36 protein-coding genes and 2 pseudogenes are annotated in these 45960 nt (G+C 59.3%); 22 read left to right on the top strand and 16 right to left on the bottom strand.

What is annotated here, in order from left to right:
• Positions 1–383, bottom strand: a 383-nt coding sequence (locus tag ACK59Z_RS20790; protein ID WP_409293632.1) for an ATP-dependent metallopeptidase FtsH/Yme1/Tma family protein, incomplete at its 3' end; no start/stop codon positions are given.
• Between the two features lie 20 nt (positions 384–403).
• A complete protein-coding gene (locus ACK59Z_RS20785) occupies positions 404–1051 on the bottom strand; it encodes a BON domain-containing protein (protein WP_019751519.1) in 648 nt (215 codons plus the stop codon).
• A 188-nt stretch (positions 1052–1239) separates the two neighbouring features.
• Here ACK59Z_RS20785 and ACK59Z_RS20780 point away from each other — a divergent pair, with 188 nt between their 5' ends.
• The 3 genes from ACK59Z_RS20780 to ACK59Z_RS20770 all read left to right on the top strand — a co-directional run bounded on the left by ACK59Z_RS20780 (position 1240) and on the right by ACK59Z_RS20770 (position 4835).
• Complete coding sequence (locus tag ACK59Z_RS20780) at positions 1240–1494, top strand: outer membrane lipoprotein OprI (protein WP_108078689.1); 255 nt, start codon at positions 1240–1242, stop codon at positions 1492–1494.
• 6 nt (positions 1495–1500) lie between these two features.
• Positions 1501–3783, top strand: coding sequence for a heavy metal translocating P-type ATPase (locus ACK59Z_RS20775; RefSeq protein WP_409293631.1), 2283 nt, complete (start codon positions 1501–1503; stop codon positions 3781–3783).
• Positions 3784–3944: 161 nt separating this feature from the next.
• Entirely contained in the window at positions 3945–4835 is an 891-nt protein-coding gene (locus ACK59Z_RS20770; protein ID WP_004374598.1) for a universal stress protein, read from the top strand.
• 14 nt (positions 4836–4849) lie between these two features.
• Here ACK59Z_RS20770 and ACK59Z_RS20765 read toward each other — a convergent pair whose 3' ends face one another.
• Positions 4850–4975 (bottom strand): hypothetical protein, encoded by a 126-nt coding sequence (locus ACK59Z_RS20765; protein WP_014756736.1) that lies wholly within the window; start codon positions 4973–4975, stop codon positions 4850–4852.
• Between the two features lie 78 nt (positions 4976–5053).
• Between ACK59Z_RS20765 and ACK59Z_RS20760 the strand changes: the two genes are divergently transcribed.
• Positions 5054–5932: a universal stress protein gene (locus tag ACK59Z_RS20760; protein WP_409293630.1), complete on the top strand. Its 879-nt coding sequence runs from the start codon at positions 5054–5056 to the stop codon at positions 5930–5932.
• A gap of 1 nt (position 5933) precedes the next feature.
• Here ACK59Z_RS20760 and ACK59Z_RS20755 read toward each other — a convergent pair whose 3' ends face one another.
• Positions 5934–6506 (bottom strand): bifunctional pyr operon transcriptional regulator/uracil phosphoribosyltransferase, encoded by a 573-nt coding sequence (locus ACK59Z_RS20755; RefSeq protein ID WP_012052276.1) that lies wholly within the window; start codon positions 6504–6506, stop codon positions 5934–5936.
• 321 nt (positions 6507–6827) lie between these two features.
• On the opposite strand from ACK59Z_RS20755, the gene ACK59Z_RS20750 reads away from it, so the two are divergent.
• The 4 genes and pseudogenes from ACK59Z_RS20750 to ACK59Z_RS20735 form a co-directional block, all read left to right on the top strand.
• Positions 6828–8021 carry a cation:proton antiporter gene (locus tag ACK59Z_RS20750; protein WP_409293629.1) on the top strand — a complete coding sequence of 398 codons (1194 nt, stop codon included), beginning with the start codon at positions 6828–6830 and terminating at the stop codon, positions 8019–8021.
• A gap of 426 nt (positions 8022–8447) precedes the next feature.
• Positions 8448–8885 (top strand): YeeE/YedE family protein, encoded by a 438-nt coding sequence (locus tag ACK59Z_RS20745; RefSeq protein WP_409293628.1) that lies wholly within the window; start codon positions 8448–8450, stop codon positions 8883–8885.
• 1 nt (position 8886) lies between these two features.
• On the top strand, positions 8887–9315 hold the full coding sequence (locus ACK59Z_RS20740; RefSeq protein WP_409293627.1) for a DUF6691 family protein: 429 nt from the start codon (positions 8887–8889) through the stop codon (positions 9313–9315).
• Positions 9316–11355: 2040 nt separating this feature from the next.
• Positions 11356–11445, top strand: a pseudogene (locus tag ACK59Z_RS20735) (hypothetical protein); the annotation flags it as partial.
• A 318-nt stretch (positions 11446–11763) separates the two neighbouring features.
• Here ACK59Z_RS20735 and ACK59Z_RS20730 read toward each other — a convergent pair.
• Complete coding sequence (locus tag ACK59Z_RS20730) at positions 11764–12516, bottom strand: SDR family NAD(P)-dependent oxidoreductase (protein WP_004577545.1); 753 nt, start codon at positions 12514–12516, stop codon at positions 11764–11766.
• A gap of 103 nt (positions 12517–12619) precedes the next feature.
• On the opposite strand from ACK59Z_RS20730, the gene ACK59Z_RS20725 reads away from it, so the two are divergent.
• Positions 12620–13528 carry a LysR family transcriptional regulator gene (locus ACK59Z_RS20725; RefSeq protein ID WP_019751499.1) on the top strand — a complete coding sequence of 303 codons (909 nt, stop codon included), beginning with the start codon at positions 12620–12622 and terminating at the stop codon, positions 13526–13528.
• Positions 13529–13918: 390 nt separating this feature from the next.
• Positions 13919–14362: a potassium channel family protein gene (locus ACK59Z_RS20720; RefSeq protein ID WP_004374840.1), complete on the top strand. Its 444-nt coding sequence runs from the start codon at positions 13919–13921 to the stop codon at positions 14360–14362.
• A 26-nt stretch (positions 14363–14388) separates the two neighbouring features.
• On the opposite strand, the gene ACK59Z_RS20715 is transcribed toward ACK59Z_RS20720, so the two are convergent.
• Complete coding sequence (locus ACK59Z_RS20715) at positions 14389–16068, bottom strand: SulP family inorganic anion transporter (protein WP_409293626.1); 1680 nt, start codon at positions 16066–16068, stop codon at positions 14389–14391.
• 652 nt (positions 16069–16720) lie between these two features.
• On the opposite strand from ACK59Z_RS20715, the gene ACK59Z_RS20710 reads away from it, so the two are divergent.
• The 7 genes from ACK59Z_RS20710 to ACK59Z_RS20680 all read left to right on the top strand — a co-directional run bounded on the left by ACK59Z_RS20710 (position 16721) and on the right by ACK59Z_RS20680 (position 28030).
• Positions 16721–17797 (top strand): efflux RND transporter periplasmic adaptor subunit, encoded by a 1077-nt coding sequence (locus ACK59Z_RS20710; protein ID WP_108190805.1) that lies wholly within the window; start codon positions 16721–16723, stop codon positions 17795–17797.
• On the top strand, positions 17794–21003 hold the full coding sequence (locus tag ACK59Z_RS20705) for an efflux RND transporter permease subunit (RefSeq protein ID WP_019751495.1): 3210 nt from the start codon (positions 17794–17796) through the stop codon (positions 21001–21003). Before ACK59Z_RS20710 ends, ACK59Z_RS20705 begins: the two co-directional genes overlap by 4 nt.
• Position 21004: 1 nt before the next feature.
• The gene (locus ACK59Z_RS20700) at positions 21005–22438 is read left to right on the top strand and encodes an efflux transporter outer membrane subunit (protein ID WP_014861895.1); all 1434 of its coding nucleotides are present in this window, start codon (positions 21005–21007) and stop codon (positions 22436–22438) included.
• Between the two features lie 295 nt (positions 22439–22733).
• Positions 22734–24149, top strand: a complete 1416-nt coding sequence (locus ACK59Z_RS20695; protein WP_217427663.1) for a DUF2252 domain-containing protein — start codon at positions 22734–22736, stop codon at positions 24147–24149.
• A gap of 86 nt (positions 24150–24235) precedes the next feature.
• The gene (locus tag ACK59Z_RS20690) at positions 24236–25348 is read left to right on the top strand and encodes a hypothetical protein (RefSeq protein WP_108190803.1); all 1113 of its coding nucleotides are present in this window, start codon (positions 24236–24238) and stop codon (positions 25346–25348) included.
• A 384-nt stretch (positions 25349–25732) separates the two neighbouring features.
• Entirely contained in the window at positions 25733–27073 is a 1341-nt protein-coding gene (gene potE, locus ACK59Z_RS20685) for a putrescine-ornithine antiporter (protein ID WP_004374854.1), read from the top strand.
• A 48-nt stretch (positions 27074–27121) separates the two neighbouring features.
• Entirely contained in the window at positions 27122–28030 is a 909-nt protein-coding gene (locus ACK59Z_RS20680) for an amino acid ABC transporter substrate-binding protein (protein WP_409293625.1), read from the top strand.
• Positions 28031–28253: 223 nt separating this feature from the next.
• On the opposite strand, the gene ACK59Z_RS20675 is transcribed toward ACK59Z_RS20680, so the two are convergent.
• The 3 genes from ACK59Z_RS20675 to ACK59Z_RS20665 form a co-directional block, all read right to left on the bottom strand.
• Positions 28254–28616 carry a histone-like nucleoid-structuring protein, MvaT/MvaU family gene (locus tag ACK59Z_RS20675; protein ID WP_108190802.1) on the bottom strand — a complete coding sequence of 121 codons (363 nt, stop codon included), beginning with the start codon at positions 28614–28616 and terminating at the stop codon, positions 28254–28256.
• Positions 28617–29030: 414 nt separating this feature from the next.
• Complete coding sequence (gene arfB, locus ACK59Z_RS20670) at positions 29031–29444, bottom strand: alternative ribosome rescue aminoacyl-tRNA hydrolase ArfB (protein WP_108190801.1); 414 nt, start codon at positions 29442–29444, stop codon at positions 29031–29033.
• Positions 29445–29714: 270 nt separating this feature from the next.
• The gene (locus ACK59Z_RS20665) at positions 29715–30698 is read right to left on the bottom strand and encodes a TerC family protein (RefSeq protein ID WP_409293624.1); all 984 of its coding nucleotides are present in this window, start codon (positions 30696–30698) and stop codon (positions 29715–29717) included.
• A gap of 823 nt (positions 30699–31521) precedes the next feature.
• Here ACK59Z_RS20665 and ACK59Z_RS20660 point away from each other — a divergent pair.
• From ACK59Z_RS20660 to ACK59Z_RS20645, 4 genes are all read left to right on the top strand, one after another.
• Complete coding sequence (locus tag ACK59Z_RS20660; RefSeq protein ID WP_108190797.1) at positions 31522–31902, top strand: termination factor Rho; 381 nt, start codon at positions 31522–31524, stop codon at positions 31900–31902.
• Positions 31903–32013: 111 nt separating this feature from the next.
• Complete coding sequence (locus tag ACK59Z_RS20655; protein ID WP_108190796.1) at positions 32014–32535, top strand: (2Fe-2S)-binding protein; 522 nt, start codon at positions 32014–32016, stop codon at positions 32533–32535.
• Complete coding sequence (locus ACK59Z_RS20650) at positions 32532–33533, top strand: xanthine dehydrogenase family protein subunit M (protein ID WP_108190795.1); 1002 nt, start codon at positions 32532–32534, stop codon at positions 33531–33533. Before ACK59Z_RS20655 ends, ACK59Z_RS20650 begins: the two co-directional genes overlap by 4 nt.
• Positions 33530–35746, top strand: coding sequence for a xanthine dehydrogenase family protein molybdopterin-binding subunit (locus tag ACK59Z_RS20645; RefSeq protein ID WP_409293623.1), 2217 nt, complete (start codon positions 33530–33532; stop codon positions 35744–35746). The genes ACK59Z_RS20650 and ACK59Z_RS20645 overlap by 4 nt, the downstream gene beginning before the upstream one ends.
• 49 nt (positions 35747–35795) lie before the next feature.
• Here the strand turns inward: ACK59Z_RS20645 and ACK59Z_RS20640 are convergent, their stop codons facing one another.
• The 6 genes from ACK59Z_RS20640 to clpK all read right to left on the bottom strand — a co-directional run bounded on the left by ACK59Z_RS20640 (position 35796) and on the right by clpK (position 42647).
• Positions 35796–37577 (bottom strand): monovalent cation:proton antiporter-2 (CPA2) family protein, encoded by a 1782-nt coding sequence (locus ACK59Z_RS20640; RefSeq protein ID WP_082412175.1) that lies wholly within the window; start codon positions 37575–37577, stop codon positions 35796–35798.
• A 193-nt stretch (positions 37578–37770) separates the two neighbouring features.
• Entirely contained in the window at positions 37771–38274 is a 504-nt protein-coding gene (locus tag ACK59Z_RS20635) for an Hsp20/alpha crystallin family protein (protein WP_064492091.1), read from the bottom strand.
• A gap of 26 nt (positions 38275–38300) precedes the next feature.
• Positions 38301–38672, bottom strand: coding sequence for an Hsp20/alpha crystallin family protein (locus ACK59Z_RS20630; protein ID WP_020190681.1), 372 nt, complete (start codon positions 38670–38672; stop codon positions 38301–38303).
• A 27-nt stretch (positions 38673–38699) separates the two neighbouring features.
• Entirely contained in the window at positions 38700–39155 is a 456-nt protein-coding gene (locus tag ACK59Z_RS20625) for an Hsp20/alpha crystallin family protein (RefSeq protein WP_010954193.1), read from the bottom strand.
• A gap of 189 nt (positions 39156–39344) precedes the next feature.
• Positions 39345–39815, bottom strand: a complete 471-nt coding sequence (locus tag ACK59Z_RS20620; RefSeq protein ID WP_010954194.1) for a phosphate-starvation-inducible PsiE family protein — start codon at positions 39813–39815, stop codon at positions 39345–39347.
• A gap of 60 nt (positions 39816–39875) precedes the next feature.
• Positions 39876–42647 carry a heat shock survival AAA family ATPase ClpK gene (clpK, locus tag ACK59Z_RS20615; protein ID WP_108190792.1) on the bottom strand — a complete coding sequence of 924 codons (2772 nt, stop codon included), beginning with the start codon at positions 42645–42647 and terminating at the stop codon, positions 39876–39878.
• Between the two features lie 741 nt (positions 42648–43388).
• Here clpK and ACK59Z_RS20610 point away from each other — a divergent pair.
• Complete coding sequence (locus tag ACK59Z_RS20610) at positions 43389–45590, top strand: putative bifunctional diguanylate cyclase/phosphodiesterase (RefSeq protein ID WP_409293622.1); 2202 nt, start codon at positions 43389–43391, stop codon at positions 45588–45590.
• A 129-nt stretch (positions 45591–45719) separates the two neighbouring features.
• On the opposite strand, the pseudogene ACK59Z_RS20605 reads toward ACK59Z_RS20610, so the two are convergent.
• Positions 45720–45960 (bottom strand): annotated as a pseudogene (locus ACK59Z_RS20605) (cation-transporting P-type ATPase); the annotation flags it as partial.

Genomic DNA, 45960 nt, shown 5'->3' with positions numbered 1-45960 from the left:
AGGCCATGAAACAGGAAGTACCACAGCGCCAGCATCATCAACAGCGGCATCAACGCGCCTATCACGGTCGCTACCGTGTTGTCCTCGACGACGCCAGAGAACGCGGCTCCAGAGCGTCCCAGCTGCTCGCTCAGAGCCGGGTCGACGCGAACGGTGGAGAATACCGAGTGGCCATCGATCGGCTCCTGCAGCTTGCCGAGGATCCGCTCGTGCTCGATATGCAGGTCGCTGACCTTCTGCTGATCGAGTAGTTGCAGGAACTGGCTGTAAGGAATGGCTTGCACGGCCGGCTGGCTGAACAGGCCGAACTGCACGGCAGCGAGCACTGCCAGGCCAACTGCCAGGAGGTAGAGCGTCCAGGGCTTATCCTTGTTCATGGCCATCTGTCCTCGGCGCGGCGGCGCTAGGCGATCAACAGATAATCTTCGACCTTGCTGACGCCGGGCACCGACCAGGCCGCACGCTCGACCACTTCTCGCTCGCGCAGCAAGTGCACCTTGCCTTCCAGCTTGACCACACCACCGTCGACCGTGACGCGGATGCCTCCGGCCTCGATTTCGGCGCTGCGCTTGAGTGCGTCCTCGATGTGGCGCTTGATATCGACCACGTCGGCCCGGGCTTTGAGGGTGATGCGGTTGTGTACGCCAACCACACCCGACAAGCGCCAGATTGCCTGTTCGATCACTTCCTTCTGGTATTGCCAATCGAGCTGGCCCTCCAGGGTCACCGTCCCTTTTTGCACGGTGACCTGGATGCCCTCCACGTTGGCGTCCGAGCTCCAGGCGATGATGTTCAGGGCACGGCTGGCAATCGTGTCGTCAGCGGTACCTTCGAGCTTGTTCAGGCGTACCTCTATCTCCTCGGCCAGGCCGCGCACGCCTTTCATGGCCTTGACCGTGCGCTCGGCACTGACTTTCTGGGCGTAGCTGTTGACGTGCCCGGAGAGGGTCACCACGCCGTTCTGCACCGTCACACCGATGCTGGCTGCATTGATATCGGGTTTGAATTCCAGCTCTTCGAGCACAAGGTCTCGCAGGTCAAGGTCGTTCATGATCGGCTCCGGTAGCAGATAGGGTAGGGGCGGTGCCCTGAGTCTTTGTTTCTACCCTTGTGCCCCCCAGCGCGATTGATAAAGGTCAAACCGGGTGAACAGGCCGGTCGCGGTTGACAAATGTCAGGCGTGCGGCGCACGCCGCCATCGATACTTAGCGTGTCCTGGCCATGCACGAGGGTACCGACATGCGACGTTATGTGCTTTGCGGGTGGGCAAGCCTGTTGCTGGTTACCGCGTCCGGCTGCACGGCGTGGCGCGCCGAGGAATACGATGCGCGCCTGGAATCAGCGGAGAACAACGCCGCCACCGCAAGGTTGCGCGCCGATCAAGTGTGTTACCGAATCGATCTGGTCGAGCAGACCGCCAACGAGGCCCTAAGGCGGGCAACCCAGGCTCAGGACGAGGTGCGGCAACTGCGCCAGCAGGCCAGACGCAAGTAGCCCGCCATGCCACGTCGATGGCTCGACCCCGCACTGCTTGTGGTCTGCACGCTGGCCCTGCTGACTGGCGGCGTGGCCTATGCGGCGCAGCGGCCTGCCTGGGCCGCGCTGGTCTGGGCAACTGGTGGCCTGGTCATGGCCGGGGTCCTGGCGGTGGAAATGTTCAGGCGCCTAGCCCGGGGTGAGGCGGGTATCGACCTGATTGCCTTGCTGTCGATCACCGCCGCCCTGGCCCTGGAGAACATGCTGGTGGCTGCGGTGGTCGCGCTGATGCTGGCCACCGGCCGAGCACTTGAAGCGTTCAGCGTGCGTCATGCCGAGCGCGAATTGCGGGCGCTGATCGACCGAGCGCCGCAACGTGCCTGGATCCAGGAGCAAGACGGGCTGCGCGAAGTTGCGGTGGATCAGGTCAGGCCAGGGCAGGCCGTGCTGGTGCGCCTGGGTGAAATCGTACCCGTGGACGGGCGCCTGCAGAGTCCCCAGGCCACCCTGGACGAGGCGGCGCTGACCGGGGAGTCGTTACCCGTTACTCGTCATTGCGGCGAGCCGGTGGCCAGCGGGGTGTGCAACGCCGGCGCGCCGATGGTGCTGGTGGCCACGCAGACTGCGGCACAAAGCACCTATGCCGGCATCGTGCGCCTGGCCGAGGCGGCACGCCAGTCACGGGCGCCCTTCGTGCGCCTGGCTGACCGCTACGCGCTGGCGTTCATCCCGCTGACGTTGCTGATCGCCGCGCTCGCCTGGTGGGCCAGTGGCGACCCGCAACGCGTGCTGGCGGTGCTGGTGGTCGCCACACCTTGCCCCCTGATATTGGCGGTGCCGATTGCCGTGCTGTCGGGCATCTCGCGAGCGGCGCGGCGTAGCATTCTGGTGCGCGATGGCGCGGTACTGGAGGCGCTCGCCGGGATCCGCCAGGTTTTTCTCGACAAGACCGGTACCTTGACCAGCGGCCATGCTCGGCTGCAATCGATCGAGCTTAACGGGGAGGGCGCGCCGCTGCAGATCTTGCAGTGGGCCGCTTCATTGGCCCAGGCATCCACCCACCCGATCGCTCGGGCTATTGTCGCTGCGGCCCTCGCGCGGGGCCTGAGCTTGGCGGCGCCGCAACAGGTGCAGGAGGCGCCAGGCCAAGGGTTGGCCGGCCAGGTACAAGGCAAAGCCGTGCGCTTGGGGCTGCTGGCTTACGTGCAGCAGGGCAGGGATGCAGGCCCTTGGGCACAGGTGTGCTTGCAACAGCTGGACTATCTGGCCAGCAGTGGCAGTTTCGTAGCCGTGGACGGTGAATTGAAAGCGATGCTGCGGCTGGCCGACGATGTGCGTCGGGAAACCCCTCAGACCCTGCGCCGGCTTCGAGCCCGCGGCATCGACCAGATTGTCATGCTGACTGGCGACCGCCCCCAGACGGCGCAAATGATCGCACTGACAGCGGGTATCGATGCGCTTCACTCTGGCCTCTCACCGCAGGACAAGGTCCGCTTGGTGCAGGAAGGTTGCCGAAGAGGTCCCACGCTGATGGTCGGGGATGGCATCAATGATGCGCCAGCACTGGCTGCCGCCGATGTCGGGGTTGCCATGGGCGCGTCCGGCGTGACTGCTTCGGCACAGTCAGCCGGCGTGGTCTTGCTGGTCGACAGGCTGGATCGTCTGATCGAAGCGCTCGACATCGCCCGGCACACCGTGCACATCGCCCGGCAAGGCGTGTGGGTGGGCATGAGCCTCTCGCTGCTGGCCATGCTGTTCGCTGCGGCCGGCTACCTGCCTGCGGTGATGGGGGCGGTACTGCAGGAAGGCATCGACCTGTTGATCATCCTCAACGCCCTTCGCGCCCTCGGCCCGGTTGCGGGCGATGGCCACAACGGGTTGCCGACCGAGAGCCTGCAGCGCATGCAGGACGAGCATCGACAACTGGACGGGGTGTTGACCGACCTGAGCCAGATGGCGCGGGACTTTGCCAGCCGCCCTGCGGAGCAGGCGCGGGCCGACCTCGGGCGCCTGGTCGCCGCCCTGCATGGCTCGCTGGAGCGCCATGAGCGGGACGACGAGCAGCAGCTGTACCCCCTGTTGAGCCGCTACATGGGAGGCGAGGACCCGCTCTCGCCGCTCAGCCATACCCACCGGGAAATGTTCAGGCTGATCCATTTGCTGACGCGCATGAGCGAGGATTTCACCCAGGCCACCGCCAACCCGAGCGCCGACGAAATCCAGCACCAGCTCATACGCCTGGACACCTTGGCAAAACTGCATTTCGACCAGGAGGAGGCGTTGTACCGTTACCTTGACCAACATTGAACACCGCTGCAGGCATTTGCACGCTTGATAAAAATCAAGCGCCAAGGGCGGCGTTGACCGGATGCTGGCAGCAGCGGTCAATCACTGCCGGCCGAAAAGCCCCGTCTCGATGCAACCCGAGCGACCTGAGTGATCAGGCCGGCCCACCGTTGGAGGCCATCATGAGTCACTATCAACGGCTGTTGCTGATCATGCGTCCAATGCTGCACCAGGCGGTCGCCCTGGAGCAGGCTGTTGCACTGGCCAGATCGGCATCGGCCAGCCTGCACATCGTCGCCTTGCTCGAGTCATTGGACAAACTCTGGCTGCTGGAGTCCGGTAAGCATCAAGCGGAGCGGGAGGCTTATCGGCTTGCTCAGCATGAACAGCTGGAAGCCCAGGCAAACGCACTGCGTGCCTCCGGCGTGCAGGTGACGACCGAGGTGGCCTGGAGTAACGACCTGCAGGATGACATTCTGCAGCACGTGCTGGAGATGCAACCGGACCTGCTGCTCAAGCAGGTCGAGCATGAGCCTGCGCTCAAGCGCGCCTTCTTCACGCCGCTTGACTGGCAACTGTTGCGCCACTGCCCGGTCCCGGTCTACTTGCTCGGTGCCAGCCAGCCGGCGTTGCCGCGCCAGATCGTGGCGGCGGTGGACGTGGCCGACACCTCGCCAGAGGGGCAAGCCCGAAATGACAGCATCGTCCAGCAGGCCGGTGCTTTGGCCTTGCAGACAGGCGCGCAACTGGACCTGCTGCACGCCTGCGATCTGTCGATGGCCTACATGGGCGATATGGGGTATGCCGCCTGGGCCATCGGTGACATTGCCGAGCCCTTACGCCAAGCGCTGGAGGATGATTTCAGGAAACTGGCCGAACGCTTCGGCGCACCACCGCAACGTTGCCATTTCGTGCTCGGGCGCCCGGTCGCGGTGCTCAGCGCATACGTCGAATCACAGCCGGTGGAGGTACTGGTCCTGGGGCGGCCCATCGCACGGGGACTGGACCGTCTGTTCGGCAGTACCACCGAACATGTGTTGTACCAGGTACCTTGCAACATCCTGGTGGTGTAGGAACGTGCGGATGACTACGCCATGGGCGGGAGGCGCTCGGCGACCAGGGCGCTGGTGGCGACGATGTCCAGCCGGGCCTGGCAAGGGGCGGGCAGGCGAAAGGGCTTGATGCTGTCGGCGACCAGGATGCGTTCGAACATCCCGTTTTGGAACAGCGCCCCGCGCTGCTGAAGCTGCGGCGGCGTAGGCTATCCTGCAGCCGCACCGGGAGGTGCCCGATGAGCCCGTATCGCCGGATTTTGCTGATCATGACCAAGGCTCAAGCCAATGCCGCGCTGGACCGGGCCATGGCCCTGGCTGCGGCGTCTGGTGCTGCCCTGCACGTGCTGGGTATTCATGAACCCGGCGAACTGCGCCTGCGCCACGAGTTGCCGACAACCCCGCGGCCTTGCGTTTCATTCGTGCATTTCAGCACAGCGCTCAAGGCGCTGCTCGATGAACAGCCGGCAAGGGGGGCACGCCCAGGTTTCGAAGCCGTGGAAACCTCCGATTCCCGAGACCTGGTGCCGGCCTGCATTGCCCGCTATGCGCCTGACCTGGTGATCAAGGACTGCTCAGGCTGTTCCCTGATCGATCAGAGGGCCCGGACTTCACTTGACCAGGTACTGTTGCATGGGAGCGAGGTGCCGTTGATGTTCGTACCGGCGAATGCCCCAGCCATGCCAGCTAGCGTGCTGGTCGCGGTGGATGTATCTCACGCCTCGCCGCTCAATGACGCACTGGTGATGGCCGGTCAGCAACTGGCAACACAATGCCAGGGCCAGCTGAACCTGCTATCGGCTTACGACCTGCCAATCGCCATGCTGGCAAATCCTGACCTCGCCGGCCCTTGGGCGGATGAGCTGCGGGAATCGCTGCAGTTGCCGTTCGATGCGTTGGCCGATGCCCACGGCATCGCCCACAACCATCGATTCTTCAGCGAAGGTGCGCCGTTGCGTGTCATCAAGTCCCATGTCGCTGCGCTGGGAGCCGATGTGGTGGTGGTCGGCGCCGTGCAGGCCAGGCGTTGGGCCAAGCTGATCGGCGATACCACCGAGCGGCTTGTCAGCCATGCGCCGTGCAGCATCCTGACGATCAGGCCTACACCTGGCAGTTGAATCAGGCGGTATCGCCTGTTCGGCCATGGCGCACCACCTCCACGCAGAATTGACCTTCGTAGGGGGGCACATGGCATTCGACGATATCCTGCGCCGCGACCTGCAGATGAATGCCGACGATATCGGCATGCACCGGTTGGTGGCAGACGTGGCGGTCGACGAGCACCGCGCTGATGATGTGGCGCGCACCCAGTTCGGCGAGGTAGGCGCAGGTGCGTAGCAGAGAGTGCCCTTCGTAGAGCACGTCATCGACCACCAGCAAGGTGGTTGCGGCAAGGTCGAGCTTGGCGAGTTCAGGGTTTTCGGTGAGTTGAGTATGGGCATGCAGGAGGCTCAGGTCGTCTGCATAACGCTTGACCTTGATCGGGTAGAGCGGCAAGGGCGCAGCACCGGTGAGTGCCTGCAGGTGCAGTTGCAAGCGCTGCGCCAGCGGCTCACCACGCCGCTGAATGCCTACCAGTGCCACTTCGGACGCAGGCAGGCAGGCCATGGCCTGGCGGGCCATCGAGCGCAGCACGCTGTCCAGATCGTCTTCGTCATACAGGCGGACCCTCGATGGAGCGGGGCGATTCATGGTGTTTCTCCTTTATTGGATATCCCTGGGCGGGAGCGTACCCGGGCACCTTGAGGTGGGCTTGATAAAAGCCAAGTGATAGCCAGCCGAGTCCGGGCCAGGATCCTGAGTTTCAGTGCATCGCGGATTACTGCATCTACCAGACGGGCGCAGGCACCAATATCCTGCTGATGACACTGATGGGCCATGGCCGTTACCGGCACGCGAGATCTTTATTACCTGCATAGTTGACCTAAGATAACTTCTGCCGCCTTTCAGATCGTCGCGTTGCGCGGGCAGTGATAGCGTTGCTACATACGCTTTTGATCCCGAGGCGTGGCCATGTATCAGAACCTGGCTGTTCTGGCCGCCTTGCTGGTGCTGTACGCCAGCCTGGCCGGCGCGCTTGAGTCCAAACCTGTCAATGGGCCGCTGTTGTTTCTGCTGGCAGGCCTGGTGGCAGGCCCCTCCGGGCTCGGGTTGTTGAACCTTTCGCTGGACCGCAACGATCTTCGCTTGCTGGCCGAGCTCACCCTCTCAATCGTCCTGTTCAATGATGCCGCCAAGGCCAACCTGGCCCAATTGCGGCAATCCCGTAGCCTGCCCTTGCGCTTGCTGACCCTGGGCCTGCCGCTGACACTGATTGCGGGCTGGCTTGCCGCCTGGCTGATGTTCCCACGGATGCCCTGGCTGGAGATGGCGCTGTTGTCGACGATACTGGCCCCGACCGACGCCGCCCTCGGCAAGGCCGTCGTGAGCAACCCCGACGTTCCGGCCGATGTGCGCGAGAGCCTGAATGTCGAAAGCGGCTTGAATGACGGCATTTGCGTGCCGGTACTACTCTTGCTGTTGGCATTGTTGACGGAGGCTCACTCGACGATGCCTTTTGCCTTGGCGGGCTACTTCTTCCTAGAGGAGTTGGGTATCGGTGTTCTCACGGGGGCGGCGCTTGCGCTGTTGGTAGGCGGGTTGTTACGTCTGTCGCAACGCCATTGCCTGCAGATCGAGGCCTGGCAGCAACTGGTGATGCCCGCGCTGGCATTACTGAGCTTCGCCAGCGCTCAGGCACTGGGGGGCAGCGGTTTTATCGCCGCGTTCTGCGCAGGGCTGCTGACAGGTTACCTGTTCAAACGGGAAACCCAGCCGTTGATCGTCACCGGCGAGTCGTGCGGTGAAGCGCTGTCACTGCTGACCTGGGTGGTGTTTGGCGCCTATGTGGCGCCCAAGGCTTCGCAGATCATGGCACCCTCCGTCTGGTTCTACGCACTTGCGAGCCTGTCGCTGGTGCGGATGCTGCCTGTCTGGCTCAGCCTGGCGGGGAGCACACTCAGCGCCGAGAGCCGCTTGTTTATCGGCTGGTTCGGCCCCCGTGGGCTCGCGTCCATCGTTTTCGCGATATTGATACTGGATGCGCCGTTGCAAGAGGCAGGCGCGATCATCGCGTGCACCATCGCTTGCGTTGTGCTGAGCGTGGTATTGCACGGCATGAGTGCATTGCCGGGGGCGCGGCGGCTGGGGCGCAGCGCACGAGAATGAGGGTGTGACAGGGGGCCGACCGGTTTCATCAAGGCCTGTACGCGCAGGAGGGCACCAGGAGTCATCCAGCAAAGAAAATGGGCTTGGTGGCTGGCAGGGGCGGTCATACTGATCTGGTTTACCACATTGGCCAATGTTGGCGGCGCCTACATCACTGGCCGGCTGGGCGCCATCAGTGTATGGGGCGTACCCGTACCCGGTCTGAGCCTGATCGGTTGGTACTGGTTCAGCCCCACGCGCTTTCAAGAGGCCTGGAACCCAGGGCATATACCCGTCGCACAGGCGGTTACCAGCAGCATCCCTCTGACGCTACCCGTGGCTGTCGATGGGCCCGAAGGACTGTCGCGATGGGGTGGATTCCAGGGGGGCAGGCACAGCGTTAAGATGGAACCGGTTCATTTCTGCAGTTGGATAGGGAGCACCGAAATGTTGGTTGATATGGCTGCCTTCACACCGTGGTCGGCTCTGGCAGGCGGAGCACTAATAGGCCTGGCCGCCGGGCTGTTCGTGGTGGAGAACGGGCGCATTGCCGGTATCAGCGGTTTGCTCGGCTCGCTATTGCAGCGCACGGGAGAAGGGCGTGGCGAGAAACTGTCGTTTCTGCTGGGCATCATCGCGGCGCCACTTGTGTGGCGAGCGTTCTCGGCAATGCCCCCGGTACATTTCAGTACGGCCCCCTGGTTGCTCATGGTCGCAGGGCTTCTGGTGGGCGTGGGTACCCGCTATGGCAGTGGCTGCACCAGTGGCCATGGTGTGTGCGGCCTCTCTCGTCTGTCCCCTCGCTCGGCGGTGGCCACGTTGTGCTTCATGGCGGCCGGCTTTGCCACCGTCTTCGTGGTTCGCCACGTTTACCCAGGAGCATGAAATGACCCGGATCAGCGCATTCATGGCGGGGTTGCTGTTCGGCATGGGGTTGTTGCTGTCGGGCATGGCAAACCCCACCAAGGTACTGGGGTTTCTTGACCTCGCGGGGCAGTGGGACCCGTCACTGGCACTCGTCATGGTGGGCGCCATCGGTGTTGCACTGCTACCGATGGCTTGGGCGCGTCAGCACGCTGCGGCCTTGCTCGGCGGCGCGATGCAGTTGCCTGCCCGGCGTGACATTGACCGACGGCTGGTGGGTGGCAGCCTGATCTTCGGTATTGGCTGGGGGCTAGCCGGGGTGTGCCCAGGGCCGGCCCTGGTGCTGCTGGCCGGCGGGTTTTGGCAAGGCTGGCTGTTTGTGGCAGCGATGCTGGCTGGCATGGCGCTGTTCAATGGGCTGGAAGTGCTTAGTAAAAGCCGCCAGGCGTAAAGCAAGCTGCGGCCGTGCCGCGTAGACAACAGCGGGTGGGTTTCATTGGGTGAGGGCAGAGGAGACAACCCCGTTGCCCTTACCGACGACATGGAACCACCCGTTATCATTGCCATCCCGACGAAAGTCGCCCATTGAAGGTGGGTAAGGGCGCGGTCGTCTGTAGCCCTCGGCCGCGTTTAGGGGGCGGGGAAGGCTCGTACCGTCGGCTGTTTTTCGGTCAGCTGCTGGAAATTCAGCGACATGGGACAACCTGAATAAAGAATGGCGCTGAGGAATACACAATATCCCGGCCTGAGAGTTATCGGATATTGACGGAAGCGTGAAGGGCACTTTCCAGACAGGCTATGCGTATAACTCAACTAAATATTCATTTAGTCGAGTTGGGTCGCGCGCTTACACAAAAGAAGGGTAGTTTGGTATTTATTGCTCGACAATGCAACCGACTGGCTTTATCTCAGGTTCTCTGGGTTATCGGGCTGCGGGCGCACGCTGATATCGGACAGCTTCGTGGCAAACTGAAGCGCTCAGGTAGAATGGCTGGCGTGCACCCGCGCGCCAGGCAGATTTAACGGGTGTACTGACTGAGACAGAGCTGTACAGGGCGATGATTTTGACCGATTTTATCGTTTATTGAGTGAGTAAACCGCTCTAGGTTGAGGGGTTGCCAAGGTTAGGCGAAAGCATCTATTGGGATTGAACTGGGCATTTAGGCTAATGATGAGCTACCTGAAATAGATCTCACCGATATTGCGTGTTCGGAACCGTACAGGATTGACAGCGCAACCGCAGTCACTGGAGGCCATCGCGCCTAAATTTATTCTTGATGCTGTAAGTCCAAAGCTTTTCTGATTTCACAGGTTCGAGCTCTGGTCAGAAAAAAGGAGTCAGCGCCGATGCTTGTGTTTTCATCAATGAGTAAGCGTACGCGGCCTTCGCAAGTCTTCAGAAATAGCAAAGCCGCTGGCACGGTTGCTAACGCAGTTGACGTGGCTGCGGTAACACATAGACGTAAATCGGCACCTTAATGACGAGGCCCGTCGCGCACGGAAGCGGCTTGTATCCATGGCATCGGTGGACAGAAGTGTTGAATGGGTCTGCGGCTGTGAGAGCGATCCGAGATGGATCGGAATGAGGCAAAAAATCGGCCTAGTTGATTTACTTTCGAAATTAGGGTCAGAGGCTTCCGTGTACTGTCACAGCTGGAAAGGCGCCTGAGCTGTCATGTACCTGCCTTTAAATCTGCCCACCCAGCGGTACCGGTGACTAACACGCAGTTATGCATAATGCATATTATGTTAAATGATGTCCTCTGTAAGGGCCAGGGGTCAGTGTCCAATCCCACATACCTCCGATCAAATCCCCGCAAACCCCCGTTTCCCAAAAAATCAGAAGCTTGGGTTCCATTCATAATCCTATCTCTGCGCACGGTATGCCCTACATTGAGAGCATCTGCAGAGACGCTTTGCCATGCTCATCAGCCGAGAGCTGGAGCAGTTCGGTATCCGGGAGCTCACAGAGGACGACATGCCCAAGTCTAAACGAGTGGGTCACGCGTTCGCCTGCGCTGACCTTCAGCTTCCATGCGCGCGATCCAGACTTTCTACGCCTATGCCGAAATTCGAGCTCTGGATGTAGACGAGACCATTGGCTTGCCAGCTTGAGTCGATTCTCTCGCCACTGGATGGTTACGCCCTCTGGCTGCAAGGCTGCCGCCGAGCGGACAATACAGTCGCCCGAAAGTGTACTTCGCTCAGTTTTCATCTCCTTCCGCTCTAGCTCAAATACGGCTCGTTCATGTGCCAAAGCTTCGTTCCCCTCCTCCAGCTATCGATCGAGCATTTTGAGGACGCTGCAGCACCGGGCAGTACGATCATGAAGATATCTGGGCAACGCATGATGCTCGAAGCCATCAATGGTTTTCTTTCGAGAAAGCTGCTCATCGTCCTGGTCGTCGGACTAGGCACTTATTTCACCCTCAAAACACGCTTTGTGGACGATGCCCGAATGAGATGCTGCTGACCATCATCAAAAGCGCCTGAAGACCTATCAACCGTATTCGCGTTTGCCGACATCACCATGACCCTTTCCGCCTTGGTAAACCTGGTCGCCCTGACGCTACACCGCTAAATCCGGCTGTGGCGACGGGGCCCGTTACATGGCCCCGTTGCCTGCTTCGCAGGTATGCTTCGCCCGGGGGAATATCTGCACTCCGACGTAACCACTAAAAATTTCAGAAACAATCAGGGGTATTGAGGAGATCAATCTGGGCCTGGGCCGCATGACAGGTCTCTACAACCCCCTTGTGATTTGTCCGATCAGCTTGGCCAACTATCTGCGGACACACTGGCTTGCCACTTGATTGTCGAAGTCGGTGTCCATTCCCAAGCGTGTCTGCGGGATACCTGCTACCCCCATGCGCAGTCAACAACAGCAAAAAATGTTTCCTTAGATCTGTGCCTGGCCACCGTCTACGAACAATTCAGCCCCGTTCACGAAGCTTGAGTCTTCACTGGCAAGGAACACGGCTGCATTGGCAATCTCGATGGGCTCACCCACCCGCCCCATTGGCACCTGCGAAGCCAGGTAGTCGAGCAAGCCTTGCTGTTGTGTTGTATCTGGGCCAGCCAGGTCGACCAGGCCGGGCGTACGCGTTGCGCCCGGGCTGAGGGTGTTGACCCTGACAGCGCGATCTTTCAAATCCAGAATCCAGCTCCGTGCAAAGGCCCGAACAGCCGCCTTAGACGCGGAGTACACACTGAATGCCGCAGTGCCCGAGCTACCGGCCGTGGAGCCGGTCAGAATGATCGACGCTTTCGGCGCCAGTAGCGGCAGCGCCTTCTGAACCGTGAACAACACGCCTTTCACGTTGCGATCGAATGTATCGTCGTAATGAGCTTCGGTGATCTCACCCAAAGACAGCATGGAGCCGCCGCCGGCGTTGACGAACAGCACGTCGAGCCGACCATGGTTTTGGTTAATGCGGGCATACAGCGTATCGAGCTGCTCGAGCTTCGTGGAGTCGACGGCAATACCGGTGGCGTTGCCAACCAGTTCCACCGCCTTGTCCAATTCAGCTTGACGGCGACCGGTGATGTAGACGTGAGCGCCCTCTTCAGCGAAGCGTTTGGCGGTGGCCAAACCGATGCCAGTGCTTCCGCCAGTGACCAGTGCGACTTTACCTTCCAGTTTCTTGCTCATGGTGTTTCTCCCGTCGAGATTGCGATTTGGTGTGGGAGAAGCGTATCGACCTCTAGATAATTTCAAAATAGAATCATTTGAAAGTCATCATTGCAGAATTGAAATGTCAAGAATTCCGGATTTTGAAGGGCTTGCCATGTTCGCCAAGGTGGCGGAGGAAGGCTCTTACGCGGCCGCCGCCAGGGCAATGGGTGTGTCGGTTCCCACGGTATCGCGGGCGGTTGCGCGCTTGGAGGAGCGCCTGGGCGGTCGCTTGTTCAACCGAACGTCACGTCAACTCTCTGTGACCGAGTTTGGTCAACGTATGGTTGACCAGGCCAGTGCGTTGTATCGCCAGGCTGAAGAAATGGAAAGCGAAGCCCAAGAGCTGTCGGTACAACCACGCGGGTTGGTGCGGCTGGCTGTGCCCATGTCGTTCGGCTTGCGCTGGGTCGCGCCGTTACTCCCAGCGTTGCTGACGCTCTATCCAGAGCTAGAACTTGATCTACACCTATCTGATTCGACAGTTGACCTGGTGGCCGATGGTTTCGATGCGGCATTGCGGATCGCAGCCCTCCCCGATTCCTCCCTGGTGGCTCGCCGAATTTGTTCTGTAACCCAATTCCTCGTAGCAGCCCCGTCATATCTGGCCCGGCGTGGCCATCCATCTCATCCCCGCGACTTGGCCGCTCATGCGTGTATGAGCTACGCCTATCGAGCACGGAGCCAGGTGTGGCGTTTCACTCACGATAATGGCAGCGAGCAAGATGTGGCCCCGCGCGGCCCCCTGCGCGTCACCAACTCGGATGCATTAGTCGCACCTTTGCTGGCGGGGGTTGCAATCGCTGAGCTTCCGGAGTTCATCGCCGCCGAATATCTCGCCGATGGACGTCTACAGCACATCTTGCCTGAGTGGCGCATGACGCAGGGCGGTCTGTATTTCGTGACGCCATCAGCCCGTGCACGGCCGAGAAAAGTTCAGGCCCTTTCCGACTTCTTCGCGGAGCACCTTTCAAGCCCAGCCTGGAGGTAATCAGCGCCAAGCTGGCACAGGGAGTATGTTAGTCGCGTGAGGACATGGCGTCTTACCTCCTGGCCCTCCTGAAGTTTTCACCCACAGCGGCGGAATGACGTGGATTTCAATCCCGTTTTCCTACCGACAAATATCAATGCCCCGCATCAGGACAGTTTGTACGTAAACCCCGCCCGCGCGAGCTCGAGGAGGTGCTTGATATTTATCAAGTCCGTCTACCTACATTCGTCGAGACTCTTTACCAAAGGACATCGGAGCGTACACAGAAGCTCGACCTCGAGAAACACAGTTTGGCCCCCACTAAACAGCCGAAGAACCTCCCTTGGGAGCGCGCGAGAAAAGAAGGGGCAATGATGGCAACCGTCACGCGGAAACCCGGAAGGAGCACTGATGTATTCGAGCATCTTTTTCGCGTGGGGGCTGGCAGCCATTACCGTGGTTGTGCATGCCGTCGGTCTGGCCTTGATGCTAAAGTTTCTGTCCCGCAGAAACAATGTTCCCCTACGGCAACTAGGCGCCATCAGCGCGCGGTTGGTTTGGGTTGTCTGCTACATGATCATGCTGCATTTGATCGCTGTCTCGATTTGGGCGACATTCTATGTGTGGCAGGGATCTCTGCCTGATTTCGAAACGGCGCTTTACTTCTCTGGAGTGACCTACGCGACCATCGGCTACGGTGACGTGGTGCTGGTGAAACCCTGGCGCCTATTCGGGCTGATTGAAGGGTTGACGGGTATCATCATGTGCGGCTTATCCACGGGTGTGTTCTTCGCCGAGGTCAATCATATCTACCAAATGACCCATGCCGACAAGGACCGCGGCGAAAAAACCTGAAGTATTGCGCTACCAGGACTTCATGACTACGACGCCGTCAACGGCGTGGCGTCCTGATCCTGATAGTGCAGGATCGCAGCATGAGCGTTGAACAGCATACGCTCGCTCCCGAGTTTTTCGTCGAACCCAGCACGCCGTACCATTTCAAGTACACCAGGGTTCAACCCCGCCAGCCAGAGACTGGCACCGAGTTCGCCCAAGTGTTTTTCGCCTTCAATCAGAGCTTGCAGTGCCGAGTATTCGATGTCGGGAACGGCACTCATGTCCCAGACCACCACATGTGGATGGTACTGCGCTTCCAGCGCGATGACCTGCTCCTTGACATAGTCCGCGTTAAGGAAGAACAGACGTCCCTCCGGTCGCACGATCAACAGCCCCGGGAAAGTCTCATCATCTGGGTGGTCCTCCGATAAAGGCCGAAGCACGTCGGTACCGCGCTTGCGACCCAGGACGTACACATGCGGACGAGCCGTCTGATAGGCCAGACTGACCAACGATACGACGATTGCCACCGTGATGCCCTGCAGCGTGCCAAACAACAGCACACCAAACGTCGCTACGAGCGCCCAGTGGAACTCCATCGGGCGAACCTTGCGAATAGCCAGGAATTCCCGGGGTTGAATCAGCCCGACCGAGTAGTAGATGACGATGGCCGCCAATGTAGCGTGAGGCAGATACCCGAGAAGCCCCGAAAGCAGCAGCATCGTGGCGAAAGCCATGCCGGCAGTGACAATCGAGACCGCTTGAGAGTGGCCTCCGGTGGCACGGACAACCGCCGTCTGCGAAGTACCTCCACCGGCGGGCATCGCCCCCAGCAGTGCGCCCCCGAGGTTACCCAGGCCGGTAGCAACCAACTCGCGGTTTGCATTGATCGGGGGATCGCCTGGCCGGACAAAGGCACGACCTGCTGCAATCGTTTCGGTAAAGCTCATCAGCGCGATCCCGAGCGCACCCGGTATCATTTGTTCAACCAATGTGAGTTCGGGCAGTGTGATTGGGGGTAACCCTGCTGGAATCAAGCCGACAGTCGGAACGCCGAGCGCCTGCAGGCCGAAGTACCACGAGGCGGCGATACTCCCTGCCACCACAACAAGTGGTGCTGGCGAATGTGGCCACACGCGTTCCATTGCGATGAGGATCAGGAACGCCGCTGCAGCGACCGCGATCGTGATCAGAGAGCTCCCGGGTACGTGATGCACAATGTTGAGGAGATCGAGAAAAAAGCCCTGTTTGGCGATGTGGATGCCGAGAAGTTTTGGTACCTGATCCAACACGATCACAAGGCCGACACCTGCTTTGAAGCCGCTCAACACCGGGGAGGAAATGAAGTTCGCGAGAAAACCCAGGCGTATCAGCCGCGCCAACAGCAGCATGGTGCCCACCATTGCGGTCAGTGTTGCCGTGGCCGTGATCAGCTTTCCGGGGTCACCATCGGGTACTGCCAGACCGATCTGCGCACCGGCCAGAATCGCCAGCGTGGCGGAGGAGCTGACGCTAAGCACTCGCGATGTGCCCAGGAATGCGTAAATCAACATTGGGACGAAGGCCGTATACAAACCGACGGCAACAGGCAAGCCGGCGACAGTCGCGTAGGCCATTGCCTTGGGTAGTACGACTGCAGAGGCCGTGAGCCCTGAAACGACATTGAGGCGAAGTGACGCCGTGTCAGAGTGGGCTGTGCTTGAGGCTTTCAGATGAAGTTTCACACGGCCGCTCCTGATGGGTTCTATTGCCTGTTACGCGCAAAGACTCTCGGCATTCGCGCTGACACGGAGCTGACCCGCAAGCTCATTTTAAAGTCCCCCTTGATCAGCTCAATCTCGCGGCCAACCTTCACGTTTTCTCTCTTCGGATATGCCGATTACGAATAAAAACCTTCACGCCGAAGGGCGCTTTGATTCTGTTGACTATTAACGACAGCCTTGTAACGCCGCCGAAGAATTTTCGTAATATTACGGGTTGCCCACCAAGGCGGAGTATTTATTGACCGCAGATGCATCGAAGTTTCTGCCGGATAAGTGCTAGAGACTTGAGAAATATCAAATATTCCCAATAAACGCATAGCCATCGCATGGGTCATTCTGGTCTGTACTCATCCAGGGCGCTCACGGTTACCTCGTGCTGCAACTTGATTTTTGTCAGAAGTGCCACCCTCTGCGGGTGCTAGCGTTGTGACAAGAGACGGGCTATGCATCTGTTCAAGTGAGCTTCACGGAGAAGGGTATGCGCTGGAACATTAATGTTGTCAGACAGCCTGTCGGTTTGCCCATCGCGATTGTCCTAGGCGCCTTAAGTCTAGTTGCCGGCTGCGGCAAAGAACCCGTCTCCCCTGCGCATAAACCGCCTGAAGTCACTGTGATGACGGTCACCGCCCGCGACACGCCAGTGACTTTCGAATTCGTTGCCCAGACCCAAAGTTCCCGCGAGGTGGAAATCCGTGCGCGCGTGGCCGGTTTCCTTGATAAGCGGCTGTACACCGAAGGCGATTTGGTCAAAGCCGGACAAACGCTGTTCCAGATGGACCGCAAACCGTTTGAGGCCGCGCTGTTGTCGGCCCAAGGCCAACTGGCCCAGCAACAAGCTCGCTGGGAGGTAGCCAAGTCCACGTTGGCGCGGGTACGGCCGCTGGCGGCGCAGAATGCGGTCAGCAAGATGGACCTTGACAATGCGGTGGGCAACGAACGTGAGACCCATGCCGCTGTATTGGCCGCAGAGGGTACTGTGCGTACCGCGCAGTTGAACCTCAGCTACACCACCATCAGCTCACCCCTTGCCGGGCTTTCGAGCTATGCCAAAAAACAGGATGGCAGTTATGTGACGCCAGGTGAGTCGGGGTTATTGACTTCGGTGTCACAGATGGACCCGATGTACGTGAACTTCAGCCTCTCGGAAAACGAGACGCTGAAATACCGCGACGAGATAGCCGCCGGCCATCTCATTTTTCCACCGCGTAGTGATTTTATCGTTGAAGTGGTATTGGCTGACGGCACCGTGGCGCCCAACACTGGCAAGGTGAATTTTCTGGCACCTTCCTACAGTCAGGATACTGGCACCTTCCTGGTTCGGGCAGTGCTCGCCAACCCCGATGGCTTGCTGCGTCCGGGTCAGTTTGTGAGAGCCCTGGCCAAAGGCGCTACGCGACCCAATGCCATTCTTGTGCCGCAAAAAGCCGTGCTGGAAGGTTCCAAGAGTCACTTCGTGTGGGTCCTCAATGCCGAGGGAAAACCTGAGCAACGCGTGGTTGAAGTGGGTGACTGGCAAGGTGACAACTGGTTCATCAACAAGGGGCTACGGGTCGGCGAGCGCATCGTGGTCGATGGCGCGATCAGGGTCACGCCAGACGGGCCATTGAAGATCGTCGATATACCTGGCGCCTCGTCAACAAGCTCAGCCGATGGGCAAACCGCAAAAGCCGATGAGGGGAAAAGCCAATGAGCATTTCCCACTATTGCATTGACCGGCCGATCTTCGCTTCGGTGATCTCCATCATCATCACCCTGGCCGGTGCAGTGGCCATGCTCAAGCTCCCTGTTGCGCAGTACCCGGATATAACGCCGCCGCAGATTACGGTGGCCGCGACGTACCCCGGTGCCGATGCGCAAGTCGTGGCCAATAATGTGGCCGCGCCCATCGAACAGCAGGTCAATGGCGCCGACAACATGATCTACATGAACTCGTCGAGCTCCGCGACGGGCAACATGACCCTCAATGTTTTTTTCGAAATAGGCACCGACCCTTCGTTGGCGCAAGTCGACGTGCAGAACCGAGTCAACCTGGCCCTGCCGCAACTGCCCTCCGCCGTGCAGAGCCAGGGCATCCAGGTACAGAAAAAATCCTCGGCCTTCATGATGGTGCTTGCGGTGTATTCCGCCGGCGACCGCTACGACAGCACCTATGTCGCCAACTACGCCAACCTTTACATCCTCGATGCGATCAAGCGGATTCCAGGGGCGAACCAGGCCAGTATCTTCGGCACGCCAGACTACGCCATGCGGATCTGGCTAAAGCCTGACCGTATGGCCCAGCTGGGTATCACCGCCGCCGATGTACAGAAAGCCGTCGCCAATCAGAACCAGCAGTTCGCCGTAGGCAGGGTCGGCCAGTCGCCTACGGGGCAACCGGTGGAGCAGTCGTTTGCCGTGACCACCAAGGGACGCCTGACAGAGCCTTCGGAATTCGAGAACATCATCTTGCGTGCCAGCAACAACGGCGCGGCGGTTGTTCGACTCAAAGACGTTGGACGCGCCGAGCTGGGGCAAAAAGACTATTCCTTGCGCAGCACCTATCAGGGCCGGCCGGCGACGCTAATTTCCGTGTACCAGCAACCCGGCGCCAATGCCCTGGATGTTTCCGCAGCAGTGACCAAGACCCTCTCGGACATGAAGGCCACGTTTCCCGAGGGCATCGAGTACAAGATCGTGATGGACACCACGGCCTTTACCCGAGCTTCGATTTCCGAGGTAATCCACACCTTCTTCGAAGCCCTGGTACTGGTGGTTATCGTGGTCTACATCTTCCTGCAGAGCCTGCGGGCCACGCTCATTCCGGTGCTCGCGGTGCCGGTGTCGATCGTCGGCACGTTCATCGGCATGTCCGCACTCGGGTTTTCGGTGAACATGCTGACGCTGTTTGGCATGGTGTTGGCCATCGGTATTGTGGTGGATGACGCGATCGTGGTGATCGAAAACGTCGAACGCAACATGCAGGTGCACAAGATGACGCCCAAGGACGCGGCAAAACGGGCGATGGATGAAGTGGCAGGCCCGGTGGTGGCCATCGTCCTGGTACTGTGCGCGGTGTTCATTCCGGTGGCTTTCATGGGCGGCATCACCGGTCAACTCTACAAACAGTTTGCGATCACCATCGCCATATCTGTAGTAATTTCCGGCCTGGTCGCCCTGACCTTGTCCCCCGCCCTGGCCTCCCTGCTACTCAAACCGCAGCACGGTGACAAGAACGCCTTTTTCCGCTGGTTCGAACGCAGTTTCGAGCGCTTGACCGAGGGCTATTCACGCTCGGTGGCGTTCATGATCAAGCGCTTTGTGCTGGCATTGCTACTCTTTGCCGGCATGATCGTGCTGATCCTGTTGATGGCCGAGCGCATCCCCAGCGCGTTCCTGCCACCGGAGGACCAGGGCTACTTGCTTGGCGCGGTGATCATGCCCGACGCTGCCAGCCTGGATCGCACCGCCGAGGTCGGCAAACTGGCCAGTGACTTCTTCATGAAGGATGAGGCCGTCGAAGGTGTCGCGATTGTGAACGGCTACAGCCTGCTCGACGGCCAGAACAAGAACAATGCCGGTGCGTTTTTTGTCGGTTTCAAGGATTTCGAGGGGCGTTACAAGGACGCCGAAACCATCAAGGCACAAAGCGCCCCCGCAGTGATCCAGAAGGCCACGCGGGCGTTTTCTACCGTTCAGGGAGGGATCATCTTGCCGGTCAACCCACCGTCCATTCCCGGCCTGGGTACGACCGGAGGCATGGAAGTCTGGGTTCAAAGCAAGGGCGACGGCAATGTCGACCAACTGGCGGAACTGGTCGCCAATCTGGTGGCGAAAGCCAAGACACGTCCGGAGCTGGGCGTCATCACCTCCACCTTCAACGTGTTTTCCCGTCAATTGATGGTCGACGTCGATCGCGAGAAAGCGGAATCCCTGGGCGTACCGGTCGAAGATGTCTACAGCGCCATGCAGACCATGTTCGGCTCGCTCTACGTCTCGCAATTCAACAAGTTCAGTCGCCTGTGGCAGGTGATTCTGCAGGCCGAACCGGCCTATCGCTTGAAGGCCGAGGACCTGCAGCAGATCTTCGTGCGCAGCAAAAACCTCGACATGGTGCCGCTAAAGGCCTTGCTGACCACCCGCTACGTCACCGGTCCCGACCTGCTAACACGTTTTAACAACTTCCCGGCGGTCAAACTCACAGCGAACCCGGCGCCAGGCTACAGTTCAGGCCAGGCACTCAAGGCTCTGGAGGAAATCGGCGCGGAGATCATGACCAATGACTATGCGCTGGCATTGAGTGGCGAGGCATTCGAGGAAAAAAAGAGCGGAGGTGCCTCGTCCCAGGTATTCATCTTCGGTCTGGTCATGGTGTTCCTGATCCTCGCGGCTCAGTACGAAAAGTGGTCACTGCCCGTGGGTGTGCTACTGGCCGTACCCTTTGCCTTGTTCGGCGCCCTGCTCGCCGTCCTGCTTCGGGGCTTGAGCAACGACGTCTATTTCCAGATCGGCTTGACCATGCTGGTGGCGCTGGCCGCCAAAAACGCCATTCTGATTTTCGAATTTGCGGTATTGAACCGGGAAACCGGCATGTCGACCTACGATGCCGCGATGACCGCAGCAAAAGAACGTCTGCGCCCTATCGTAATGACGTCCCTGGCGTTCATCCTCGGCTGCGTGCCTCTGGCCATTGCCGTCGGCGCCTCGGAGAATAGCCGTCACTCCATTGGTACCGGGGTAATTGGTGGCATGCTGGCGGCGACGGTGATCGCGATCTTCTTCATCCCTCTGTTCTATTACCTGGTGGAGCGAATGTTCGGGGAAAAGGACAACGCCCAAACAGCCGCCAAGCCAACTGCTTCGACGCAGGCTCCGACGATTCCCGACGGTGCGGCACAAAACCGACATGAGGGGGATTGAGATGCGTAAGCCTCCTATCCCGCTGATGTTGTGCCTCAGCCTGGCGGGTTGCATGGTGGGGCCAGATTACCAGCCCCCGAAAATCGACACCCCCGCTGCCTACCGTTATGCGGACAAGGAAGCAAAAGACCTGTCGAATACGCTGTGGTGGGAGCAGTTCCACGACCCGGTTCTGAATGAACTGATCCGCACGGCGCTGCTGGAAAACAAGGACATCAAGATTGCCGCCGCGCGGGTCGAAGAATTCCAGGGCCGTTACGGCCAGACCCGTTCTCTCTTGTTTCCACAAGTCGGTCTGGGCGCCCAAGGGCAGCGCTCCCGTTCGCCGCGGGACACCGGTCCGGTCTCGCTGGACCCGTCGGTGGATCCGGTGTTCAACAACTACCAGGCCATTCTCAGTGTGAACTGGGAGCTGGATATCTGGGGCCGGTTGCGCCGCCTGGATGAATCCGCCCGTGCCGATTTGCTGGCCTCGGAAGAAGGCCGTCGAAGCGTGATCTTGAGTCTGGTCGCTTCGGTTGCGTCGAGCTACGTGACCCTGCGTGACCTCGACCGGGAACTGGAAATCGCCCGCACGACCGCCAAGGCTCGCAGTGAGTCCTACGAAATATTCAAACTGCGCTACGGTGCCGGCACCATTTCCGAAATGGAACTGGCACAGAATCAATCCGAACTCGAGCGCACCCAGGCGTCAGTTGCGCAACTCCAACCCCTGGTCGCGCAACAGGAAAACGCCTTGGCCGTGCTGCTTGGGCGTAACCCTGGGCCAATCATCCGCGGCCGTGACCTGGCCCAACTGAATCTGCCAACGGTGCCGGCCGGCTTACCATCAGACTTGCTTGAACGGCGACCGGACTTGCGTCAGGCAGAACTGAATCTGATATCGGCCAATGCACAGATCGGCGCTGCCAAGGCTCAATACTTCCCGACTATTTCCCTGACCGGCCTGTTAGGTTCCGCCAGTAACCAACTGTCGAACCTGTTCACTGGACCCGCTTCTACCTGGTCCTATGGTGTGGCGGTAAGCATGCCAATCTTCACAGCCGGCGGTATTGCCGGGCAGGTGCAGCAAGCTGAAGCCATCCAGAAACAGGCGCTGCAAATTTACCAACAGTCGATTCAATCGGCGTTCAGGGACGTGGAAAATGCCTTGGTCGCATCGAGCAAATCCAGAGAACGGATGGCCTACCAAGCCAGGCAAGTCGAGGCACTGAGCACTTATGCCCATTACGCACGGTTGCGCTACGACAACGGCTATACCAGCTACATCGAGGTGCTGGACGCCGAGCGCAGCCTGTTCGACGCCGAATTGGATTACACCCGCACCCGCGGTTCGGTGTTCACCAACATGATTGATCTGTACAAGGCGACTGGTGGTGGCTGGGTGACCGAGGCGGACAAACTGACAGCAACTGCCAATCAAAAGCGACCATGAGCATGATGGAGACACCGTGTCGGCAGACCGGTTTAGCCGTGCCAACGCCAGCGGTAGCTGTACCTTGGCCCTCTCGAGGTTAAACACTTGCGCTGGAAGGACAGTGGCGCGGGATGACGGATCCGGCTCACAGGCAAACCACAAAACGCTCCCGCCAAGGCTATGAAATGTGGTGTTTTCCAAGCGGAGCATCCACGCAGCTCAGGGGCAGGCTGCTACGCTTTTGTGATGGGACCGAACCATAACGCGATCTTGCTCCTGAACAACTTCGACTTCGTTGAGTAAAGGAGTGGAAATGTCTCCCAGTAAGAAGAAATCCGTCCAGGGTGCGGCTCGAGAACCAAAGTTCGGAATTTACGAGCCGACTTTTCGCTCGCGAAAAGAACGCCTGAACGCAGGAGAGCGGATACGCGAGAGCCTGCCACACTCATCTCACGCAGTGTGGAAACCACCGCGCAAGCATCGTAACCCTATCGATCTCCTTGAAGCGTCCAATCGATATAGACTCCCCAGTCTAGTGCCCGTGCGCTATGGACGCATGTTGCGCAGCCCCTTCACCTTCTTGCGCGGTTCTGCGGGATTGATGGTTCATGACTTGGCCAGCCTCCCCAACACCGGCATTCGGGTACAGGCGTGCGGTGATTGTCACCTGTTGAACTTCGGACTGTTCGCGACACCCGAGCGCAATCTGATTTTTGACATCAATGATTTCGACGAAACCCTTCCCGCCCCCTGGGAGTGGGATGTCAAACGCCTGGCGATCAGCTTCGCCGTCGCGGCTGCAGATAACAGGCTCAGCGAAAAAGATGCCCACGCGATCGCCGTCAAATCCGTTAAAGCTTACCGGGAACGTCTACGCGAGCTTTCGAAATTGAGCCCGCTGGAAGTCTGGTATGACCACCTGGATGCACAAACGATCATCGATATGGCCCCCAATGCCAAAATCAAAAAAAACCGTGAGCAATTGATAGAAAAAGCCAAGGTTCGAGTCGGCGATTACCTTTATCCCATGATCAGCAGTGAAGTGGCGGGCCGTCGACGCCTGATCGATCAACCCCCTGTTCTGTTTCATATCTATGAAAAGGACTTTGATAAACGGGTGCATGCGGCACTGCAAGACTATCGATTATCGCTACCCCATGAACGCCGCATACTGTTTGATCGGTACCGTCTCGAAGACTTTGCCGTCAAAGCCGTCGGAATAGGGAGCGTCGGCACCTATTGTTTTGTAGGCCTGTTCTTTTCCGCGGAGAACCACCCCCTGCTTCTGCAATTCAAGGAAGCGTGTCCTTCCGTGTTGGGGCCTTACGCGGGAAAAAGCGAGTACGAGAACCAGGGGCAACGCATTGTCACAGGGCAGCGGCTCATGCAGTCTTCCAGCGACATTTTTCTGGGCTGGACGCAAGGCCAAAAAGGCCGCCATTTCTTTGTGCGGCAGTTGCGAGACATGAAAATGTCTGCGCCGATCGAAGGCGCAACGACCACACAAATGAAGCTGTACGCCGAGCTATGCGGTCGTACCCTCGCGCGTGCCCATGCAAAATCCGGGGATGCGGCACTGATTAGCGGCTATTTGGGTAAGTCGGACTCCTTCGATCAGGCCATCGGCAAATTTGTCATGACCTATGCAAAGCAAAATGCAAAAGACTATGCCGCGTTGGTAGCCGCAGAAAAATCCGGACGGATCAAAGCATTGAGAGAAGAAGACTGACACTGCCGTCCCGTGCTGTTGCCTTAACCGAACGCGCTGAATGCCATTACCTGAGGCCCACAAAAAATGCGTCATGAGGCAACACTATGGATCACCAGACCTCAGTGCCGAAGATCACGCACCTACCGTACCGTATCCGCCTGTTGTTACTGATCGCCACGGCGTGCTACGTCGGAGGCTGCGGTACGCTGGGGCCGACCTCGATACAGCGCGATCGCACAGACTACGGCACAGTGATTGCCACGACCTGGAAAGAACAGACACTGCTCAATATCGTCAAGTTGCGCTACGCCGATGCACCGGTGTATCTGGAAGTCTCTTCGGTGATCAGCTCCAGCGCCATACAAAGTCAGGTCAACCTCGCAGCAGGCTGGTTTTCGGGATTGCCCAACGACGGTAGCAGTCAGGCCATAGGCGCATCCGGCGTTTACACAGATCGTCCAACAATCAGCTATACACCGCTTTCCGGGGAGCGGTTCTCACGCTACTTGTTGCAACCCTTATCTCCTGAGGCCGTTTTTTCGCTTATTCAGGCAGGCTACCCGGTCGACCGCGTGCTGCAATTGACCGTCCGAGCAGCGAATGGTGTGTACAATCGATCGGTATCGCCTACACGCTTGCGTGCCGCAGATCCACGTTTCTATGAGCTATTGGATGCGTTAAGGCGGATACAGCGTTCGGAATCGCTAGGTGTAAGAGTCAGTACCCGCGCCAACGAAAGAAGCGAAGTGCTCATGATCGAACGTGACATCCCCGATGATGTGGAGAAGGATCGCCTTACCGTACGAAAGATTCTTCACTTGCGGCCCGACAAGGATGAACTGACACTGACTTTCGGTATGGTATCCAGGAGCGATACCGAGATTGCGCTCCTGACACGCTCCATGTCAGAAATCTTTCTGGAACTCGCCGCGACGATCGAGGCCCCTGCCGCGCATTTGCAAGATGGGCGAGCAAACCCCATGCCTCCCGTGCCCGATCATCCCAGTCCGTGGGACGATCCTCTGGTTCGCATCCATTCGAGCGAAGAGCGACCCGCTGATGCCTATGCTGCTGTGCACTATCGCGACTATTGGTTTTGGATCGACGACCACGACATGAAATCCAAATCGGAGTTCTTGTTCATACTGGTACTGTTCTCTCTTGCCGAAACAGGCGTGGCGCCGCAAGCCCCTGTGATCACCGTACCCGCTAACTGATGTGACAGTCATTATCCATAACCCGCCAAGGTCATATCAAAGGCGCTGCCGGTTGGACGAAGTGAAATAGGCAAGGATCATTGATCTTTATCAATTGTTAACGGTTAATCGAGTTCACGCTGATAACGACGTAACGCCGCACCGCCACGGAGTACCCGCCGTAAGCAATCCATCGTCGATTACCTGTTGGCGATAGCACTGTTCGATGGCCCTTTCCCGGGCTTTGAACCTGCCAACCTGCTGTCAAGATCAAGCGAGACTGCCAGGTGCGCCCACCCTGCAGAGTTTACGTAGTCAAGCATTGAACATTAGCCCCCTATTCGGCCACGCGTTGCACGTTGCCGGACCAAGGTTCAAAACATTGAACGCGGCAAGGAGTTTGCGATGGCTGATTCAAGCAAAAAAATGAGCCTGGTCGGGCTCACGACGCTGGTGACAGTCAACATGATGGGTTCGGGGATCATCATGTTGCCTACCAACATGGCTCAACTGGGTGCCGTCTCGCTGTTGTCGTGGCTTTTCACGGCAATCGGCTCGATGGCCATCGCTTATTGTTTTGCCCAGTGCGGCGTCTTCTGCTCACGCTCTGGCGGGTTGTCCGCCTACACCGAAGAGGCTCACGCGAAGTCGGGTTTTTTCCTCTGCTCGTACCTGTACTTCCTGTCTCTGGCCATCGCCAACGTAGCCGTGGCCATCTCTGCGGTGGGCTACATGACCGCTTTCTTGCCCTGGCTGGGTAGTGGTGCCATCCCGTTGTGCATAGGCACCATCGGGCTAATCTGGCTGACCACCTTCGCCAACTTCGGCGGTCCCGGCATCACCGGCAAGATCGGTGCTTTCACGGTCTGGGGCGTGATCATTCCGGTAGCAGGCCTTTGCATCATCGGCTGGTTCTGGTTCAAGCCCGATGTACTGGTCGCCGCCTGGAACCCTAACGATCTGCCGATTTCCGAGTCCATCGCCAAAGCCATTCCTCTGACCCTGTGGGCGTTCCTGGGCATGGAGTCGGCGGCCCAAGCCACCGATGCCGTGGAAAACCCCAAGCGCAACGTGCCACTGGCCTGCCTGTTCGGCACCTTGGGGGCTGCCGGTGTCTATATACTGTCGACCACCGTCATCCAGGGCATCATTCCCAATGCCGATCTGGCCAAGTCCACGGCGCCCTTCGCGCTGGTCTACGCCACGATGTTCAATCCATTGGTAGGCCATATCGTCATGGCCCTGGCGGTCATGGCGTGTGTCGGCTCGCTGCTGGGGTGGCAATTTACCTTGGCGCAAACTGCCAAGATGACCGCCGACCAGAACCTGTTCCTCAAGTTCTTCAGCAAGGTCAACGCCATGAACGCCCCTGTCGTCGGCATGATCGTCTGTGGCGTGCTGCAAACCTTGATGGCCCTGTCGACCATTTCACCGGATGCCGCCGCCCAGTTCAGCAAGCTGGTCAACCTGGCGGCGGTGACTAACCTCATCCCATATTTAACCGCGCTGACCGGTCTGCTGGTCATCATGTACAAGGCCGGTGTCTCAACGACGATCTACGCGCGCAACCTGGTAGTGCTGCTGGTGGCGGTGACGTACTCCTTGTATGCCCTGTATGCCTGCGGCAAGGATGCGGTGATGGGCGGCACCCTGGTACTGGCCTTCGGTTACCTGCTCTACGGTTTCCTCGCCAAGCGTTTCACCGACACGCTGCCAGCCGAACAGGCCGGGGCCGGCAATCCTTAGGCGCGGCAGCCAGGACTGCACAGACATCTGCATACGGGGAAACCGGACATGAACGTACCCTTGATCAAAACCACCCGTTTTTTGCTCGCTCTGGCGTTTTTGACGCTGCCTTTGATGGCCAGTGCCTCCACACTTGAACGCGTGCGCAGCAGCCACAGCTTCACCATGGGCTACCTGCCAGACCTGGCCCCCTTCAGCACGCAGGAAGGCGACAAAGCCAGCGGCTATGCCATCGAGCAGTGCCTTAAAGTTGCAGACAAGCTCAAGCGCGAACTTGGCCTGCCGGACCTGCAAGTGCGCTACCAGCCGGTTACGGTTTACGAGCAGGTCAGTGCGGTGAGCCAAGGGAAAGTCGATATTCTCTGCACGCCGACTCCGCCCACTCTGGAACGGCGCAAGTCGATCAGTTACGCCATACCGATCTACACCGCCGGTCTCTCTGTCGTGGTGCGCAAGGATGCCCCCGAATCGCTGCTTAATGTACTCAATGGCAAAGTCGCCAATAGCGGACCGACCTGGCGAGCAAGCATCAACAGCGGTCTGGCCAACCACACATACGCCACCATTGAGGGCGGTGTAACCGAAGACTGGATTCGCGAAAGGATGCGCCTGCTTGGTGTAATCGCTTCACTGGTTACCGTGGCCAACAACGATGAGGGCATCAAGCTGGTCGCCGACGGCAAGGCGGACGCGTTCTTTGCCGAGCGCATGTTGCTGAAAAACGAAATAGCCAAGGAAGGGGCTCCCAAAAACCTGATGCTCCTGGACCGCATATTCGAGTACTCGCCGGTGGCGATGATGGTGGAGCGCAATGACGACGACTTCCGCCTGCTGGTCGATACGGCCTTGAGCGAAGCCTATCGTTCGGGCTCCATTGAAAAGGACTACGACAAATACTTGGGAGGGACCAACGATATCGTGAAGAAATTGTTCAGGGTGTATGCGTTGCCCGAGTGACATCAATCACTACAGGCCGTCTGCAAGCAGCCTTCCAGGCGCTGTATGAAAAGCCGTCTCAAGGCTTTTCATACAGACGCTAACCTTGGCCGCAGGTCACTAGGAGAAACGCCATTTCCTGAGCGTGGCAAGTGTCGAGGAAACCATGGGATACAGCCTGCCAATCCACGGGCAAAAGAAACGGCCTCTGAGGTCGTTTCTTTTTTTGCGTCTTTGATCGAACTTAGGAAACCCAAGACTCGACCACATCAGATCCATATTGAGCCTTCCACTCCTTCAGCAGTTTGTGGTTGCCACCTTTGGTCTCGATGATCTCGCCGTTGTGCGGGTTCTTGTACTGCTTAACCTGACGAGCGCGACGAGGTGCTTTCTCTGCGGCAGCAGGTGCGGCACGGCGACCGGCCTGTGGATCCAGGAGGTTGATGATGTCACGAAGGCTATAGCCATATTTGCCCAGCAGATCGCGCAATTTGGTCTCAAACTCGATTTCTTTCTGAAGCTCACGGCTGCCTTTCATGGCCTCCAGTTCGGCCAACTGGGCGGCCAATTTTTGCTCAAGTTGTCTAAATTCTGCCAGACGCGACATGGGGATACTCCGAAGTTGGATAGGTGACCTTTAGAGCATCCTAACGCAGTTTAAATTCAAACCGAAATGAAAATCAGGGCCACCTGCCCCACTTTCCTGTTGCAGAGCAAGCGCCACACCGCCAATGTCTCATTTAGAGATGCCTGAATTTGAAATCCTCCAGCCTGACCTTGGCGAGTAGAAAGTTATCTACGCTGACACGCGCCAGCGCTGCATGGCCCACTCAGCCGACATTACGACTACCGCAACTGACAGCGCCTAGGCGCTGTACGAAAAGTCTTGAGACGCAGGTCAGGCAAGGCGAAAACAGCCGAGGAACGGCCGGGGTCGCGCCCGACTGTACTGGAGTACATGAGCATTCCGAGGCGGTTTTCAACGCAGCACGAACAAGTATCAAGGCTTTTCGTACAGAGCCTAGAACTCCACCCTCCCCCGACCCGCCTTGACAGCGCTGCGCCTGGATTTTCCTTCGAGGCGGCGGGTCTTGGAGCCCAGGGTCGGCTTGGTGGGGCGACGTTTCTTATCGGTCTTGCCAGCGGTGATGATCAACTCGGCAAGACGCGCCAAAGCGTCCGCACGATTCTGCTCCTGTGTGCGGTACTGCTGGCCCTTGATGATCAATACGCCGTCGCCGGTGATGCGACTGTCACGCAGCGCCAGCAGCCGCGCCTTGTAAAACTCGGGCAACGATGAAGACGGGATGTCGAAGCGCAGGTGCACGGCGCTGGACACCTTGTTGACATTCTGTCCGCCCGCGCCTTGCGCGCGGATATATGTGAGTTCGATTTCGGCATCCGGCAGATGCACGTTATTGGAGATGGTCAACATGATAGGGCCCTTTTCATTCCCTCATTATCACAGACTGCGACGCTCTCCCATAGGACAACACATAATGCTCTGTCCGCAACGCAGAAAGCTGCACCTGCGGGCACAACTGGCCGAGTGTGAAGGCCCAAGAGGCAGTCGTTACTGGATTGCCTCGACCACTGTCATCACCCTCTCGGACGAGTCCCCATAGCGTTCGTAATCGGACGCGCAGGCCACGATGCCATGCTTGCGGAGCGTGTCCCTGTCCTGCCGTTCAGCGACCGTAATCATTCAATGAGCGTTAGCGGACGCTCGGGTTTTCCAAAGCGAAAGCAACACGCCGCCAATCAGAAGGCCGATGGTAACGCTCAACGATATTTCGGCGGGTACTTTACCCACAACGTCATGAAGGAAGATTTTAGCGCCGATAAAGACAAGCACCAGAGCCAGCGCGTACTTAAGATAAACAAAGCGACTGATCATGGCAGCCAATGCAAAATAGAGCGCTCGCAAGCCGAGAATGGCAAAGATGTTCGACGTATAAACGATGAACGGATCCTGTGTGATAGCAAAAATCGCAGGCACGCTGTCAACAGCAAATACCAAATCTGCACATTCAATCAGGACAAGTGCAAGGAATAGTGGCGTCACCCATAGAGTTCTTTTCCCTGACACGTCAGGCAAGCGAACCACAAAGCGTTGACCGTGCAATTCTTTGGTGATGCGTAGGTGTGTGCGCAGGTATCTGACGAAACGGTTGTTTTCCAAGTCAGGCGCATGATCGACGCGAGCGAATAGCATCTTTACCCCGGTGAAGACCAGGAACGCGCCAAAGCAGTAGAGTATCCAACTGAACTGGGCGATGAGCGCAGCCCCGAGACCGATCATGATAGCCCTCAAGACGATGACCCCCATGATCCCCCAAAACAATACTCGATGCTGGAACTCCCGAGGAATGGCCAGGAAACTGAAGATCAGCGCAATAACGAAAACGTTATCCATTGACAAGGATTTTTCAATCAAAAAACCTGTCACATAGTCCATGCTCGCGTCGCTGCCTTTCTGGAAATACAACCAGACCGCGAACAGAAGACCCATACTGATGTAGCCCGCAGACAGCAACAAGCTCTCTTTGACTCCAATCTCCCGATTCCCGCGATGGAGCACACCTAAGTCAAGCGCCAACAGTGTTAGCACAACAGCGAAAAAGGAAAGCCAAAGCCAGAGGTCAGTACCAAGAACGTCTTGATAGAGATACGCACTAAGGGCAGACATGAGCCCCTCCTGTATAGTCGTAGTTTAACAACTATGACTCCGACATGGCGGTATAACCGTCAGAGGGGCCCGGCGTCACGAAGAAAGAATTTATCGGGCGCGAGTAGGCTTCAAGTAGAAAACATTTACAAATCATGTCCATGACAAGCTAAAACGCTTGCAGTGGAAAACTCATTTCGGATACCTGATAGCACCCGGCTCATTGATGCCCCGCACGTTATCAACGCCTTCATTGGGGCAAAGCGCCGCTTGCTCGCGATCAAGCACCACTTCACGGTCAACCTGATGCAGCGCCTTCCGTCGCTCAGCGGGCACCCTCTTACGCACGCCAGGCCGAACATAGGGTGAACAATCCAAAAAAGGCGTTTCACCATGACACCAGCAAAACCTTTTACGTTACTGCTTGCACTTTGCCTGGGCTGCGCTTCACCACTTGCTTCGGCCGCCACAGACCTGAACCATCAGCGCGCCCCTGGCATGCAATCGAACGACAGTGGACAAATGAACGACCAAGGCGGAGCGACTGGCTCGGGAGCACCCGGCGATGGAATGGGTACGGGTGATGGCGGCACTGACGACAATGGGACGGACAATACCGGAGGTGACGGTACCGACAGCGACTCGGGAACCGGCAGTCATGACTCTGGTAGTAGCGGCACAGACGCGGGGGGTAGTGGCAGTGGCTCAACCGGAAGTGGATCAGGCGCAGGTTCCGGCAGTTAGCTGATAGGGCCGATCGCCACGGATCACCCGTCCATCACCCGGAGCGTCAGTTCTACCCTGGTTTTCAACCGTTCATGCAACCCATGCAGGAGTAAATACCATGCCACGCGGGGACAAAGACAAGTACACGGACAAGCAGAAACGCAAGGCCGAGCACATCGAGCAATCTTACGAGGACAAGGGCGTGGGCAAGGATGTAGCCGAAGCACGCGCCTGGGCCACCGTCAACAAGCAATCCGGAGGCGGTGAAAAACACGCAGGCTCGGGAAGCAGGACACCGTCGCACGCGAAGAAGACCGCACGCTCGGATTCGGCCAAGCGCGCCGCTGAATCTCGCCAGGGGCATTCGCGGACGTCGCACGCGTCGCTGGAATCACAAAGCAAGGAAAGCCTTATGAAAGAGGCACGCAGCAAAGACATCAAGGGGCGCTCGACCATGACCAAGGAACAGCTGATTGAAGCCCTGCAAAAACACGGGTGACGGCCAGATGTGATCGGCAACTTGGCAAGCCGGCTGAACGTTTGCTCAACCGGCCCGGTCGCACAACAGAGACGCAGCCGGCTGCGCGAACCCTGACCGTGAGGACCTACCATGAGCGCGATCTCTCCCAATGGGGCTGAAGAACACCCCATCGGCCTGACCCTGAATGGTCAGCGCCTGACACTGCAGGTGAATCCCTGGACCACCCTCCTCGACCTTTTGCGCGAGCAGTTGGACCTGGTCGGCACCAAGAAGGGTTGCGACCATGGCCAGTGCGGGGCCTGCACAGTGCTGCGCGATGGCAAGCGCGTCAATGCCTGCCTGACCTTGGCCATCATGTGCGACGGGGCCGAACTGGTGACCATCGAAGGGCTGGCCAGCGGAGACGTTCTGCACCCCATGCAGCGTGCTTTCATCACCCACGATGCTTTCCAGTGCGGTTACTGCACCCCAGGGCAGATCTGCTCCGCAGTCGGGCTTGCCCGCGAAGGGCGCGCCTACACCCGCGAGGCCATTCGCGAACAGATGAGCGGCAACCTTTGCAGGTGTGGTGCATATAGCAACATCGTCGCTGCGGTGGAAGAAGCCCTACCGTTGATGACGCCCCCGCCACAACGAGGGCCGAATCCATGACGCCTTTCAGCTACCACAAGCCCGCATCAATCAGCGAAGCCGTGAGCCTGGCTGACGCCAGCTCACACTTCATTGCCGGCGGCACCAACCTCCTCGACCTGATGAAAGAAAACGTGGTTCGCCCCAAGCGCCTGATCGACATTTCCGGCCTTGGGCTGAACGGCATCCACCCCACGTTGAACGGTGGCTTGTTGATCGGCGCATTGGTGAGCAATGCCGACCTGGCCTGGCACCCGATGATCGAGCAGCACTATCCATTGCTGTCGGACGCCATCCTGGCTGGGGCATCACCGCAGTTGAGGAACATGGCAAGCACCGGTGGCAACTTGCTGCAACGCACCCGTTGCTACTACTTCTACGACACCGGCACCCCCTGCAACAAACGTGAACCCGGCAGCGGATGCCCGGCGCGTACAGGCTCGAACCGTATCCACGCGATTCTCGGCGCCAGTGATGCCTGTGTCGCGACCCATCCCTCGGATATGTGCGTGGCATTGGCTGCGCTCGAAGCCGTGGTGCATGTGCAGGGGCCGCGCGGAGAGCGCCAAATACCTTTTGCGGCATTCCATCGCCTCCCTGAGGACACCCCGGAGCGAGACAATCAGCTGGCAATCGATGAACTGGTGGTCGCCATCGAGCTGCCGCCCCCGGTGTTCGAAAAACATTACCGTTATCTGAAAATTCGCGACCGCGCCTCCTACGCGTTCGCGCTGGTGTCGGTCGCCGCAGCCTTGAGCTTCGATGGCCAGGTAATCCGGCACGCTCGCCTGGCGCTGGGCGGCGTTGCCCACAAGCCGTGGCGAGACCCGGTTGTAGAACGCATGCTGGCCGGCCAGGCGCCTTGCGAAGCGCTGTTCACCCGGGCCGCAAAAACGTTGCTGCAAGGTGCAAAACCTCTGAGCCACAACGGCTTCAAGGTCACGCTCGCCCAACGTGCAATTGTGCGGGCATTGGATGACGCGGTGCGCGGCGCCGCTGACGGGGGGCCACGACCATGATCAAACCAACACCGGTAGCCGGCACGTCCCTGGACCGCGTAGACGGCGTGGCGAAGGTCACCGGGCAGGCGCGCTACGCGGGCGAATACCCCGAAGTGGGCCTGCTCCATGGCAGTGTCGTGTCCAGTACCATCGCCCGAGGTCGGGTACTCAACATCGACAGTGCGCAGGCGATGCGCGTGCCCGGGGTGGTCGCCGTGCTCGACCATGACCAACGTCCGCATATTTCCAGTTATGACGACGACTACAGCGACGCCGATTCCGCGAATGGGGCGCCGTTTCGGCCCTTGTTCAATGATCGAGTGCTCTACAACGGGCAACCGCTGGCGCTGGTGGTCGCCCAGACCCTCGAGCTGGCGCGGTATGCAGGTTCGCTGATCAGGATCGAGTACGCCGAGGAGCCCCACCAGACAGACCTGGGCGCATGCCAGCAGTCGCATGCGGCACCCGCCGAAACACCAGCGCCGCGTGGCGACTTTACCGCGCAGTTTGCCAGGGCCCCGGTGCAGGTGGATGCCACCTACCTGACTGCCAACGAGTACCACAACCCCATGGAGCCGCATGCATCGACCGTGCTCTACAAGGCCGACGGCACACTGGAAATCCACGACAAGACCCAAGGCACGCAGAACTGCCAGGACTACCTGCACAAGGTGTTCGGCCTGCCCAAGGCAAACATCCGCGTGCGCGCGGCGTTCGTCGGCGGTGCCTTCGGCTCGGGCTTGCGTCCGCAGTACCAGTTGCCGCTGGCAGTGATGGCGGCATTGCACCTGCAGCGCTCGGTGCGCGTCACGCTGACCCGCCAGCAAATGTTCACCTTTGGCTACCGGCCGCGCACCGAGCAGCGCCTGCGCTTGGGCGCGGACGTGAACGGGCAGTTGCTGGCGATCGCCCACGATGCACTTGGCCAAACCTCCCGCTTCGAGGACTTCACCGAGCACGTGGTGGAATGGAGTGGCATGCTCTACCAGTGCGACAACGTTGCCCTCAGCTATCGCCTGGCCTCGCTCGACGTGTACACCCCGCTGGACATGCGTGCGCCTGGTGCCGCGTCGGGGATGGTTGCCCTGGAGTGCGCCATGGATGAACTCGCCTGTGCAGCGCAGATAGACCCGCTTGAACTGCGCCGGCGCAATTTCACCGCCAACAATGCCAACGAGGGCAAACCCTACTCCAGCAAGGAACTGCTGGCGTGCTACCGGCAAGGTGCCGAACGTTTTGGCTGGCAAAACCGTAATCCGCAACCGCGCAGCATGCGCCATGGCAACCAACTGATCGGCTGGGGGATGGCCGGCGGCGTCTGGGAAGCCATGCAGATGAAGGCCAGCGCCAAAGCACGCTTCGATGCCCAAGGCCACCTCACCGTCTGCAGTGCCACCACCGATATCGGGACCGGCACCTATACCGTCATGACGCAGATCGCAGCCGACGCGGCTGGCGCCAGGGTGCAGGATGTCACCTTCGTGCTGGGAGACTCTTCACTGCCCACCGCACCCCTTCAGGGCGGATCGTTTACGGTGTCGTCGGTCGGTTCGGCCGTGCGCCAGGCCTGCCAGGTACTGCGCACCAAAGTGCTGGAACATGCGCGCAGGATGTACCCCCAAGTGGCCAGCACGGCCCGGGAGCAGATCATTTTCGCCGATGGCTACCTGCACGCGGGCAGCCATCGCCTGGCCTTGGCGGACATCATTGCCAGCGCCCCTGAAGGTGAGTTCGAAGTGCAAATCGACGCCGAGCCCGGCGCCAGACGCCAACCGTTCTCCACCGCTACCCATTCGGCAGTATTCGTGGAAGTCCACGTCGACGAGGACCTTGGCACAATCAAGGTTGCACGGGTAGTCAGTGCCGTGGCGGCCGGACGGGTAATCAACCCGAAAACCGCACGCAGCCAGATCTTGGGAGGCGTGGTATGGGGGGTGGGTATGGCCCTGCACGAAGCCGCGTTGACCGATCATCGGTTGGGCCGCATCGTCAACCACAACCTGGCGGAGTACCACATCCCGGTCAATGCAGACAGCGGGGATATCGAGGTGATCTTCGTTGAAGAGCACGACGATATCGTCAACGAGCTGGGGTCCAAGGGTGTGGGCGAAATCGGCGTCGTCGGGGTGGCAGCCGCGGTGGCCAACGCGGTCTACCATGCCACGGGCAAGCGTGTGAGGGAGTTTCCGATCACGCTCGACAAACTGCTGAAAGACAACAGTCAGGTATGAGTAATATCTGTGCATGAGGTTTGCGCCTGCATCGCCGTCGGATTCCCGCTCACTGGGCATCGGTGGCTTCAGGCGCAGGCGGATCAATGCGCTCGATATTTCCCAGAACCAACGCTCGCCCGGCAAATAGACCGCCGGATGTTTCCAGGGCAAAACGTGCGGCATCGCGTGTGCGCACCTCGTCGGTCACCGCGTCAGCTTCAACGCTCGAGGCTCCCAAGGTCAGCACGGCCTGGCGGCCAAGCAGCAAGGAGGATTCAAAGGTTTCCCGCACGATGTAGTCGGCGTCGTGCTTGACCAGCTCCAGCGCATGCTCGCGGTCAAAGGCGCGTACCAGCACCTTCACCTGCGGGCAATACTGCCGCGTGCTTTCGACGATGCGTGTCGCGGCCTTCTTGTCATTCACGCACACAATGATGGTGCGGGCGTGACGCGCCCCGGCAGCATGCAACAGGTCATGCCGGGCACCATCACCGTAATAGACCTTGAAACCATAAGGCTCGACGGCGCGGATCACCTCGGGGTCCATATCGATGATTGAAAGCTTGGCGCCATGAGCGAGCGGTGCCTGACAAGCGATCTGGCCGACACGGCCAAACCCTATGATGAGTACATGGCCTTGGAGATTCTGTGCCGGCTCCACACCGTCCATGGAAACCGCCCGGGGCCGCGCGAAACGCTTGAGCAACAGAAGGTTCACCGGCGTGAGGGCCATGGACAGCACCACGATAGCCGTCATGTTGGCGTTGATTTCGGCACTGACGACCTTGAGTTTCAGCGCTTCGGTAAACAGCACAAACGCAAATTCGCCCCCCTGCGCCATCAGCACGGCGCGGTCCAGCGCATCGCCATGCTGGCTTTTCGCTAGGCGCGCGACCCCATAGATGCACAGCGCCTTGACCACCATCAGCGCCAGCACGCCAGAGCTGATGAGCAGCCAGTTCCTGGCCACCACCTGCAGGTCCAGCGCCATGCCGACGCCGAGGAAAAACAGCCCCAGCAACAGTCCGCGAAACGGTTCTATGTCAACCTCCAGCTGGTGGCGGAAGGTGGACTCCGACAGCAGCACACCGGCAACGAACGCTCCCATCGCCATCGACAGGCCGCCGATTTCCATCAGCAGCGCTGCTCCTAGCACCACCAGCAGCGCGGCAGCAGTCATCACCTCGCGCGCCCTGGCTTGGGCCAGTACCCGAAACAGGGGGTTGAGCAACCACAACCCGATGATCACCAGTGCGCTGAGGGACACGGCTGCGATAGCCATGCGCTGCCACAGGGGTGAGGTGGGTTCGGGCACCGCTGCAGTCGGCGCCAGAAATGCCACCACCGCCAGCAAGGGCACTATCAGCAGATCTTCAAACAGCAGAATGGACACGATGCGTTGGCCCCTCGGCTCGGTCAAGTCACCCCGCTCCGAGAGAACTTGCATGACGATGGCAGTGGATGTGAGTACAAAACCGGCCGCGCAGACGAATGACACCTGCCAAGGGAAACCAAAGGCCTTGCCGACGACGGTGAGCAGAACGGCACAGATCAACACCTGCAGGCTGCCCAGCCCAAAGATCTGCGCCCGCAGCGCCCACAGATGCGAGGGATTGAGCTCCAGGCCAATCACGAAGAGAAACATAACCACGCCCAATTCGCCCACATCGATGATGGTGTGAGGGTCATTGACCAGTTGCAGCCCGAAGGGCCCGATCATCATCCCCGCCAGCAGGTAACCCAGCACCGAGCCGAAACCGATGCGCTTGAGCAGTGGCACGGCCACCACGGCAGCGCTGAGCAACGTGATGACACCCAACAACAGTCCTGCGTTGCCTTCAGCGGCCATGGCTTCGACCCTCAGCCCCTGTCAGGACCGGTTATGGAGAAAGTACCGGACGAATTATCGCTGGGCGTCTCAGTTCGCCTGGGATGTGCAATATCCACTGCATGGGAAGCGACAGCTTCCTGTGGAGCAACTGAAGAAACACCCGCCCGCAGGTAGGTCGCGGGCGGGTAAGACTGGTGACGAGGGCTGTCCCCTAGCCTTCGCGAACCTCGATGCGCCTGCCACTCGCACGCGCTTGCTTGGGCAATTCGATACGCAGCACACCGTTGTTGCATCTGGCGCTGGCCTGCTCGGCAATGACCTCGGCAGGAAGCCGGAAGGTGCGCCGGAAACTGCCAAAGGTGCATTGCCGGACGCGATAATGCCCATTGCCCTGCTCCTGCTCGACGCGCTTTTCACCGCGAATGATCAGCGTATCGCCCCGCACCTCCAGGTTCAGGTCCTCCTTGACCATTCCAGGTATCTCAAGGCGAACGACGATCCGCTCACCATCCTCGTAAAGATCGCCGGCCAGCAGCCCCCAGTTCGAGGCAAGCGCCGGTGATGAGGTCGCATCCTGCGACTCGCCCCTGCTCCGCTTCACTGGCGTGAAGCGCGTCAGGGCCTCGCTGGTGCGACCGCGAAGCTGACGCCAGCCCTCGCCCAGCGAATGCCAGGTTTCCTCCAGGCCATGTCTGAGTTCAGCTAGTTTGTCCATGGGTCGTCCTCCACACGCTCAAGGCCCTACGCGCTTTTCACGACGATCTTGCGCGGCTGGGCATGTGCATGTTTGGGAACACGCACGTTCAGCACGCCGTCCCGTAGCTCAGCATCGATTCGGGTCGTATCCAGCTCGGAGCTCAAGGTGAAGGCTCGTCTGAATCGCGACAGCTGGACTTCAGCGTAGACGGCCTCCAGCTGTTCGGACAACTGCGGCATGATCTCCCCTTCCAGCACCAGCGTGTCACCCTCCACATTGACCACGAGATGATCCTTGGGCACCCCGGGAAAGTCGGCAAACAGCTGGATTCCGTTTTCGTCTTCGAAGACATCGACGCGCGGCAGCAGTGTTTGGGTTTCAGTTTCGCCGCGCACGACTGCTTGCTTGTCGTTCATGGTGATTCCTCCTTCAAACCTTTGCTGTTACTGGATAACTATACGCTTGGGCTGCAGCGCTTCTCGCCGCGGCAGGGAAATGCGCAGGACGCCGTCGCGGTAGTGGGCCTCGACCTTGTCGGTATCGACCTGATCATTGAGGCTCACGGTACGCTTGAAGGGACCGGCATAGCGCTCGTTGGCGTACACGGAGCAATTGCCCTCCTGCGTGCTGCGCGCGGGCCGGCGCTCGCCGGAAATCGATAGCAGGCCTCGGTGAATCTGCAGATCGATGTCGCTCGGGTCAACGCCGGGAACGAAGGCGTAGACCTCCATGCTCGATGGCGTGCTCGCGACATTGATGGCAGGAAAAGCACCACTGGCCAAGGCACGAATGCTGCCTGGGCGCCCGAGCCCCGTTCCCAGCACATGTTGCAGTTCGCGCTGGAGCTTCTCGAACTCGGCAATCGGATCGCTCGACAGATTAAGAAGGGACTCGTACATGACAATCCTCCTTCCAGCTGACTGAAATGATCTCGAACAGGAGGCGCGAAGCGCCGGGTTTCGGCCCCTGATGACGGAATTATGTGAGCAATCTGGAGGTTTTCAAGCCCCGGTTTGAACGGATATGGAATTACACATCCGCGCTCTTTTTCCCGTTCAATCTTTGCCTTGGCGCCATTCACTCAGGGCCTAGGCAACTCGATCATCACGCTCACGCAACAGCCAGTAGGTCAGCCCCAGGGCCAGGGTGGCGCCAGCGAGCGCCGCGACTTTGGCCGGGCTGACATCGGGATCAAGGATCACGATCTTGCGCGACAGCGCGATCAACCCGATCAAGAGGACCGTCTTGACCTGAATGATGCTGCCATGGCGCAAGACAACGCGCACGATGGAATGCTTGAATTCCATCGCGATCAGCAGCGTCATGACCATACCGAACACATTCTGGAAGATCCGGTGGTCCAGCGGATTGAACGCATCGATGATCAGCAGGCTGAAGACTATCTGGATCAGCTGTACCAGCGACACCACGATAACCACCGCGATCACCAGCGAAAGAATGTGAGCGACGATCTGCTCGAAACGCTCGTAAAACGTCAACACCGCCCACTCGCGACGCAGTCGCATGCGCGTGGTCTCGGGCTCATCGCTGTCCTTCATGCCTCACCTCTTCAGCAGCAAGATCATTGCAACGAGAAACCGCAGCCTTCGGCCTGGGCTTCACGCATTTTCACTGTCGAGCTCTTTGGCCGGCGCGGCTTGCCGGCGGTCGAACCCGACCCGCTCCGCCTTGTCGTCCCAGCGCACATGGGCGTGATCACCCTTGCCAATGCCGCCGCCGAGCATTTCACGTGCCAGTGCCGTCTCCAGCTCGCTGCGGACCAGTCGCTTGAGCTCGCGGGCACCGAATTCGGGCTTGTAGCCGACTTGCGCCAAGTGATCGACCAGTGTCTCGTCGAACGTCAGCGTCACGCCCTGGCTCGCGGCATTGCGGGCTACGCGCTCGAGTTGCAGGCCAACAATGTGGCGGATCTCCTGCTTGCCCAGCGCATGGAAGACGATGATCTCATCGATTCGGTTGAGGAACTCGGGGCGAAAGTGCCCGCGCAGCACTTCCATCACCTCGACCTTGGTCTTCTCGTACTCCTCACCAGCCGCTCCAGGCGCCTTCAGCCGCCGCTGAATAATGTCGGAGCCCAGGTTGGACGTGGCGATGATAATGGTGTTGGTGAAGTCCACCACGCGCCCCTTGCCATCGGTCAGTCGCCCGTCGTCGAACACCTGCAGCAGGATGTTGTAGACGTCGGGGTGGGCCTTCTCGATTTCGTCGAGCAGCAGCACGCTATAGGGCTTGCGCCGGACCTTTTCGGTAAGCTGGCCGCCTTCGTCATAACCAACGTAACCCGGAGGCGCGCCCACCAGCCGAGCCACGGAATGGCGCTCGCCATACTCCGACATGTCGATACGCAACAGGGCGCTCTCGTCGCCGTAGATGGTTTCGGCCAGCGCCTTGGCCAGCTCGGTCTTGCCGACACCGGTGGAGCCCAGGAACAGGAACGTGGCAACGGGCTTGCTGCCTTCGCGCAGCCCAGCGCGCGACAGCCGAACCGCGTCCGCCACCGCACGCACCGCCTCGTCCTGCCCCACCAGGCGCTCATGCAGCCGCTGCTCCAGGTGCAACAGCTTCTCGCGCTCCTCCACCGTCAGTTCATTGACCGGAATGCCGGTCAGCCGCGAGACGATTTGCGCCACATGTTCCGCCTTGACCTCGGTGCTGCCCGAGCCGCGCTCGAGCTCCCACTCCTCGACCCGCTGCTTGAGTTCGGCCTCCGTGGCTTCGACGCGCTTGCTGATCTGCGCCGCATTGTCATATTGCTTGCGCGAAGCCGCGTAGTCCTGCTCGCGGCGCAATTGGTGCAACTCCGACTCCATTTCCTGCACCGCAACCGGGCGCGCCGTCGCCGATAACTTGACGCGGGCGGCAGCCTGATCGAGCAGATCGATGGCCTTGTCCGGCAGAAAGCGCGCGCTGACGTAGCGGTCGGACAGTTCGGCGGCAGCGATGATCGCCTCCTCGGTGATGCTGACCTTGTGGTGCGCTTCGAAGGTGTCGCGCAGGCCGCGCAGGATCATGATGGTCTGCGCCACCGTTGGCTCGGGCACCACGACCGGTTGGAAACGCCGCTCCAGCGCAGCGTCCTGCTCGATGTACTTCTGGTACTCGTTGAGCGTCGTCGCGCCAATCAGGTTCAGCTCACCACGCGCCATCATCGGCTTGAAGACGTTGGCCACGTCCAGGCCGCCTTCTCCACCGCCCTGGCCTGCCCCGACGATGGTGTGCACTTCGTCGATGAAGAGAATCAGCTCGCCCTGATGCTCGGCGATTTCCTTCAGCACCTTCTGCACGCGCTCCTCGAACTCGCCTCGGTACTTCGCGCCAGCCACCAACGAATTGATGTTCAGTTCGACCAGGCGCTTGTCGCGCAGCGTCTCGGGCACCTCGCCGGCCACCATGCGCTGCGCCAGCCCCTCGACGATGGCCGTCTTGCCCACGCCAGGCTCGCCGATCAACACCGGGTTGTTCTTCTTGCGCCGCGCCAGTACCTCAATGGTGGTTTCGATTTCCTGTGCCCGCCCGATGACCGGGTCCAGCTTGCCATCGCGCGCCATCCTGGTGAGATCGCGCGAGTACTTGTCGAGCTCCGGCGTTTCGGTCGGCGCCTCGGCGCGGCCATCCTCTGCACCCTTGCCAACCACCTTGCTGACGCACTGGCGCAGGGCCTGCGGCATAAGGCCATAGCGGCGCAGCAAGTTGGCGGCCAGCCCTTCGCCCTCTTCGGCCAGCCCGATCAGGAAGTGCTCGGGGCCTACGTATGCGTGCCCCAACTCATTGGAGGCGACGAAGGCGCGACTGAGCGCATCCTTGACCCGAGGCGACACGCCGACTTCGCCTTCAAATGGCTTGTCGCCGCGCTTGGCTTCGGCTTCGATCTGGCGCTTGAGGTCATCAACCTTGATCTTGAACTGGCTCAGGATGGTCTTCACCACATCGCTGTCGGCCAGCGCCAATAGCAGGTGTTCGGTATCGACTTCGGACCGACCGAACTCCGTGGCACGCTTGGCGGCTTCCTGCAACAGGGCCTCCGAGTGTTCGCTGATGCGGCTGGCCAGCCCGCTGCTGCGGCGGCGTGGCGTGCCGGACGCTGCGCGGCCAGGTTCCCCAGACGACGCTTCAGCCACTTCATCGGCACCCGTGGCAACGGATGCCGAGTCTTCTCCGATGCGCAGCAAATCGCTGCCCATGAACTCTTCGAACAAACCGCTGCGCGAGCCGAAAAGGGCTTCCAGTGGGGAAAGGGTGCGTTTTTGCTGGCGCACCAATTGGCGGTAGTGATCATCACACAACAGCATGATGTTGTGGCGGCCATTGACCTTGGCCTCCACCCGTGTCGTGGCGGGTTGGCCACAGACCTGGCATTGTTTGCTGGCCATGCGGGCGCTCCTTGAGTCATTGAGATGACGAGATGGAGCCTGCCGCAGCACCTCGTCTGCTGGTGGGCCTTCGTGACGACTTCAACGAAATCTCCGAGTCAGCTTCAATTCGGAATCGAACGGCTGTGCTTCGATGCACCCGCTTCGCGCTCCTCGAGGATGATCGTCAACAGCCCATTGTCGAATGGGCGCTTGATCAAAACCTGATCGGCATCGTCAGGCAGGTTCAAGGGTGGCGGGCAACAGCCGTAGAGCGTTCGGCACGAGGGAAGGCGCCCGACTGCTGCTCTCGCAGCAGTCGGGCGTGATCGGGATGTTCTTTCCTTGAGATGGGCCATTCAAAGGAAAGCCAGTACTGTATCCGTAATGTCCAGCGCCAGCTTCAGCACGCCTGCTAGGCAAGCGCGGGTTGGCGAGCGCGGGTTGGCGAGCGACGAAAACAGATGCGCCCAGGCCCAAGGAACTTTTGCAATGCTGGCTAAAGTCTGCGCCTGGTAGTTCGCAAGTCAAGCAGTATCTGCGATCGGTTCAGAAATAGTCAGCGGGCAGGCCGAGGCGAGCCGAGTTAAGGCGCACGCGCTCCATCTGATACGTTCTTTTATCATCCACCTGAGTCTTTTTCGTGGAAGGCCCACTGCTTTATAAGATTTCGCGATCGGGGTGCGATCGGACTGTACCCGGGCACTCAATTCTCCAGCCGTTCAGGGAACCGGAAGGCCTCGCAAGTACTCAGGAATCCCCATGAACACCTCCTGCACGGGCTATCACAGCATGGCGCTTTCCGAGTCTCAGCGCGACATACTCGGTATGATTGCGACCAATCATCAACTGCACGACATCCTCACCGCCATCTGCTTGATGATCGACGCCCAGGATCCCGGCACGCTGTGTTCGATACTGCTCACCGATGCGCAAGGCAAGCATTTGCTGAAGGGCGCCGCGCCTGGCCTGCCGCCTGCCTACAGCGATGCAATCCATGGCTTGCCCATTGGGCCTCAGGAAGGCACGTGTGGCACAGCTGCATTCCGCCGCGAGCTGGTGGTGACAGCGGATATAGCCCGGGATCCGAGCTGGGAGCGTTTTCGCAGTCTGGCGCTAGGGTACAATCTACGCTCCTGCTGGTCGTTGCCATTACTCTCGCATCAGGGATCCGTACTTGGGACATTTGCGCTATACCAGGATCAAGCGATTGCGCCAAGCGAGGTGCAGATCCATCGGCTGACCTGCGCGGCGCAACTGGCTGCCATTGCGATCCGGCATGAGCGTGACGGCCAACGTCTGGAGGAAAGCGAACAACGGTTTCGCTCATTGTTTACCTACAACCCCAATCCGGTTTTCGCCCTCGACAGGGCGGGCAACATCCAGAGTGTGAACCCAGCTGGCCTGAAGCTTAAAGGTGGCGCGGCAACTGATCTTGTCGGTCATCATTTCTCCCACCTCGTATTCGAAGAAGACCTGCCGAAAGTGAATCAGCATTTTTTCGCGGCCCGCGCCGGTGAGCCGCAGCGATTCGAGGCAAGGGTGCGCGACGAGAGCGACGACAAGCAGTTGATCATGGATATCGCTAACCTGCCAATCATGGTCAATGGCGAGATCGTCGGGGTATTCGGCATCGCGCGGGATATCAGCAAACAGAAGCATTACGAGCGCCAGTTGAGTATCAATGCCAGCCATGACGGGCTGACGGGTTTGCTTAACCGCCTGTCTCTGGAAGACCGGCTTGTCCTGGCGTGTCGCAGCAGCCTTCAACGTAAAGTTCAACTGGCGGTCATGTACATCGACCTGGATGGATTCAAATCCATCAACGACTCCATCGGGCACTACTTCGGCGATCAAGTGCTGATCGAGGTGGCACAGCGCTTGACCCAGCAGGTCCGTCCGGCTGATACCGTCGTGCGTATGGGCGGCGATGAGTTTGTCGTACTGCTGACGGACCTGCTTCGTGATGAAGACGCTGTCCCGGTGGCCGAGCGACTGCTGGCCAGCATTGGCAAACCCTACTGTATCCAGGGTATTGACCTGCACGTGAGTACCAGTATCGGCATTACGGTAAGCGATGGCCACATCGAGCAGCCGATGAAGTTGATCCAGCAGGCTGACATGGCCATGTACAAAGCCAAGCAACAAGGTCGGAACAACTTTCAATGGTACACCAGTGATCTTAACCACCGCGTTTGCGAGCACAGAAGCCTACGTAATGACCTGCAAAAGGCTATCAAAACTCAATCGTTCAGCCTACATTATCAACCGCAAATAGAAGCGCGCACGCGTCGGGTGGTCGGGATCGAAGCGTTGTTGCGCTGGGAGCATCCGGTTAGAGGGTTCATCTCTCCAGCGGTTTTCATACCGGTGGCAGAGGACAGTGGTCAAATTATCCCTCTGAGCCTTTGGGTACTCGATACGGCGTGCGCGCAGTTGCGCAACCTATGTGATCAGGGCTTCAACGGTATCTCGATGGCCGTAAATATTTCGCCGATGCATTTCCAGTGCGGTCAGTTCGTTGAATGTATCCAGGCAGTGTTGAGCAAGCATGGGCTCAGCGCTGGACAATTGGAACTGGAGATAACCGAGTCACTCTTGCTGCATAACGTTGAACAAGCAATCGCAACCTTGCACCGCCTCAAAGACTTGGGTGTACGCATTGCGCTGGATGATTTCGGTACGGGGTTCTCCAGCCTGAGTTATCTCAAGTGCTTGCCAATAGACAAAATCAAGATTGACCGCTCCTTTATCCAGGACATCTCGACGAACCCACACGATGCAGCAATCACTCAAGGCATCATTTCGATGGCCCATCATCTCAGCCTGTCAGTGGTCGCTGAAGGTGTGGAAACTGCGCCTCAGGTGAACTTCCTGGAAAGGGGGCGCTGCGATATTCTCCAAGGCTATTACTTTGCGAGACCCATGTCGCATGAGGCGCTCAGGACTTTCTTGGCCGACTAGTCCACCGCCATGGTGATGTCCTCGGCTCGCCGGGTTGATATTTTCGTGCTGCTTTGTAAGCGATGCCCATCGTTGCCGGCGCTGTGACAGGCGGGGGGAGCCCCCACCTGCATGCCTGCGTTATAGGCGTCAGCGTTGGATGCCAGCACGATATGCTGACATTTCCCTCTTCTCCACATCCCGTTCGTCATAACGTAACAAGCGCCCGGAGTTGCTGAGCACCAGCAATGTACTGAAATTGTGCAACAGCGCTGCGACCATGGCCCCCGCCGCTCCCAATAAACCGAAAGCTGCTGCCCCCACGATAGCCAAGGTCCAGCCCAAGCCAATCAGCACGTTCACCTGAAGCGTGCGACGGCAAAGACGGCTG

Source organism: Pseudomonas sp. KCJK9058, from assembly GCF_046230975.1.
Taxonomy (GTDB): domain Bacteria; phylum Pseudomonadota; class Gammaproteobacteria; order Pseudomonadales; family Pseudomonadaceae; genus Aquipseudomonas; species Aquipseudomonas alloputida.
This window is presented reverse-complemented; position numbering and strand designations above follow the sequence as displayed.

Excerpts from the sequence above, each read along its gene's own strand:
- ACK59Z_RS20785 (WP_019751519.1), bottom strand. The coding sequence starts at position 1,051 with ATGAACGACCTTGACCTGCGAGACCTTGTGCTCGAAGAGCTGGAATTC.
- ACK59Z_RS20780 (WP_108078689.1), top strand. The coding sequence starts at position 1,240 with ATGCGACGTTATGTGCTTTGCGGGTGGGCAAGCCTGTTGCTGGTTACC.
- ACK59Z_RS20775 (WP_409293631.1), top strand. The coding sequence starts at position 1,501 with ATGCCACGTCGATGGCTCGACCCCGCACTGCTTGTGGTCTGCACGCTG.
- ACK59Z_RS20770 (WP_004374598.1), top strand. The coding sequence starts at position 3,945 with ATGAGTCACTATCAACGGCTGTTGCTGATCATGCGTCCAATGCTGCAC.
- ACK59Z_RS20765 (WP_014756736.1), bottom strand. The coding sequence starts at position 4,975 with ATGTTCGAACGCATCCTGGTCGCCGACAGCATCAAGCCCTTTCGCCTG.
- ACK59Z_RS20760 (WP_409293630.1), top strand. The coding sequence starts at position 5,054 with ATGAGCCCGTATCGCCGGATTTTGCTGATCATGACCAAGGCTCAAGCC.
- ACK59Z_RS20755 (WP_012052276.1), bottom strand. The coding sequence starts at position 6,506 with ATGAATCGCCCCGCTCCATCGAGGGTCCGCCTGTATGACGAAGACGAT.
- ACK59Z_RS20750 (WP_409293629.1), top strand. The coding sequence starts at position 6,828 with ATGTATCAGAACCTGGCTGTTCTGGCCGCCTTGCTGGTGCTGTACGCC.
- ACK59Z_RS20745 (WP_409293628.1), top strand. The coding sequence starts at position 8,448 with ATGTTGGTTGATATGGCTGCCTTCACACCGTGGTCGGCTCTGGCAGGC.
- ACK59Z_RS20740 (WP_409293627.1), top strand. The coding sequence starts at position 8,887 with ATGACCCGGATCAGCGCATTCATGGCGGGGTTGCTGTTCGGCATGGGG.
- ACK59Z_RS20730 (WP_004577545.1), bottom strand. The coding sequence starts at position 12,516 with ATGAGCAAGAAACTGGAAGGTAAAGTCGCACTGGTCACTGGCGGAAGC.
- ACK59Z_RS20725 (WP_019751499.1), top strand. The coding sequence starts at position 12,620 with ATGTCAAGAATTCCGGATTTTGAAGGGCTTGCCATGTTCGCCAAGGTG.
- ACK59Z_RS20720 (WP_004374840.1), top strand. The coding sequence starts at position 13,919 with ATGTATTCGAGCATCTTTTTCGCGTGGGGGCTGGCAGCCATTACCGTG.
- ACK59Z_RS20710 (WP_108190805.1), top strand. The coding sequence starts at position 16,721 with ATGACGGTCACCGCCCGCGACACGCCAGTGACTTTCGAATTCGTTGCC.
- ACK59Z_RS20705 (WP_019751495.1), top strand. The coding sequence starts at position 17,794 with ATGAGCATTTCCCACTATTGCATTGACCGGCCGATCTTCGCTTCGGTG.
- ACK59Z_RS20700 (WP_014861895.1), top strand. The coding sequence starts at position 21,005 with ATGCGTAAGCCTCCTATCCCGCTGATGTTGTGCCTCAGCCTGGCGGGT.
- ACK59Z_RS20695 (WP_217427663.1), top strand. The coding sequence starts at position 22,734 with ATGTCTCCCAGTAAGAAGAAATCCGTCCAGGGTGCGGCTCGAGAACCA.
- ACK59Z_RS20690 (WP_108190803.1), top strand. The coding sequence starts at position 24,236 with ATGGATCACCAGACCTCAGTGCCGAAGATCACGCACCTACCGTACCGT.
- potE (WP_004374854.1), top strand. The coding sequence starts at position 25,733 with ATGGCTGATTCAAGCAAAAAAATGAGCCTGGTCGGGCTCACGACGCTG.
- ACK59Z_RS20680 (WP_409293625.1), top strand. The coding sequence starts at position 27,122 with ATGAACGTACCCTTGATCAAAACCACCCGTTTTTTGCTCGCTCTGGCG.
- ACK59Z_RS20675 (WP_108190802.1), bottom strand. The coding sequence starts at position 28,616 with ATGTCGCGTCTGGCAGAATTTAGACAACTTGAGCAAAAATTGGCCGCC.
- arfB (WP_108190801.1), bottom strand. The coding sequence starts at position 29,444 with ATGTTGACCATCTCCAATAACGTGCATCTGCCGGATGCCGAAATCGAA.
- ACK59Z_RS20665 (WP_409293624.1), bottom strand. The coding sequence starts at position 30,698 with ATGTCTGCCCTTAGTGCGTATCTCTATCAAGACGTTCTTGGTACTGAC.
- ACK59Z_RS20660 (WP_108190797.1), top strand. The coding sequence starts at position 31,522 with ATGCCACGCGGGGACAAAGACAAGTACACGGACAAGCAGAAACGCAAG.
- ACK59Z_RS20655 (WP_108190796.1), top strand. The coding sequence starts at position 32,014 with ATGAGCGCGATCTCTCCCAATGGGGCTGAAGAACACCCCATCGGCCTG.
- ACK59Z_RS20650 (WP_108190795.1), top strand. The coding sequence starts at position 32,532 with ATGACGCCTTTCAGCTACCACAAGCCCGCATCAATCAGCGAAGCCGTG.
- ACK59Z_RS20645 (WP_409293623.1), top strand. The coding sequence starts at position 33,530 with ATGATCAAACCAACACCGGTAGCCGGCACGTCCCTGGACCGCGTAGAC.
- ACK59Z_RS20640 (WP_082412175.1), bottom strand. The coding sequence starts at position 37,577 with ATGGCCGCTGAAGGCAACGCAGGACTGTTGTTGGGTGTCATCACGTTG.
- ACK59Z_RS20635 (WP_064492091.1), bottom strand. The coding sequence starts at position 38,274 with ATGGACAAACTAGCTGAACTCAGACATGGCCTGGAGGAAACCTGGCAT.
- ACK59Z_RS20630 (WP_020190681.1), bottom strand. The coding sequence starts at position 38,672 with ATGAACGACAAGCAAGCAGTCGTGCGCGGCGAAACTGAAACCCAAACA.
- ACK59Z_RS20625 (WP_010954193.1), bottom strand. The coding sequence starts at position 39,155 with ATGTACGAGTCCCTTCTTAATCTGTCGAGCGATCCGATTGCCGAGTTC.
- ACK59Z_RS20620 (WP_010954194.1), bottom strand. The coding sequence starts at position 39,815 with ATGAAGGACAGCGATGAGCCCGAGACCACGCGCATGCGACTGCGTCGC.
- clpK (WP_108190792.1), bottom strand. The coding sequence starts at position 42,647 with ATGGCCAGCAAACAATGCCAGGTCTGTGGCCAACCCGCCACGACACGG.
- ACK59Z_RS20610 (WP_409293622.1), top strand. The coding sequence starts at position 43,389 with ATGAACACCTCCTGCACGGGCTATCACAGCATGGCGCTTTCCGAGTCT.